General features: G+C 70.6%; 62 protein-coding genes (2 of these 62 running past the window's edge). 18 read left to right on the plus strand and 44 right to left on the minus strand.

Annotated elements, in window-relative coordinates:
• The 4 genes in view from ABZ444_RS10695 to ABZ444_RS10710 are tightly spaced (at most 10 nt apart) and all read left to right on the plus strand, a layout consistent with a single transcriptional unit that may run on beyond the window.
• Nucleotides 1-515, plus strand: partial view of an SIS domain-containing protein gene (locus tag ABZ444_RS10695; protein ID WP_357994747.1) — the 3' portion only. The gene continues 358 nt to the left of window position 1, outside the view; only the last 515 of its 873 coding nucleotides appear in the window; the start codon falls outside the window, past its left edge; the stop codon is at nucleotides 513-515.
• Nucleotides 512-1,645 (plus strand): N-acetylglucosamine-6-phosphate deacetylase, encoded by a 1,134-nt coding sequence (gene nagA, locus ABZ444_RS10700; protein WP_357982661.1) that lies wholly within the window; start codon nucleotides 512-514, stop codon nucleotides 1,643-1,645. Before ABZ444_RS10695 ends, nagA begins: the two co-directional genes overlap by 4 nt.
• Nucleotides 1,645-2,547: a 1-phosphofructokinase family hexose kinase gene (locus tag ABZ444_RS10705; protein ID WP_357994748.1), complete on the plus strand. Its 903-nt coding sequence runs from the start codon at nucleotides 1,645-1,647 to the stop codon at nucleotides 2,545-2,547. The genes nagA and ABZ444_RS10705 overlap by 1 nt, the downstream gene beginning before the upstream one ends.
• A gap of 10 nt (nucleotides 2,548-2,557) precedes the next feature.
• Nucleotides 2,558-3,382 carry a class II fructose-bisphosphate aldolase gene (locus ABZ444_RS10710; protein ID WP_357982667.1) on the plus strand — a complete coding sequence of 275 codons (825 nt, stop codon included), beginning with the start codon at nucleotides 2,558-2,560 and terminating at the stop codon, nucleotides 3,380-3,382.
• On the opposite strand, the gene ABZ444_RS10715 is transcribed toward ABZ444_RS10710, so the two are convergent.
• From ABZ444_RS10715 to guaB, 5 genes are all read right to left on the minus strand, one after another.
• On the minus strand, nucleotides 3,372-3,806 hold the full coding sequence (locus ABZ444_RS10715) for a GNAT family N-acetyltransferase (protein ID WP_357994749.1): 435 nt from the start codon (nucleotides 3,804-3,806) through the stop codon (nucleotides 3,372-3,374). The two genes, ABZ444_RS10710 and ABZ444_RS10715, sit on opposite strands and share 11 nt — an antisense overlap.
• Entirely contained in the window at nucleotides 3,803-4,579 is a 777-nt protein-coding gene (locus tag ABZ444_RS10720) for a phosphotransferase (protein ID WP_357994750.1), read from the minus strand. Before ABZ444_RS10720 ends, ABZ444_RS10715 begins: the two co-directional genes overlap by 4 nt.
• 46 nt (nucleotides 4,580-4,625) lie before the next feature.
• Nucleotides 4,626-5,312, minus strand: coding sequence for an SDR family oxidoreductase (locus tag ABZ444_RS10725; protein WP_357994751.1), 687 nt, complete (start codon nucleotides 5,310-5,312; stop codon nucleotides 4,626-4,628).
• Between the two features lie 402 nt (nucleotides 5,313-5,714).
• Nucleotides 5,715-6,836, minus strand: coding sequence for a GuaB3 family IMP dehydrogenase-related protein (locus ABZ444_RS10730; RefSeq protein WP_352362831.1), 1,122 nt, complete (start codon nucleotides 6,834-6,836; stop codon nucleotides 5,715-5,717).
• 4 nt (nucleotides 6,837-6,840) lie between these two features.
• Nucleotides 6,841-8,322 carry an IMP dehydrogenase gene (gene guaB / locus ABZ444_RS10735; RefSeq protein ID WP_357982682.1) on the minus strand — a complete coding sequence of 494 codons (1,482 nt, stop codon included), beginning with the start codon at nucleotides 8,320-8,322 and terminating at the stop codon, nucleotides 6,841-6,843.
• A gap of 435 nt (nucleotides 8,323-8,757) precedes the next feature.
• Between guaB and ABZ444_RS10740 the strand changes: the two genes are divergently transcribed.
• Together ABZ444_RS10740 and ABZ444_RS10745 are read left to right on the plus strand one after the other, a co-directional pair.
• Nucleotides 8,758-9,768, plus strand: coding sequence for a LuxR C-terminal-related transcriptional regulator (locus ABZ444_RS10740; RefSeq protein WP_357994752.1), 1,011 nt, complete (start codon nucleotides 8,758-8,760; stop codon nucleotides 9,766-9,768).
• 39 nt (nucleotides 9,769-9,807) lie between these two features.
• Nucleotides 9,808-10,185: a DUF5319 domain-containing protein gene (locus ABZ444_RS10745; RefSeq protein ID WP_090930411.1), complete on the plus strand. Its 378-nt coding sequence runs from the start codon at nucleotides 9,808-9,810 to the stop codon at nucleotides 10,183-10,185.
• On the opposite strand, the gene ABZ444_RS10750 is transcribed toward ABZ444_RS10745, so the two are convergent.
• The 5 genes from ABZ444_RS10750 to ABZ444_RS10770 form a co-directional block, all read right to left on the minus strand.
• Complete coding sequence (locus ABZ444_RS10750; protein WP_357994753.1) at nucleotides 10,146-10,346, minus strand: hypothetical protein; 201 nt, start codon at nucleotides 10,344-10,346, stop codon at nucleotides 10,146-10,148. The two genes, ABZ444_RS10745 and ABZ444_RS10750, sit on opposite strands and share 40 nt — an antisense overlap.
• On the minus strand, nucleotides 10,343-10,978 hold the full coding sequence (locus ABZ444_RS10755) for a sigma-70 family RNA polymerase sigma factor (RefSeq protein ID WP_090930520.1): 636 nt from the start codon (nucleotides 10,976-10,978) through the stop codon (nucleotides 10,343-10,345). The genes ABZ444_RS10750 and ABZ444_RS10755 overlap by 4 nt, the downstream gene beginning before the upstream one ends.
• Nucleotides 10,979-12,163: 1,185 nt before the next feature.
• Nucleotides 12,164-13,783, minus strand: a complete 1,620-nt coding sequence (gene groL / locus ABZ444_RS10760) for a chaperonin GroEL (protein WP_357994754.1) — start codon at nucleotides 13,781-13,783, stop codon at nucleotides 12,164-12,166.
• A 69-nt stretch (nucleotides 13,784-13,852) separates the two neighbouring features.
• On the minus strand, nucleotides 13,853-14,167 hold the full coding sequence (gene groES, locus ABZ444_RS10765; RefSeq protein ID WP_226899011.1) for a co-chaperone GroES: 315 nt from the start codon (nucleotides 14,165-14,167) through the stop codon (nucleotides 13,853-13,855).
• A gap of 171 nt (nucleotides 14,168-14,338) precedes the next feature.
• Nucleotides 14,339-15,193, minus strand: a complete 855-nt coding sequence (locus ABZ444_RS10770) for an NAD-dependent epimerase/dehydratase family protein (protein WP_357994755.1) — start codon at nucleotides 15,191-15,193, stop codon at nucleotides 14,339-14,341.
• A gap of 104 nt (nucleotides 15,194-15,297) precedes the next feature.
• On the opposite strand from ABZ444_RS10770, the gene ABZ444_RS10775 reads away from it, so the two are divergent.
• The 3 genes from ABZ444_RS10775 to ABZ444_RS10785 all read left to right on the plus strand — a co-directional run bounded on the left by ABZ444_RS10775 (nucleotide 15,298) and on the right by ABZ444_RS10785 (nucleotide 19,061).
• On the plus strand, nucleotides 15,298-15,795 hold the full coding sequence (locus tag ABZ444_RS10775) for a MarR family transcriptional regulator (RefSeq protein ID WP_357994756.1): 498 nt from the start codon (nucleotides 15,298-15,300) through the stop codon (nucleotides 15,793-15,795).
• A 98-nt stretch (nucleotides 15,796-15,893) separates the two neighbouring features.
• Entirely contained in the window at nucleotides 15,894-17,057 is a 1,164-nt protein-coding gene (locus tag ABZ444_RS10780) for a class I SAM-dependent methyltransferase (RefSeq protein WP_357994757.1), read from the plus strand.
• A gap of 195 nt (nucleotides 17,058-17,252) precedes the next feature.
• A complete protein-coding gene (locus tag ABZ444_RS10785) occupies nucleotides 17,253-19,061 on the plus strand; it encodes a hypothetical protein (protein ID WP_357994758.1) in 1,809 nt (602 codons plus the stop codon).
• Between the two features lie 58 nt (nucleotides 19,062-19,119).
• On the opposite strand, the gene tsaD is transcribed toward ABZ444_RS10785, so the two are convergent.
• The 12 genes from tsaD to ABZ444_RS10845 form a co-directional block, all read right to left on the minus strand.
• Nucleotides 19,120-20,151, minus strand: coding sequence for a tRNA (adenosine(37)-N6)-threonylcarbamoyltransferase complex transferase subunit TsaD (gene tsaD / locus ABZ444_RS10790; RefSeq protein WP_357994759.1), 1,032 nt, complete (start codon nucleotides 20,149-20,151; stop codon nucleotides 19,120-19,122).
• Complete coding sequence (gene rimI / locus ABZ444_RS10795; RefSeq protein ID WP_357982801.1) at nucleotides 20,144-20,575, minus strand: ribosomal protein S18-alanine N-acetyltransferase; 432 nt, start codon at nucleotides 20,573-20,575, stop codon at nucleotides 20,144-20,146. The genes tsaD and rimI overlap by 8 nt, the downstream gene beginning before the upstream one ends.
• 11 nt (nucleotides 20,576-20,586) lie before the next feature.
• Nucleotides 20,587-21,231: a tRNA (adenosine(37)-N6)-threonylcarbamoyltransferase complex dimerization subunit type 1 TsaB gene (gene tsaB, locus ABZ444_RS10800; protein ID WP_352362846.1), complete on the minus strand. Its 645-nt coding sequence runs from the start codon at nucleotides 21,229-21,231 to the stop codon at nucleotides 20,587-20,589.
• A 27-nt stretch (nucleotides 21,232-21,258) separates the two neighbouring features.
• A complete protein-coding gene (locus ABZ444_RS10805; RefSeq protein WP_357994760.1) occupies nucleotides 21,259-22,188 on the minus strand; it encodes an aminoglycoside phosphotransferase family protein in 930 nt (309 codons plus the stop codon).
• Nucleotides 22,189-22,198: 10 nt separating this feature from the next.
• The gene (locus ABZ444_RS10810; protein WP_357994761.1) at nucleotides 22,199-22,735 is read right to left on the minus strand and encodes a class F sortase; all 537 of its coding nucleotides are present in this window, start codon (nucleotides 22,733-22,735) and stop codon (nucleotides 22,199-22,201) included.
• A gap of 3 nt (nucleotides 22,736-22,738) precedes the next feature.
• Nucleotides 22,739-23,425, minus strand: coding sequence for a hypothetical protein (locus tag ABZ444_RS10815; RefSeq protein WP_357994762.1), 687 nt, complete (start codon nucleotides 23,423-23,425; stop codon nucleotides 22,739-22,741).
• A 166-nt stretch (nucleotides 23,426-23,591) separates the two neighbouring features.
• Nucleotides 23,592-24,050 carry a tRNA (adenosine(37)-N6)-threonylcarbamoyltransferase complex ATPase subunit type 1 TsaE gene (gene tsaE / locus ABZ444_RS10820; protein WP_357994763.1) on the minus strand — a complete coding sequence of 153 codons (459 nt, stop codon included), beginning with the start codon at nucleotides 24,048-24,050 and terminating at the stop codon, nucleotides 23,592-23,594.
• Nucleotides 24,050-25,102, minus strand: a complete 1,053-nt coding sequence (locus tag ABZ444_RS10825) for an alpha/beta hydrolase (RefSeq protein WP_357994764.1) — start codon at nucleotides 25,100-25,102, stop codon at nucleotides 24,050-24,052. Before ABZ444_RS10825 ends, tsaE begins: the two co-directional genes overlap by 1 nt.
• Nucleotides 25,103-25,121: 19 nt before the next feature.
• Entirely contained in the window at nucleotides 25,122-26,270 is a 1,149-nt protein-coding gene (alr, locus tag ABZ444_RS10830) for an alanine racemase (protein WP_357994791.1), read from the minus strand.
• 61 nt (nucleotides 26,271-26,331) lie between these two features.
• Entirely contained in the window at nucleotides 26,332-27,786 is a 1,455-nt protein-coding gene (locus tag ABZ444_RS10835) for an NAD(P)H-hydrate dehydratase (protein WP_357994765.1), read from the minus strand.
• A 116-nt stretch (nucleotides 27,787-27,902) separates the two neighbouring features.
• Nucleotides 27,903-28,253 carry a holo-ACP synthase gene (locus ABZ444_RS10840; protein WP_357982729.1) on the minus strand — a complete coding sequence of 117 codons (351 nt, stop codon included), beginning with the start codon at nucleotides 28,251-28,253 and terminating at the stop codon, nucleotides 27,903-27,905.
• A 13-nt stretch (nucleotides 28,254-28,266) separates the two neighbouring features.
• Nucleotides 28,267-29,670 (minus strand): alkaline phosphatase PhoX, encoded by a 1,404-nt coding sequence (locus ABZ444_RS10845; RefSeq protein WP_357994766.1) that lies wholly within the window; start codon nucleotides 29,668-29,670, stop codon nucleotides 28,267-28,269.
• Between the two features lie 205 nt (nucleotides 29,671-29,875).
• Between ABZ444_RS10845 and coaA the strand changes: the two genes are divergently transcribed.
• On the plus strand, nucleotides 29,876-30,778 hold the full coding sequence (gene coaA / locus ABZ444_RS10850; protein ID WP_357994792.1) for a type I pantothenate kinase: 903 nt from the start codon (nucleotides 29,876-29,878) through the stop codon (nucleotides 30,776-30,778).
• On the opposite strand, the gene ABZ444_RS10855 is transcribed toward coaA, so the two are convergent.
• A complete protein-coding gene (locus tag ABZ444_RS10855; RefSeq protein WP_352318657.1) occupies nucleotides 30,750-30,884 on the minus strand; it encodes a hypothetical protein in 135 nt (44 codons plus the stop codon). The genes coaA and ABZ444_RS10855 overlap by 29 nt on opposite strands.
• 63 nt (nucleotides 30,885-30,947) lie before the next feature.
• On the opposite strand from ABZ444_RS10855, the gene ABZ444_RS10860 reads away from it, so the two are divergent.
• From ABZ444_RS10860 to ABZ444_RS10880, 5 genes are read left to right on the plus strand one after another with little or no spacing between them, the layout of a single operon-like run.
• Nucleotides 30,948-31,874, plus strand: coding sequence for a DUF389 domain-containing protein (locus ABZ444_RS10860; protein WP_357994767.1), 927 nt, complete (start codon nucleotides 30,948-30,950; stop codon nucleotides 31,872-31,874).
• A 40-nt stretch (nucleotides 31,875-31,914) separates the two neighbouring features.
• A complete protein-coding gene (locus ABZ444_RS10865; protein ID WP_357994768.1) occupies nucleotides 31,915-32,823 on the plus strand; it encodes an ABC transporter ATP-binding protein in 909 nt (302 codons plus the stop codon).
• Complete coding sequence (locus ABZ444_RS10870) at nucleotides 32,816-33,670, plus strand: ABC transporter permease (RefSeq protein WP_357994769.1); 855 nt, start codon at nucleotides 32,816-32,818, stop codon at nucleotides 33,668-33,670. Before ABZ444_RS10865 ends, ABZ444_RS10870 begins: the two co-directional genes overlap by 8 nt.
• Nucleotides 33,667-34,581, plus strand: a complete 915-nt coding sequence (locus ABZ444_RS10875) for an ABC transporter ATP-binding protein (protein WP_357994770.1) — start codon at nucleotides 33,667-33,669, stop codon at nucleotides 34,579-34,581. Before ABZ444_RS10870 ends, ABZ444_RS10875 begins: the two co-directional genes overlap by 4 nt.
• Nucleotides 34,582-35,298: an ABC transporter permease subunit gene (locus ABZ444_RS10880; RefSeq protein WP_357994771.1), complete on the plus strand. Its 717-nt coding sequence runs from the start codon at nucleotides 34,582-34,584 to the stop codon at nucleotides 35,296-35,298.
• A gap of 43 nt (nucleotides 35,299-35,341) precedes the next feature.
• Here the strand turns inward: ABZ444_RS10880 and glmM are convergent, their stop codons facing one another.
• From glmM to rplM, 3 genes are read right to left on the minus strand one after another with little or no spacing between them, the layout of a single operon-like run.
• Entirely contained in the window at nucleotides 35,342-36,691 is a 1,350-nt protein-coding gene (gene glmM / locus ABZ444_RS10885) for a phosphoglucosamine mutase (protein WP_357994772.1), read from the minus strand.
• Between the two features lies 1 nt (nucleotide 36,692).
• Nucleotides 36,693-37,214: a 30S ribosomal protein S9 gene (gene rpsI / locus ABZ444_RS10890; protein WP_125644639.1), complete on the minus strand. Its 522-nt coding sequence runs from the start codon at nucleotides 37,212-37,214 to the stop codon at nucleotides 36,693-36,695.
• A 26-nt stretch (nucleotides 37,215-37,240) separates the two neighbouring features.
• Complete coding sequence (gene rplM, locus ABZ444_RS10895) at nucleotides 37,241-37,684, minus strand: 50S ribosomal protein L13 (protein ID WP_125644641.1); 444 nt, start codon at nucleotides 37,682-37,684, stop codon at nucleotides 37,241-37,243.
• Between the two features lie 322 nt (nucleotides 37,685-38,006).
• Here rplM and ABZ444_RS10900 point away from each other — a divergent pair, with 322 nt between their 5' ends.
• From ABZ444_RS10900 to ABZ444_RS10910, 3 genes are all read left to right on the plus strand, one after another.
• Nucleotides 38,007-38,768 (plus strand): CAP domain-containing protein, encoded by a 762-nt coding sequence (locus ABZ444_RS10900; protein ID WP_357994773.1) that lies wholly within the window; start codon nucleotides 38,007-38,009, stop codon nucleotides 38,766-38,768.
• A gap of 54 nt (nucleotides 38,769-38,822) precedes the next feature.
• On the plus strand, nucleotides 38,823-39,893 hold the full coding sequence (locus tag ABZ444_RS10905; RefSeq protein ID WP_357994774.1) for a hypothetical protein: 1,071 nt from the start codon (nucleotides 38,823-38,825) through the stop codon (nucleotides 39,891-39,893).
• A gap of 778 nt (nucleotides 39,894-40,671) precedes the next feature.
• Nucleotides 40,672-43,230, plus strand: a complete 2,559-nt coding sequence (locus ABZ444_RS10910; RefSeq protein WP_357994775.1) for a hypothetical protein — start codon at nucleotides 40,672-40,674, stop codon at nucleotides 43,228-43,230.
• Here ABZ444_RS10910 and truA read toward each other — a convergent pair.
• The 18 genes from truA to rplF all read right to left on the minus strand — a co-directional run.
• Nucleotides 43,195-44,073 carry a tRNA pseudouridine(38-40) synthase TruA gene (truA, locus tag ABZ444_RS10915; protein ID WP_357994776.1) on the minus strand — a complete coding sequence of 293 codons (879 nt, stop codon included), beginning with the start codon at nucleotides 44,071-44,073 and terminating at the stop codon, nucleotides 43,195-43,197. The two genes, ABZ444_RS10910 and truA, sit on opposite strands and share 36 nt — an antisense overlap.
• Nucleotides 44,074-44,153: 80 nt before the next feature.
• Complete coding sequence (rplQ, locus tag ABZ444_RS10920; RefSeq protein ID WP_357982758.1) at nucleotides 44,154-44,699, minus strand: 50S ribosomal protein L17; 546 nt, start codon at nucleotides 44,697-44,699, stop codon at nucleotides 44,154-44,156.
• A gap of 159 nt (nucleotides 44,700-44,858) precedes the next feature.
• A complete protein-coding gene (locus ABZ444_RS10925; protein ID WP_043623495.1) occupies nucleotides 44,859-45,875 on the minus strand; it encodes a DNA-directed RNA polymerase subunit alpha in 1,017 nt (338 codons plus the stop codon).
• A gap of 103 nt (nucleotides 45,876-45,978) precedes the next feature.
• On the minus strand, nucleotides 45,979-46,605 hold the full coding sequence (rpsD, locus tag ABZ444_RS10930) for a 30S ribosomal protein S4 (protein ID WP_352327498.1): 627 nt from the start codon (nucleotides 46,603-46,605) through the stop codon (nucleotides 45,979-45,981).
• Between the two features lie 23 nt (nucleotides 46,606-46,628).
• A complete protein-coding gene (gene rpsK, locus ABZ444_RS10935) occupies nucleotides 46,629-47,033 on the minus strand; it encodes a 30S ribosomal protein S11 (protein WP_020542285.1) in 405 nt (134 codons plus the stop codon).
• Nucleotides 47,034-47,075: 42 nt separating this feature from the next.
• Nucleotides 47,076-47,456, minus strand: coding sequence for a 30S ribosomal protein S13 (gene rpsM / locus ABZ444_RS10940; RefSeq protein WP_125644650.1), 381 nt, complete (start codon nucleotides 47,454-47,456; stop codon nucleotides 47,076-47,078).
• A gap of 213 nt (nucleotides 47,457-47,669) precedes the next feature.
• Nucleotides 47,670-47,783 (minus strand): 50S ribosomal protein L36, encoded by a 114-nt coding sequence (gene rpmJ / locus ABZ444_RS10945; RefSeq protein ID WP_003956441.1) that lies wholly within the window; start codon nucleotides 47,781-47,783, stop codon nucleotides 47,670-47,672.
• A 24-nt stretch (nucleotides 47,784-47,807) separates the two neighbouring features.
• Nucleotides 47,808-48,029 carry a translation initiation factor IF-1 gene (infA, locus tag ABZ444_RS10950; protein ID WP_012887858.1) on the minus strand — a complete coding sequence of 74 codons (222 nt, stop codon included), beginning with the start codon at nucleotides 48,027-48,029 and terminating at the stop codon, nucleotides 47,808-47,810.
• Nucleotides 48,030-48,305: 276 nt separating this feature from the next.
• Complete coding sequence (locus tag ABZ444_RS10955) at nucleotides 48,306-48,683, minus strand: hypothetical protein (RefSeq protein ID WP_357994777.1); 378 nt, start codon at nucleotides 48,681-48,683, stop codon at nucleotides 48,306-48,308.
• A gap of 107 nt (nucleotides 48,684-48,790) precedes the next feature.
• On the minus strand, nucleotides 48,791-49,216 hold the full coding sequence (locus ABZ444_RS10960) for a DUF1707 domain-containing protein (protein ID WP_357982764.1): 426 nt from the start codon (nucleotides 49,214-49,216) through the stop codon (nucleotides 48,791-48,793).
• Nucleotides 49,217-49,233: 17 nt separating this feature from the next.
• The gene (gene map / locus ABZ444_RS10965) at nucleotides 49,234-50,043 is read right to left on the minus strand and encodes a type I methionyl aminopeptidase (RefSeq protein ID WP_357994778.1); all 810 of its coding nucleotides are present in this window, start codon (nucleotides 50,041-50,043) and stop codon (nucleotides 49,234-49,236) included.
• A gap of 126 nt (nucleotides 50,044-50,169) precedes the next feature.
• Nucleotides 50,170-50,820 (minus strand): adenylate kinase, encoded by a 651-nt coding sequence (locus ABZ444_RS10970; protein WP_357705904.1) that lies wholly within the window; start codon nucleotides 50,818-50,820, stop codon nucleotides 50,170-50,172.
• Entirely contained in the window at nucleotides 50,820-52,124 is a 1,305-nt protein-coding gene (secY, locus tag ABZ444_RS10975) for a preprotein translocase subunit SecY (RefSeq protein WP_357994779.1), read from the minus strand. Before secY ends, ABZ444_RS10970 begins: the two co-directional genes overlap by 1 nt.
• A gap of 171 nt (nucleotides 52,125-52,295) precedes the next feature.
• Nucleotides 52,296-52,751: a 50S ribosomal protein L15 gene (rplO, locus tag ABZ444_RS10980; RefSeq protein WP_357994780.1), complete on the minus strand. Its 456-nt coding sequence runs from the start codon at nucleotides 52,749-52,751 to the stop codon at nucleotides 52,296-52,298.
• Between the two features lie 2 nt (nucleotides 52,752-52,753).
• Nucleotides 52,754-52,936 (minus strand): 50S ribosomal protein L30, encoded by a 183-nt coding sequence (gene rpmD, locus ABZ444_RS10985; RefSeq protein WP_080043226.1) that lies wholly within the window; start codon nucleotides 52,934-52,936, stop codon nucleotides 52,754-52,756.
• 2 nt (nucleotides 52,937-52,938) lie between these two features.
• The gene (gene rpsE, locus ABZ444_RS10990; RefSeq protein WP_357705907.1) at nucleotides 52,939-53,568 is read right to left on the minus strand and encodes a 30S ribosomal protein S5; all 630 of its coding nucleotides are present in this window, start codon (nucleotides 53,566-53,568) and stop codon (nucleotides 52,939-52,941) included.
• Between the two features lie 25 nt (nucleotides 53,569-53,593).
• Entirely contained in the window at nucleotides 53,594-53,977 is a 384-nt protein-coding gene (rplR, locus tag ABZ444_RS10995; RefSeq protein ID WP_357994781.1) for a 50S ribosomal protein L18, read from the minus strand.
• Nucleotides 53,978-53,979: 2 nt separating this feature from the next.
• Nucleotides 53,980-54,159, minus strand: partial view of a 50S ribosomal protein L6 gene (rplF, locus tag ABZ444_RS11000; protein ID WP_357994782.1) — the 3' portion only. The gene runs 363 nt beyond the window's last position; 180 of the gene's 543 nt are visible here — the last part of the coding sequence; its start codon lies beyond the right edge, outside the window; the stop codon is at nucleotides 53,980-53,982.

The raw sequence follows: 54,159 nt of genomic DNA on the forward strand, positions 1-54,159 counted from the left end.
TCATCGTGCTCGACTACGCCGACGAGACGTCCGTCGTGCAGACCCGCTTCGCCACCACCCAGCTCGCCATGCTCCGCGCCAGCCTCGGCGAGGACCTGACCGGCGCGATCGCCGACGCCGAGCGGGCCCTGGCCGAGCCGCTGCCCGCCGAGCTCGTCGAGGCCGAGCAGTTCAGCTTCCTCGGCAGCGGCTGGTCGGTCGGCCTGGCCCAGGAGGCCGCGCTCAAGATGCGCGAGGCGTCCCGGTCGTGGACGGAGGCGTACCCGGCGATGGAGTACCGGCACGGCCCGATCAGCATCGCGGGCCCCGGCCGCGTCACGTGGATGCTCGGCACCGCCCCCGAGGGCCTGCGCGAGCAGGTCGAGGCGACCGGCGGCACGTTCTTCGAGAGCGGCCTCGACCCCATGGCCGAGCTGGTACGCGCCCAGCGGGTGGCGGTCGCGCGGGCCTTCGCCCGTGGGCTGAACCCCGACGAGCCCATGCACCTCACGCGATCTGTGATCCTTTCTTCATGAGCCTTACTCTCGCCGACGCCCGGATCGTGACCCCCGAAGGGGTGCACGAAGGGTGGCTGACCATCGAAGACGGCCGCATCACGCATGTCGGCCACGGATCGGCCCCCAGCCCCGGCCTGAGCCTCGGGGGGCGGCACGTCGTCCCCGGCTTCGTCGACATCCACAACCACGGCGGCGCGGGCGGGTCGTTCCCGACCGGCGACCAGGACAAGGCCCGTGACGCCGTGGCCCTGCACCGGCGGCACGGCACGACCACGATGATGGCCAGCCTGGTCACCGACGCGCTCGACGAGCTGTCCAGGGCCGCCTCCTCGCTGGCCGAGCTGTGCGAGGAGGGGCTGCTGGCGGGCATCCACTTCGAGGGGCCGTACATCGCCAAGGCCCGCTGCGGCGCGCACAACCCCGCCCTGCTGCGCGAGCCGTCGCCGCAGGAGCTGTCCGGGCTGGTCAAGGCCGCGCGCGGGCACGCGCGCATGGTCACCGTCGCCGCCGAGCTGCCCGGCGGCCTCGACACGATCCGCACGGCCGTCGGCGAGGGCCTGATCGCGGCGCTCGGCCACAGCGACGCCGACTACGACCAGGCGATCGCCGCCATCGAGGCGGGCGCCACCGTCGCCACCCACCTCTACAACGCGATGCCGCAGCTCGGCCACCGCGCGCCCGGCCCGATCGCCGCCCTGCTGGAGGACGAGCGCGTCACGGTCGAGCTGGTCAACGACGGCGTCCACGTGCACGCGGCGATGTTGCGCCTGGCCTACGAGGTGGCCGGTCCCGGCCGGACCGTGCTGATCACCGACGCGATGGCGGCCACGGGCCTCGGCGACGGCGACTACGTGCTCGGCCCCATGCGGGTGCGCGTGACCGACGGCGTGGCCAGGCTGGTCGAGGGCGGCTCGATCGCGGGCTCCACCCTCACCATGGACGCCGCCTTCCGCCGCGGCGTGCGGGAGCTCGGCATGTCGCTGCCGGACGCGGTCCAGGTGGCCTCGCTGACCCCCGCCAGGGTGCTCGGCCTGGCCGAGGAGATCGGTTCGATCGCCGTCGGCAAGGCGGCCGACCTGGTGGTGCTCTCCGGCGAGCTGGAGGTCGACGGCGTGATGAAGAACGGCGACTGGATCTCGGAGCCCTGATGATCATCACCGTGACGCTCAACGCCGCGCTCGACGTGACCTACGAGGTCCCGTCCGTCGCCTGGGACGGCGTCAACCGGGTCGGCGCCGTCCACCGGCGTGCCGGCGGCAAGGGCGTCAACGTGGCCCGCGTGCTGGCCGCGCTCGGCCAGGAGGTCCTGGTCACGGGGCTGGCGGGCGGGCCCACGGGTCGCGCGATCGAGCACGACCTGCGAGCCGCCGGGCTGCCCGCCGCGCTGACCGGCATCGCCGCCGAGTCCCGCACCACGCTGGTGGTCTCCGAGCCGGACGCGGCCACGCTGTTCAACGAGCCCGGCCCCGAGGTGACGGCGGCCGAGCTGGCCGTGTTCGTGGAGCGGTACACGTCGCTGCTGGCCGGCGCCGACGCGGTGGTGGTCTCCGGCAGCCTGCCGCGTGGCGTCCCCGCCGACGTCTACGCGACGCTGGCCGCCGTCGCCGCCCGCGCGGGCGTGCCGGCCATCGTCGACGCCGACGGCGACCCGCTGCGGCGCGCGCCGGAGGGCCGTCCGGCCGTCGTCAAGCCCAACGCCGAGGAGCTGGCCAGGGCGGTTCCCGGCGGCACCCCCGAGGAGGGCGCCCAGGCGCTGCGCGAGCGGGGGGCCGAGGCCGTGGTCGTCTCCATGGGCGCCGACGGGCTGCTCGCGGTGACCGGCGAGGGCACCTTCCGGGCCCGGATGCCCTACACCGTGCGCGGAAACCCGACCGGAGCCGGCGACTCGCTGGTCGCGGGGCTGGCGCTGGGCCTGGTCGAGGGCTCCCCGTGGCCCGACCGGCTGCGGCGGGCCGCGGCGCTGGGCGCGGCCGCCGTGGCCGCGCCGGTCGCCGGCGACTTCGACGGCGAGGTCTACGCCGACATACACCCCCAGATCATCATCACGTAAGGAGCTCGTCATGGCCCTCGCCGGAATCGGCGACATCGTCCGGCAGTCCCCCGCAGGGGTGGGCGCGTTCAACGTGATCCAGTTGGAGCACGCCACCGCGATCGTGGCCGGCGCGGAGGCGCTCGGCCTGCCGGTCGTGCTGCAGATCAGCGAGAACTGCGTGCGCTACCACGGCGCGCTCGAACCCGTCGCGCTGGCCGCGCTGGCCGTCGCGCGCCGCGCGGAGGTGCCGGTCGCGGTCCACCTCGACCACGCCACCGACCGCGCGCTGGTGGAGGAGGCGGTCACGCTCGGCCTCGGCTCGGTGATGTACGACGCCTCCGCCCTGCCCGACGAGGAGAACGTGGCCGCCACGGCCGAGGTGGCGGCCTGGTGCCACGAGCGCGGCGTGTGGGTGGAGGCCGAGCTCGGCGAGGTCGGCGGCAAGGACGGCGTGCACGCGCCCGGCGCCCGCACCAAGCCCCACGAGGCGGTCGACTACGTCGCCAGGACCGGCGTCGACGCGCTCGCCGTGGCCGTCGGCACCTCCCACGCCATGACCACCAAGGACGCCGTGCTCGACCTGGAGCTCATCGCCGAGCTGCGGGCGGCGGTGCCGGTGCCGCTGGTGCTGCACGGCTCGTCCGGCGTGCCCGACGACGTGCTGCGCGAGGCCGTGCGCAACGGCATGAAGAAGATCAACATCGCCACCCACCTGAACAAGGCGTTCACCCGGGCCGTGCGCGACTACCTGGCCCACGACGAGCGGGTGGTCGACTCCCGCAAATACCTCAACGCGGGCCGCGACGCCGTGGCCCGCGAGGTGAGTCACCTGCTGGGCGTGCTCACCGGCTGAGCTCCTTGCGCATCACCACGGCCGACCGGCCGTCGAGGTCGGCCCGGCCGATCTCGGCGTAGCCGAGCGAGGTGTACAGCGCGATGTTCGAGGCCATCTTGACGTTGGTGTAGAGGCGCAGGGCGGGCAGGCCGAGCCGGGCGGCCTCCCGCTCGGCGTAGGCCAGCAGGCCCCGGCCGATGCCCCTGCCGTGCAGGTCGGGCCGGACCGCCACGTTGTCGACCAGCAGCGTGCCGTCCTCGGGGATGAGCACGACCAGCCCTTCGAGGCCGTCGGTGACGTGCACCCGGCGGGCGCCGATGAGAGCCGCGTAGTCGGCCTCCATGGGCAGCGGCCGGGTGCCGATGATCTCGGCCCATGGCTGGTAGGCGTCATGGACGAGTTGCTCGACGGCGGCCCTGTCGGCCTCCTGCGCCAGTCTCATGCCCCCAATGATCGCAGCACCCTCTCGACCTGACGATCGAAGGTGCCGGGCGGATTGCGCGGGCTGTCGTGCGAGAGCAGGAACAGCCAGACCAGGCTCTGCAGCCTGCGGCAGTCGCGCAGCCGGCGCTGCTCCGGCCCGCTCAGCTCGAACCGGCCGGCGATCTCCACCTCGCCGTCCACCCACATCGAGACGTGCTCGGACAGCTCGGACAGCTCGTAGACCAGGTCGCTGCGGCCGGAGTCCTCGAAGTCGACGATGCGCACGCGGGCGCCGTCCCACAGGAAGTTCGCCAGGTTGCCGTCGCCCGCCCCGAACGCCGGCCATACGCCCGACTCACCCGGACGCCAGCCCCCCAGCCAGCGCAGGCCCTCCTTGACCGCGCGGTCGGCCTGCGGGTCGCGCGGCCGCCAGGCGTCCAGCCATTCCCTGACCTGGCCGGCGACCGCCTCGGCCTGCCACGGGCGCACCGGGACGGCCGCCAGCACGCCGGGCGGGACGGCCTCGTACAGCTCGGTGAGCGCCTCGGCCATGGCGGTCAGGGGCACCTCATCGACGGCCAGGCCGCGCAGGGGCACGCCGTCGATCCTGGTCATGCGCACGACGCCGTCCTCGACGGCGATCGGCCGCGGGGACAGGCCCGGAGCGTGCTCGGCCAGCAGGGTGAGCGCCCGCCACTCGCGCTCGGCCGCGCCCGGCTTGCCGTCGACGTAACGCTTGGTGACGACGTCGCCGTCGAAGTCGAGGACGTGGGTGTACACAAGATCGGCCATGCTACGGCAGGATACGGCCCGCCTCACGAGCTCGCGCGCGAGCCCGTCACCACGGCAGCGGCTGCCCGTCGCGGAAGAAGCCGCCGGTCGGCCCGTCGTCGGGCAGGTACGCCGCCCACAACACACTCCGCGCGCCCTCGGCGACCGGCCGCCCTCCCGGGCCGCCCATGTCGGTCGCCACCCACCCCGGGCAGACGGAGTTGACCAGGACGCCGTCCTCGCGCAGCTCGGCCGCGAGCATCCTGGTCAGCGCGTTCAGCGCCGTCTTCGACACCGTGTACGCGGGCGTGCCGCCGCCCATCGAGGCCAGCGAGCCGATCTCGCTGGAGACGTTGACGATCCGGCCGTGCGCGCTGCCGCGCAACAGCGGCAGCAGCGCGAGCGTGACCCGCCAGGCGCCCAGCAGGTTCGTCTCCAGCGCCTCCGACACCACGCCCAGGTCCGCCTCGCAGGCCCGCTGCCAGGTGTCGTAGTGGATGGCGGCGTTGTTGACCAGCACGTCGACCCGCCCGTGGGTCTTCTCCAGCTCCCGCGCCAGCCCGGCCGCCGACTGCTCGTCGGCGACGTCGAGCCGCCGCGCCAGCACCTCGCCGCCGATCCCGGCCGCCGCCTCGACGGCCTTGCGCTCGTCCCTGGCGGTCAGCACCACCGTGTCGCCCGCCGTCGCGAGCTGCCTGGCCACCTCCAGCCCGATCCCCCGGTTGGCCCCCGTGACCACGCACACCCGGCCCATCTCGCGTCCCCCTCAACGTCGCGCGCCTGCGGCGCAGGAACTCCCGCTCGACCTCGTTGCCCGCACGGTCGATGGCCTCGCCGTACGCCTGCGCCGCCTCCCCGTCGCGTCCCAGCCGCCGCAGCAGGTCGGCCCGTACGGCGTGCAACAGGGAACAGCCTGTCACCTCCAGCCCTCCACCAGCGCCAGACCCGCCTCGGCGCCCGCCACCTCGGCCACCGCGCGGCCGTACTCCTCCCGGAAGGCCCGTTCGACCTGATCGGACATCCTGCACCCACCTCGCCGACAGGCGCGTCCCACACGAACGGCGGCGGCCCGATTCGACACGGCGGGCCAGTGGAAACCCCGGAAAGCACTCGGCTCCCGGAGGCAGCAACCTCCGGGAGCCGTCGCAGACGTCGGTCAGCGCTGGATCGGCGCGACCACGACCTCGACCCGCTGGAACTCCTTGATGTCGGAGTAGCCGGTGGAGGCCATCGTGCGCTTGAGCGCGCCCATCAGGTTCATCGAGCCGTCGGCCACGCTGGAGGGGCCGTGCAGGATCTGCTCCAGCGTGCCGACCGTGCCGAACTCCACGCGACGGCCGCGCGGCAGGTCGGGGTGGTGGGCCTCGGAGCCCCAGTGGAAGCCGTGGCCGGGGGCCTCGGACGCCCTGGCCAGCGGCGAGCCCACCATGACGGCGTCGGCCCCGCACGCGATGGCCTTGGCGATGTCGCCCGAGGTGCCCATGCCGCCGTCGGCGATCACGTGGACGTACCGGCCGCCGGACTCGTCCATGTAGTCGCGGCGCGCCGCGGCCACGTCGGAGATCGCGGTGGCCATCGGCACGGCCACGCCCAGCACGTTGCGGGTGGTGTGCGAGGCGCCGCCGCCGAAGCCGACCAGCACGCCCGCCGCGCCCGTGCGCATCAGGTGCAGCGCCGCGGTGTAGGTGGCGCAGCCGCCGACGATGACCGGCACGTCGAGCTCGTAGATGAACTGCTTGAGGTTGAGCGGCTCGGCGCGGCCCGAGACGTGCTCGGCCGAGACGGTGGTGCCACGGATGACGAAGATGTCCACGCCGGCGTCGATCACGGCCTTGTGGTACTGGACCGTGCGCTGCGGCGACAGGCGGACGGCCGTCGTCACCCCGGACGCCCGGATCTCCTCGATCCGGCGCCCGATCAGCTCCTCCTTGATCGGCGCGTCGTAGATCTCCTGGAGCCGCCGGGTCGCGGCCGCGGCGTCGAGGGCGGCGCACTCCTCCAGCAGCGGGGACGGGTCTTCGTAGCGCGTCCAGAGCCCTTCGAGGTCGAGGGGGGCCAGGCCGCCGAGCCGGCCGATCTCGATCGCGGTGGCGGGCGAGACCACGCTGTCCATGGGGGCGACGACGACGGGCAGCTCGAACCGGTAGGCGTCGATCTGCCAGGCGATCGACACCTCTTCCGGGTCACGGGTGCGTCGCGAGGGCACGAGCCCGATCTCGTCGAGCGCGTACGCCCTCCGCCCGGTCTTGCCCCGGCCGATCTCCACCTGCTGAGTCATGAACTTACCTTCTGTGATAGTTCGGAGCTTCCACGGTCATCTGGATGTCGTGGGGGTGGCTCTCCTTGAGGCCCGCTGCCGTGATCGGCATGAGCTCGCAGTCGGTGTGCATCTGCTCGATCGTGCGGCACCCGGCGTACCACATGCCCTGGCGCAGCCCGCCGATGAGCTGGTGGGCGACGGCCGCGACCGGCCCGCGGTAGGGCACCTGCCCCTCGATGCCCTCGGGGATGTACTTGTCGTCGCCGCCGACGTCGGCCTGCGCGTAGCGGTCCTTGCTGAAGGAGGTGCCGCCGCGCTCGCGGTTGCGCACCGCGCCGAGCGACCCCATGCCCCGGTACGACTTGAACTGCTTGCCGTTGATGAAGATCAGCTCGCCCGGCGACTCCTCGCAGCCGGCGAGCAGCGAGCCCAGCATGACCGTGTCGGCGCCGGCCGCGATGGCCTTGACGATGTCGCCGGAGTACTGGAGGCCGCCGTCGCCGATCACCGGCACCCCGGCCGGGGCGCACGCCCTGGACGCCTCGTGGATGGCCGTCACCTGCGGCGCGCCCACGCCGGCCACCACGCGGGTGGTGCAGATGGAGCCGGGGCCGACGCCGACCTTGACCGCGTCGGCGCCCGCGTCGACCAGCATCTGGGCGCCCGCCCTGGTCGCGATGTTGCCGCCGATGACCTGGACCTTGCTGTTGGCCTTGAGCTTGGCGATCATGTCGGCCAGGCCCTTGGAGTGACCGTGGGCCACGTCGACGACGACGACGTCGACCCCGGCCTCGATCAGCGCCTTGGCCCGCAGCTCGGCGTCACCGCCGACGCCCACGGCCGCGCCGACCAGCAGGCGGCCGTCGGCGTCCTTGGTGGACAGCGGGTACTGCTCGCTCTTGGTGAAGTCCTTGACGGTGATCAGGCCGCGCAGCCTGCCGTCGGAGTCGACGAGGGGCAGCTTCTCGATCTTGTTCTGCCGCAGCAGCGCGAACGCGTCGTCGCGCGAGACCCCCACCGGCGCGGTGACCAGCGGCATCTTGGTCATGACCTCGCGGACCGGACGGGTCTGGTCGCTCTCGAAGCGCATGTCGCGATTGGTCACGATGCCGACCAGCGTGCCCGCCACGTCCGTCACCGGCACGCCGGAGATCCGGTACGTCGCGCACAGCCGCTCGACGTCGGCCAGCGTGTCGTCGGGGCTGCAGGTCACCGGGTTGGTCACCATGCCGGCCTCGGACCGCTTGACCAGGTCGACCTGCTGGGCCTGCTCCTCGACCGACAGGTTGCGGTGGAGGATGCCGATGCCGCCCTGGCGTGCCATGGCGACCGCCATGCGGGCCTCGGTGACGGTGTCCATGGCCGCGGAGACGAGCGGGATGGACAGCGTGATGTCCCGTGACAGACGGGATCTGGTGTCGGCCTCACCTGGTTGGAGATCGGAGTAGCCGGGCACCAGCAGCACGTCGTCGAAGGTCAAACCCATCTCGGTGAACTTGGACATGCCTCGGCCCCCTCCTGACCTCTGCGCTGATTGACCTAAGTCTAGGGCCTGCCTCCAAAACGCAACGAAGCCGGGAGCACGACGGCCCCACGCCCCGTCGTGCGCCCGGCTTCGCCGTCCGCAACGCGCAAAGTGCAGGGGGATGGGACGGTCGGTGATCCGTCCCATCCCCCGGCCACCGGCACCCAGGCCTGGCGGCGTGTTCACGCCACCGAACCCCCCTCCGCGTCCTGATGGCGGCTGCCGCAAGGCCCCGCTTCAGGGTGCCGACGCTAGGTAAAGCCTGCGTCACTCAACGGCACGACGCAATGTGAAAACGTGCAATTGCACGAAGTTGCACGTTCCGCCGACGATTCCACGGCAAGCCCCGGACACGCAGGCGGTACGGGGTTATCCTCGCGGCACGCCCGTGTCCCCCCGACGGAGCCGCCCATAATGCGTAATCAGCCCAGGCGCGCTGCAGAGCCCTTCGAGACGCTGGGCCTCGACCCGGCGCAGTCCGCCCTTTACACGGCGCTGCTACGCCTGCACAGGGCCACGCGCACCGACCTCGCCCAGGCCATGGACGGCCCCGTCGAGAAGGTCGGCCGCCAGCTCGACGACCTGGTCAGGCTGGGGGTGGTCGACGAGCAGTCCGGCGAGTACCTGGCCAGGCACCCGGCGGCGGCGCTCGGCCGGGTCATCGCCGAGCGGCTCGACCGGCTGGCCGAGGAGAGCCGCAGGATCGACTCCGCGCTCGGCTCCATCCGCGGCCTGATCCACGACTACGACGCCGGCCGCGATTATCAGAGCGGGACATTCCCGGTGGAGATGGTGAACGGTGCGGACGTCCTCTACGAGAGCGTGGTCGGCATAGCCCTGCAATCTCCACCCATGGAGTTGTTGACCGCAATCCCAGATGAGCGCACAATGGCAGATTTTGTTCGTAAATTTGCGGACCCATGGATTGATGCGCAAAAACGGCAGCTTCTTACCGTTCAGGCGATCATTCCGGTCTCCACGCTGAGCCTGCCGGGCGTACGCGAGCAGCTCACCCGGCTCCTCGACACCGGCGGCAAGGTGCGCACGATCGACCGGGTGCCGAGCTGGTTCATGACGGCCGGGCCCGAGGTCGCCGGCCTGCCCGCCCTGTGGGGCGGCAACCTGCCCGACCACGCCTACAACTTCTACCTGGTGCGCACGCCGATCGTCGTCGGCATGCTGCGCTCGCTGTTCCAGGAGCTGTGGGGCCGCGCCGTGCCCCTGCCCTGGGGGCGCAGGGGCGACGGGATGGTCCAGGTGCTCCGCCTGGCCGCGCAGGGCGTGTGCGACGACTCCATCGCCCGCCAGCTCGGCGTCTCGGTCCGTACGGTGCGGGCGAGGTTCGCCGACGCCATGGCCGAGCTGGGCGCGCAGTCGCGGTTCCACGCCGGCGTGGAGGCCGCCAGACGGGGATGGCTCAGCTAATACTCTCCGCCGGGGCCGCTTCGGTCATATGGTGGGAAGGTGCTGGAAGACGTCCCCCGCGACCCGTTCGCGGACGACCCGAACGACCCGTCCTCGGCGATGGGCGCTCTCGACGACGCCGAGCCACTCACCGCGGCCGAGCGCGACGAGGCCATCACCGACCTGGCAGACGTCGAGGTCTTTCGCTCCCTGCTCGAACCGCAGGGGGTGCTGGGCCTCGTGCTCGACTGCCCCGAGTGCGGCGAGCAGCACTTCTTCGACTGGGAGCTGCTGCGCGGCAACCTTCGCCAGATGATCGAGAAAGGCCAGCCCCAGGTGCACGAGCCGGCCTTCCACCCCGACCCCGCCGACTACGTCAGCTGGGAGTACGCCCGAGGCTATGTCGACGGCGTCATCGACACGGAGGAGCGCCGCTGATCGACTTCCTCCGAGACATCGTCCAGTAGCGCGCCCAGCAACCGCACCGCAGGGTCGGACGAGTCCCGCGCCCGGCCCCGCGCGACCGCGTCGAGCAGCTCCTCGGTCTGGAGCAGGTCGTCGGCCTCGAGGAGCGCATGGAGCTCGTCCTCCGGCGTCAAGCCGACTCCAGCTCGGCCATCTGCCGCAACCTGGCCAGCGCCCGATGCTGGGCTACGCGGACCGCACCTGGTGACATACCGAGTACATTACCGGTCTCCTCGGCCGACAGCCCCGACACCACCCGCAACAGCAGCAACTCCCGCTGGTTGTCGGGCAGCCTGGCCAGCAGCCTGCGCGCGTGCTCGACCTCGATGTAGCGGACCACCGTCTCCTCGGGCCCCGGGCCGTCGTCGGGCCCGTCGGGCAGATCCTGGGTGGGCACGGCCGAGCGCACCGAACTGCGCAGCGCGTCGGCCACCTTGTGCGAGGCGATCCCGAACACGAAGGACGCGAAAGGCCGCCCCATGTCCCGGTATCGCGGCAGCGCGGACAACACCGCGATGCACACCTCCTGGGCTACGTCATCGGCAATGTGATATTGCCCTGAAACCCTGCCCAGCCTGGCGCGGCAATACCGCACCACCATGGGACGCAACTCCCCGAGCAGGGATTCGATCGCACTGCGATCTCCCTGCACGGCGAGGCTCGTCAGTTCCCTAAGGTCGGAGTCATCCGTCCGTGCCGGAAGTCTCGACGCGAGCCTTACCCCAATTTTGGCGTCGGCGACGCTTCCCTCGCTCACGATAGGCATGATGCCCGCACTGATCGGGCCTGTCCCCATGGCGAACGGCTACGGATTGGTCACATTGAAGCGACGATAACTAGCAGTAATCAGTCGACCACACTAAGCCTTATAAGCTGACATAATGTTTCACCCCATAAGCCGAAATGCGCGACAATTGCCAGACCCCGACGCTTAACCGGCACTGCCGGTTTACTCCAATAATCCACCTCTTCCCCCATTTTCCCCCGCTCCGACTCCCTCCGCCCCCAAGAGCCCCAGCCACATTTTCACACCCCCGGAACCCCACCAGCCCCCGTCCACACACCGCTGCGCCCGGCCCACCACCCTGGGCCCGGCCCCCGGAAACCCAACCGCCCCCGCACCGGCCACGCCGAAACGGCCCTTGGAGAGCCGACGCCCCCACCGAAGGGGCCGGAACGTGCCATCGAGAGGCGACAGCCCCCAGAGGCGAGACCAAGAAGGGCCAACGGCCCGCACCGGACGGACCAAGAAAAGCCGACGGTCCCCCGGACGCCCAGGGACCGGGCCGTCAAGAGCCGACATCCCGCACCAGCGAAGCCACGAACGAACCGAAGAAGGCCGACCGCCCCATCGCCGAGACCAGGAACGGACCGACGAAAGCCAACGGCACTCACCGGACGCGCAGGGAACGGCCGCGCACAGCCAACGACCCACCGGATGGGCCAGGACAGGCCATCAAGAGCCGACAGCCCACATCGCCGAGACCAGGAACGGACCACGGACAGCCAACGGCCCCCACCGGACGCACAGGGAACGGGCCGTCAAGGACCGACGGCCCGCACCAGCAAAGCCAGGAACGAGCCGAGGAAGGCCGACAGCCCACATCGCTGAGGCCAGGAACGAACCGAGGAAAACCAACGGCCCCACTGAAGGGGCCGGGACGGGCCATCAAGAGCCGACAGCCCCCACCAGCGAAGCCAGGAACAGACCGCGGAAGACCAACGCCCACCACCGAAGAAGCCGGGACGGGCCATCAGGAACCGACAACGCCCACCAGCGAGGCCAGGAACGGGCCGCGGAAAGCCAACAGCCCGTACCAGCGAAGGCCGGGAACGGGCTGCGGAGGCCGACGGCCCCCACCGGACGCTCCGGAGACGGGCCGCGGAAAGCCGACGGCCCGCGCCGGAGGGAACCGGTGCGGGCCGTACGGGCGCGGGGGAAACAGGCGGGTCAGTGGCCGTGACCGTGGCCGTGGCCCTGGCCGGCGGCCGGAGCCTCCTCCTCGGGCTTGTCCACCACGAGCGCCTCGGTCGTCAGGAGCATGCCCGCGATCGAAGCCGCGTTCTGCACCGCGGACCGGGTCACCTTGACGGGGTCGATGACACCCTGGGCGATCAGGTCGACGTACTCGCCGGTGGCGGCGTTGAAGCCCTGGCCGGCGGGCAGCTCGGCGACCTTGTGGGTCACCACGTAGCCCTCCAGGCCGGCGTTCTCGGCGATCCAGCGGGCCGGCTCGACCAGCGCGCGGCGCACGACGCCGACACCGGTGGCCTCGTCGCCGGTCAGGCCGAGGTCGTCGAGCTCCTTGCCCACGTGGATGAGGGCCGAGCCACCGCCGGAGACGATGCCCTCCTCGATCGCGGCGCGGGTCGCGGAGATCGCGTCCTCGAGGCGGTGCTTCTTCTCCTTCAGCTCCACCTCGGTGGCGGCGCCGACACGCAGCACGCACACACCGCCGGCGAGCTTGGCCAGACGCTCCTGCAGCTTCTCGCGGTCCCAGTCGGAGTCGGACTGCTCGATGGCAATCTTGATCTCCTTGACGCGGTCCTCGATCGCCTGCTGGTCGCCGGCGCCGTCGACGATGGTCGTGGCGTCCTTGGTGACGACGACGCGGCGGGCGGTGCCGAGCACCTCGAGGCCGACGTGCTCCAGCTTGAGGCCGACCTCTTCGCTGACGACCTGGCCGCCGGTGAGGATCGCCATGTCCTGGAGCATCGCCTTGCGGCGGTCACCGAAGCCCGGGGCCTTGACGGCCACGGAGGTGAAGGTGCCGCGGATCTTGTTGGTGACCAGGACGGCCAGGGCCTCGCCCTCGACGTCCTCGGCGACCACGAGCAGCGGCTTCTTGGTCTGGGCGATCTTCTCCAGCAGCGGCAGGAAGTCGGCGATGGAGGAGATCTTGCCCTGGGTGAGCAGGATGTACGCGTCCTCCAGGACGGACTCCATGCGCTCGGGGTCGGTCACCATGTAGGCCGACAGGTAACCCTTGTCGAACTGCATGCCCTCGGTGAACTCGAGCTCCATGCCCATGGCGTTGGACTCTTCGACGGTGAGGACACCGTCCTTGCCCACCTTGTCGAACGCCTCGGCGATCAGCTCGCCGATCTTGGCGTCCTGGGCGGAGATGGTGGCGACGTTGGCGATCTCCTTCTTGTCGCCCACCTCGCGCGCGCTGGCCAGCAGCCGGTCGCTGATCTCCTTGGCGGCCTTGTCGATGCCACGTTTGAGCGACAGCGGCGAGGCGCCGGCGGCCACGTTGCGCAGGCCCTCGCGGACCATCGCCTGGGCCAGCACGGTGGCGGTGGTGGTGCCGTCGCCCGCGATGTCGTTGGTCTTGGTGGCAACTTCCTTGGCGAGCTGGGCGCCGAGGTTCTCGTAGCGCTCCTCCAGCTCGATCTCACGAGCGATGGTCACACCGTCGTTCGTGATCGTCGGCGCACCGAACTTCTTGTCGATGACGACGTTACGGCCACGCGGGCCGAGGGTTACCTTCACGGCGTCCGCGAGGGCGTTGACACCGCGCTCAAGCGCGCGACGGGCGTCCTCGTCGAACTGCAGGATCTTCGCCATGCTGAAAGTCCTCTCCTGGCGTCGAAAGCCCCGGGCCCTCAAGAGCGCCCGGGGCTCGACACAACCGACTTACTTCTCGATGATCGCGAGAACGTCGCGGGCGGAGAGCACGAGGTACTCCTCGCCGCCGTACTTGACCTCGGTGCCGCCGTACTTGCTGTAGAGGACGACATCGCCCTCGGAGACGTCGAGCGGAATACGCTTGTCGCCGTCCTCATCCCAGTTGCCGGGGCCCACCGCGAGGACCTTGCCCTCCTGCGGCTTCTCCTTGGCGGTGTCCGGGATGACCAGACCGGAAGCGGTGGTCTGCTCTGCCTCAAGCGGCTGAACCACGATGCGGTCGCCGAGCGGCTTAACGGGAACCTTGGTGGCGGTCGTCACGATCGGACCTCCCCTTCAGATTTGAATGATCTAGAAGAGGCGACCAGCGGGGCCTGCCGTCGCGGGTGTCAGACCTGCCTCGTCGCACGTTGGCACTCTCAAGGTGAGAGTGCCAACAGGAAACATATGCAAGAGGGCCTTGACAGTCAACACGAACGCGTCTGCTCAGAGCGATCAGACGTAGGAGCCCTCGGTCAGATCGGCGACGACACCGGGCCGGGAGGGGTTCCAACCGAGCTCGGCGCGCGTGCGTGTCGCGCTGATGCGCTGGCCGAGCGCCAGGGCCTCGGCGAAGCCCGCCCCCAGCACCTGCGCCGCCTCGGCCAGCGGCCAGGGCTCTGCCTGCGGCTTGACGCCCGCGGACCGGGCCGCCGCCTCGGCCACCTCGGCGACCGGCACGGCCTCCTCGCTGATGCCGTGGTAGACGCGGGCGCCGCCCCTCTCCAGGACGGCCACGACGAGCTCGGCCAGGTCGTCGACGTGCACGAACGTCCAGGTGTGCGGCTCGCCGCCGGCGGTGACGTACACGCCGGCGCCGCGCTCGGCGGCCTGCGCGCGCATCAGGGCGGGGATGCCGCCGCCGCGCCCGTGGACGACGCCGGGCCGGATCACCGAGCCGCCGCCGTCGATGACCAGCTGCTCGATCTCGTGCCGGTACGCCACGAGCGGAATCGGGTCGGCCGGGCTGTCCTCGTGCCCGTCGGCCGTGGCGCCCAGCACCCACACGCCGCTGGTGAAGACCACCTTCCGGCCCGACGCGGCGAGCACGCCGATCGCGGCGAGGTCGGCCTCCTTGTCGCCGCCGAGCTGGGCGGCGACCACGATCGCGTCGATGTCCGGGGTGATCGCGGCGGCCAGCCCCGCGACGTCGGCCAGGTCTCCGTGACGCTCGTCGGCCACGCCCGGCACGCGCCGGGACCCGTCGGCGGCGGGCCGCACCAGGACGGCCACCTCGTGCCCCTGCTCGGCCAGCCGCTCGACCACCGCGCCGCCGATGTACCCCGTCGCGCCCAGCACCAGCACCTTCATGATGATCCTACCTCGAAAATTTCTACGTTGAACATTTCGACGTTGAGGACAGTACCGCACGATCCAGAACATTTCAACGTCGAAGCTTTGGTAGGGTGAGCCCCGTGGATGACGCGGTGGACGTGATTCTCGGACAGTGGGCGCGGACACGGCCCGACGTCGACGTGTCCCCGATGGGCGTGATCGGCCGGGTCTCGCGCGCCTCGCGCCTGCTGGAGCGCGGGGTCAAGGACTTCCTGGCCGAGCACGGGCTGGAGGCGTGGGAGTTCGACATGCTGGCCACGCTGCTGCGCAGCGGCGCCGACGCCACCATGTGCATGAAGGACCTGTCCACCTCGGCCATGGTCAGCCCTGGGGCGCTCACCAACCGGATGGACCACCTGGTCCGGCGAGGCCTGGTCCACCGCTGGCCGGCGCCGCACAACCGGCGCATGACGCTGGTCGCCCTCACCGACGAGGGCAGGAGGGTCGCCGACGAGATGCTCGTCCTGCACGCCGCCAACGAGGAGCGGCTGCTCGCCGGGCTGTCCGAGGCCGAGCGCGAGGCCCTGGCCGGGCTGCTGCGCGGCCTGCTGGTGTCCCTGGGCGACACCTCCCTGTGAGCGATCCCGAATCGCGAGCGGTCCCGAATCGCGAGTGGCCCCCGGTTGTGAGCGGCCCCCATTCGTGAGCGATCCTGAGTTGTGAGCGGAGTGCGTACATGGATCTCGACGCCTTCGGCGAGCTGCTGACCCCGCGCGGGCAGCGGGCGCTCGCCGAGGCCGCGGAGCTGGCCGGGACCGATCCGGTCGCGGCGGCGACCAGGCTGCGCCGCACCTACGACGCGGCGCTCACCTCCGCCGCGCTCACGCAGGCGGCGCTGCGCCAGCGCGCCGCGGCGAAGTTCGGCGCGGACGCCGCGGTCATGTACTTCACCCCGCACGGCCTGGAGCAGTCCACCCGCCGGGAGGTCGCCGACCACCGCGCCCGGCGCATGGGCGGCGGGCGGGTGATCGACGCCTGCTGCGGCGTCGGCGGCGACCTCCTCGCGCTGGCCCGCGCCGGCTGCGCCGTCGACGCCGTCGATCTCGACCCGCTGACCGTCGCCGTGGCGAGCGCCAACGCCGACGCGCTCGGGCTGGCCGACCGGGTGCGGGTGCGCGTGGGCGACGCGGCGGGGGTCCGGCCCGAGGAGTACGACGCGCTGTTCGCCGACCCGGCCCGGCGCAGCGGCAAGGGCCGTACGTTCGACCCCATGGCCTACTCGCCGCCCTGGCCGGTCGTGCTCGACCTGGTCGCACGGGCGCCGCGGGCCTGCCTGAAGGTCGCCCCCGGCATCCCGTACGAGTTCATCCCCGAGGGCGCGGAGGCCGAATGGGTCTCCTACAAGGGCGAGGTCAAAGAAGCCACCCTCTGGACCGGCCCCCACACCGGCCCCGCCCGGCGCGCCACCCTGCTGCCCGCCGGCCACACCCTGGCCGCCACCGGGGCCCAGGCCGCCGTCGGCCCGGTGGGCCGCTACGTCTACGAGCCCGACGGCGCCGCGATCCGGGCGCACCTCGTGGGCGAGGTGGCCGAGATGATCGGCGGACGCCTGCCCGACCCCATGATCGCCTACATCACCGCCGACGAGCCCAGGCACACCCCCTGGGCCTCCGGGTACGAGGTGGACGAGGTCATGCCGTTCTCGCTGAAAAAGCTCCGCGCGGCTCTCCGTGAACGACGGATCGGGAATGTCACCATCAAGAAACGTGCGTCCGCGATCGACATCGAACGCCTGCGCGCCGATCTCCGGCTTTCCGGCGAGAACTCGGTCGTCATCATCCTGACCCGCATTCTCGATAAGCCTTCAGTTATCATCTGCAACCCCATCCCACCTGCCTGAACAATCCAAAGCGGTCATTCTTCCGCTAAATACGATCTTTCACTTCGACGCTGCCTGACCTTGATCGAAAGGCTAAGGTGGACGGGCGGGAGTTCTCCCCCTTATGCGGTAACCCGCGTACTCGCCTTTTCATCTGCAAACCGGACCTATCCCACCGCTGCGCGGCAGACCGTCGGCGAGCGAAGGAGCCTTTCGGTGGACCATTCCAACCACACCACCCTTCTTCAGGCAGGCGGCCAGTCCGCCATCTCCGAGAGGATGCGAGACCTCCTCGCGCGCGCCGCCCAGGACCATGTCTACGAGCAGCGCACCCAGGGAGCCGTGCTCGACGAGATCCGCCAGCGTCTTGAAGGCATGGAGTGGCTGCTGCGCGAGGTACGCGAACGCGAGCTCGGCGGCCTGAGCGGCACCCTCGAGGCGGTGAGCGGGCGGCTCGACGACATCACCGCCAAGCCGCCGATGTGGGCGGAGGGCCTGGCCCAGCACGTCGAGGCCGTGCGCGACCACGTCGACGCCGTCGGGGAGAAGATCGGCCACGTCGACGCGCGGGTCGCGCCGGTGGCCGAGCTGCCGAGCCTGTGGGCGGACCTGGGCACCGTGGGCGAGGCCGTCGACGAGGCGCTCAACCGCCTGCAGTCGGTGCTCGACACCACCGACGGCATCACCCAGAACATGTCCGACTTCGCCGCCAAGCTGACGCAGCTCAACTCCAGCATGGAGGCCGCGGCCAGCCGTTTCACCCGGCTCGACAAGTCGGTGGCCGACCTGTCGGGCCGCGCCGAACGGGTCGAGAGCGTGGTCGGCGAGCTGGCCGAGAGCGTCGCGGCCACGTCGCAGCAGGTCGCCGTCAAGATCGACGCTGCCGAGCAGCGCCTGACCGGCCGGCTCGACGACACCGACCTGCACATCGCCGCCCGCCTCGACGAGGCCGACAAACGCCTGGCCGGCCGCCTCGACGAGACCGACGAGCGGCTGACCCAGCGCCTGAACGAGCGGCTCGACCGCGCCGACGAGCGCCTGGCCGCCAAGCTCGACGAGGGCGACCAGCGGCTCACGGTCCGGCTGGCCGACGTCGAGCAGCGGCTCACCGCCCGCCTCGACGAGGCCGACCAGCACCTCGCCGTCCAGCTCGGGGAGAGCGAACTGCGGCTCAGCGGGCGGCTCGACGGCGTCGACTCCCGGCTCGACCGGGTCGAGGGCCGGCTCATGGGGCTCGACACCCGGCTCACCGGGTTCGACGGCCGGCTGGAGTCGGCCGACGAGTGCCTGTCCGACATCGACACGAGGCTCGACGGCGTCGACGGCCGCATCAGCGGCGTCGACAAGCGCCTCACCTCGGTCGACGGCCAGCTCGGCGGCCTCGGCAAGCGCATGGGCACCATCGACGGCCACCTCGTCCGCCACGACGACCGCTTCGACGCCCTCGACGGCCGCCTGAGCGCGCTCGACGACCGCGCCTCGGCCACCGACCAGCGCCTGGCCGAGACCGCCGTGCGCAGCGAGGGCCGCTTCAACAAGCTCGACAACCAGATGGAGTCGATCGACGAGCGGCTGGTCGAGGCGGAGGAGCACCTGATCACCCGGTTCGACACCCTCGACGGCCAGTTCAGCGGGCTCGACAGCCGCTTCAACGGCCTCGACACGCACCTCAACGGCCTGGCCGCCCGCGCCGATCAGGCCGGCGAGCACCTGGAGTCGGTCGACGACCGCATCGAGGCCATGAACCAGCACGTCAGCCAGCTCCCGGCCGCCCTGGCCATCCCCGAGCGGGTCGGCGAGCTCCTCCAGTCGCAGGCCGGCGCGCAGGCCGACCGCCTGTCGGCCGCCGCCGACGCGCTGACCGAGCTGGTGCGTTCCCGGCCCGACCGCGAGGAGCTGAGCGAGACGGTCAGCGGCATCGTGCAGCCGGCCACCGACGACCTCACCAAGCGGCTGGCCGCGCTGGAGGAGACCATGCTGGCGCTGGCCGAGGCCCTGCTCCGGCCCACCAGGACCAAAGACTGACCCGCCCGGCGGTGGGGCACGCGCCGCGCCTCACCGCCGGTCTCCGGCCCGCCAGGGCTCAGACGTGGACCGTCGTGATCGGCAGCGACGAGTCCGCCGGGATCTCCAGCGTCGAGGGGGCGACCCCCGCCGCCACCAGGTCGGACCCCAGGGCGGCGACCATGGCCCCGTTGTCGGTGCACAACCCCGGCCGGGGCACGCGCAGCCGCACGCCCGCCGCGTCGCAGCGTTCCTGGGCCAGCGCCCGCAGCCGCGAGTTGGCCGCCACGCCGCCGCCGATCAGCAGGTCGTGCACGTCGTACTTCTTGCACGCCTGCAACGCCTTGCGGGTCAGCACGTCGACCACGGCCTCCTGGAAGGAGGCGGCCACGTCGGGCACGTGGATCGACTGCCCGGACGCCTCGCGCGCCTCGACCCAGCGGGCGACGGCGGTCTTGAGCCCCGAGAAGGAGAAGTCGAGCGTACCGTCGTCGATCTTGCCCCGGGGGAAGGTCACGGCCGTGCCCGAGCCCTCGCGGGCGGCCCTGTCGATGTGCGGGCCGCCGGGGAAGGGCAGCCCGAGCACCCGGGCCACCTTGTCGAACGCCTCGCCGGCCGCGTCGTCGACGGTCGAGCCGAGCGAGATGACGTCTTCGGCCACGTCGGGCACCAGCAGCAGCGAGGAGTGCCCGCCGGAGACCAGCATGGCGATGCACGGCTTGGGCAGCGGCCCGTGTTCGAGCTGGTCGACGGCCACGTGGGCGGCCAGGTGGTTGACGCCGTAGAGCGGGACGCCGAGGCCCAGCGCGTACGACTTGGCGGCGGCCACGCCCACCAGCAGCGCCCCGGCGAGGCCCGGCCCGGCGGTGACGGCGATGGCGTCGATGTCGGAGAACCTGAGCCCCGCCTCGGCCAGCGCCGCCTCGACGGTGGGCGTCATGGCCTCCAGGTGGGCGCGGGAGGCGACCTCGGGCACCACGCCGCCGTATCTGGCGTGCTCGTCCATGCTGGAGGCGATGGTGTTGGCGAGGAGCGTGTGGCCTCTGACGATGCCGATGCCGGTCTCGTCGCACGACGTCTCGATGCCCAGGACCAGGGGTGCGTCAGCCATCCAGCTTCCTTCTCATCATGATCGCGTCGGTGCCGTCGTCGTAGTAGCGGCGGCGGGTGCCGATCTCCTCGAACTCGAAATGCCGGTAGACGGCCTGGGCGCGCGGGTTGTCGGCGCGTACCTCCAGGAAGATCTCGCGCGCGCCCCTGCGCCGCGCCTCGGCCAGCAGCTCGGTCAGCATCGCGCTGCCGAAGCCGGTGCCCTGGTGCTTCTCCAGCACGGCGATGGTCTGCACGTCGGCCTGGTCGGCGGCGACCGCGATGCCGGCGTAGGCGACGATCTCGTCGTCGGCCAGGGCCACCACGTAGTGGCGCGAACGCGGCATGTCGGCCAGCTCGCCGCGCATCATGCCCTCGCTCCACGCGTCGAGCGGGAACGTGGCCCGCTCGATCGCCATGACCGCGGGCAGGTCGGCCTCGGTCATCGGCCGCAGTCTCACGCCGTCACCCTCTTGGGCGCGCCCGGCACCACGGCGTCGGGCCTGCGCAGGTAGATGGGCCGCGGCGGGTCGAGCGGCACGCCCGCGGCCAGCCGCTCGGCGGCCAGCGCGGCCAGCGCGCCCGCGTAGGGGTAGGGCGGGGCGTCGTGGCGGCCCAGGACGTCGGGGTAGAGCCCGGCGCCGGCGCCCACGACCGGCAGGCCCTCGACGGGCACGTCGGCGGGCCGGTCGACGAACGGGCCGTCGGCACGCGTGCGCATGTCCTGGTAGCGCGCCCAGAACACCTCCTTGCGCCGGGCGTCGGTGGCGACCAGGAACGGCTCGCCGAGCCCGCTGCCGTAGGCGACCGCGTCGAGGGTGCAGATGCCGTACGCGGGGACGGCGAGCGTCGTCGCGAGCCCCTGGGCGGTCATCAGGCCGACGCGCAGGCCCGTGTAGGGCCCGGGGCCACTGCCCGCGACGACGGCCGTCACGTCGCGCAGGGCGGCGCCCGACTCGGTCAGCACGCGTTCGATGGTGGGGACGAGCAGCTCGCCGTGGCGGCGGGCGTCGATCGTCGTGGACTCGGCGAGCACCCGCTCGCCGTCGTGGAGGGCGGCGGTGACGGCGGGCGTCGCGGTATCAAAGGCCAGGACCAGCACGACTGTTTAGCCTACCCGCCGGACGGGTCACACCCAGCCGGTACGCCGTTTGAGCCACTCCAGCGCGACCACTCCCTGCGCCCGCTGGAACGCCCTGAGCGTGGGCAGGCCAGGCGGATGCGGCAGCCGGCCGTTCCGGACGAAGTAGCCGGTCTGGGCCGCGAGCACGGCGGTGACCGCCGGGTCGGGATCGTCGAACAGCTCATGGGGGGCCGGACCGCCCTGCATGCCGACCGACGGCAGCATGGCCACCTGGTCGTACCAGGGCGCGGCCAGGCAGGCCCACGGCCAGTCGACCACGTAGACGCGGTCGGGCGTGAGCAGGATGTTGTCGGCCCGCAGGTCGGCGTGGACGAGGGTGTCGCCGGCCGCCGCCGTCGCCCAGCCGGACTCCAGCTCGGCCAGCTCGGGCAGGTGGCGCAGCGCCCACGGGTCGAGCCCGGTGGTGTCCTCGCCGAGGAGTCTGCGCCAGCCCTGGAAGGAGTCGCCCATGACCTCGCCGACCGTGGCAGCCTCGATCGGCGACGGGGTGAGCGCGGCGGACATCTCCTTCAGTGCCGTGAACACCCGGTCGAGCTCGTCGCGCCGCCACGGCATCGCGGGGTGCGCGGCCTCGACGTCCTCGAAGACCAGGGTCACCCAGCCCTCCAGCTCGAACGCCGTCAGCAGCTTCGGCGCGGGGACCGACTCGGGGAGCGCGGCGGCGTTCCTGAGCTCGGAGCGGTAGATGCGCACGCTGTCGGGGTTGGGCTCGGGGCCGACGGCCTTGACGAACGCGCGCCGGCCGTCCTCGGTCCGCAGGCGCACCGCGGCCGCCGGCGAGAAGCCGCCCTCCTGGGTGACGGCCTCCACGACGCGGCTGCCGAGGAAGCCCTCGACCGCCTCGCGCACCAGTGGATGGACCTCTTGCCAGGGCACGCGGGCGCCGGACGCCGGCGGGTTGTGGTCAGTGCTCATTACTCCATGATCAGGCTCGGGACGCGTAGACGATGATGTTGTCGACATATTCGCCTTTGGCGGAGTCGAACTTTCCGCCGCAGGTGACGAGTTTCAGCCCGTCGTCGACGTACACCCGCCGGGCTGGGAAGTGGTCCTTGGAGACCTGCTCGATGGCGTCCACCCGGAAGCTGACGACCTTGCCGTCGCTGCGTTCCACCTTGACGGTCTCGCCCTTGCGCAACTGCCTGAGCTTGTAGAACACGGCGGGGGCGGTCTTGGTGTCGACGTGGCCGATGATCACCGAGGCGCCCTTCTCGCCGGGCACCGCGCTGCCGCTGTACCAGCCGGCCATCTTCGGCTTCTCGTACGGCGGCAGCTCGACCTCGCCGTCCTTGCTCAGCCCGAGCTTCATCAGCGGGGCCTCAAGGTCGAGCGACGGGATGTCGATGCTCTTGGGCACCACGCTCGCCGCCGGGGCGGAGGAGTTCTGCATGCTCTTGCCGAAGGCGACCAGCAGCAGGCCCGTGACGGCGCCCGCGAGCACCACCCGTCCTGGACGTGCCATCGGTCAAGCCCGGCTGCGCCGCTTGACCATCACGACCGCGCCGCCGACGAGGACCAGGGCCACCAGCGCGCCGGCCGGGCCCAGCGGGATCGAGGACTCGTCGTCGACGTCACGGCCGAAGGTGCCGCCGCCGCCCGCCTTGGGTGCCTTGGTGGGCACGCCGGTCGGGTCGGCCTCGGCCCTGGCCACCCTGAGCGTGGCCTTGCCGACGTCGTTGGTGCCGTCGCACTTGACGTCGACGGTGTACGAGCCGCGCTTGACCGTGCCGGAGACCGTCGCCTCGCCCCGCACCCAGGGCGAGCCGTTCGCCGGGCTGCTGGTCGCGGTCGGCGTGGCCGACCCGGCCGGCACGGGGTTGAGCGGGACGCCGTTGAGGAACGCCCGCGAGGTCGCGGTGCCGGTGTGGGCCGGGCCGCCGGACGGCAGCGGGCAGTTGGCCAGGATCCACACCTTGGACGTCTCCCCCGCGGTGACCCGGTCGGGGTTGACCTGGACCGCGATGCTCGGCCTCTTGGTGGCCGGCGGGGCGGTCGCGGTGGTCGTGGCGGTGGTTGTCGTGGTGGCGGTGGTGGACGTCGTGGCTGTGGCCGTCGGTGTGCCTGTCGGTGTGGTCTCGGCCGAGGCCGCACACCCGGTCAGCCCGACCACCATGATGGCACCCGCGTACGCGACTCGCCTGACCCTGAGCACCGCCGCACCCCACTTTGCCGTCTTGCACCCAGCATCCACCAAAAATGTGGATGTCGCCCCTCCTGATACCCAGAAATTCTGGGCAAATCCCTGACCAACGATCATGATTTATGTCTTCGGTCAGGTACGTCAAGGGTGACAGCTTTGCCGGAAATTGACGGACGTTTTAGTCTTCGGCCGGATCAGACGGCGTGTCGGCCCACCGGTCGCCCACCCCGCGCAGGGTCACCAGGCGGGCGTCGTCGCCGGTCTCCCGGTCGATGTGGATCTCCAGCCGGTCTTCGGCCAGCCCCTCGACCAGGCCCTCGCCCCACTCGACCACGGTGACCGACTCCTCCAGCGAGGCGTCGAGATCGAGGTCGTCGACCTCCAGGTCGCCGCCGAGCCGGTAGGCGTCGGCGTGCACCAGGGGCGGGCCCTGCCGCAGCGACGGGTGCACCCTGGCGATCACGAAGGTGGGCGAGGTGATCGGGCCGCGTACTTTGAGACCTTCTGCGATGCCCTGGACGAGCGTGGTCTTGCCCGCGCCGAGCGGGCCGGACAGCACGATCAGGTCGCCGGGCCGCAGGTGGGCCGCAAGGCGCGCGCCGTAGGCCCGCATGTCCTCCGCTGTCGCCAGTCGCACTACAACTCCACTCGCTTGATCAGGTCGCGCAGCGCGTCGTTGACGATCCCCGGGCGTTCCAGCTGGATCAGGTGGGAGGTGTCGGGGATCTCGGTGACCTGCGCCTTGGGCAGCGCCGCCGCGATGGCCCTGCTGTGGTCGGGCGGGGTCAGCCAGTCGCGCTCGCCGTAGACGACGGCGGTCGGGACCGGGTCGAGGACGTGCAGCGCGGACAGCTTGTCGTGGTTCATCAGGGCCGGGTAGAAGGCGGCGAACACCTCGGTGGGGGTCTGCCTGATCATCGACTCGGCGAAGTCGACCACGGTCGGGCTCACGTTCGCGGAGTCGCCGAAGCCCATGTAGCGGGTGATCAGGAACGCGATGTCGCTGCCCGCGTGCCGGGTCCTGTCGATCAGCGCGCCCTTCCTGCCCAGCAGCGACACCGTGGACGGCGCCACCTTGTGCACGGCCTTGGACACCATCGCCGGCAGCCCCAGCGTCAGCTCGGCCAGCTTGCCCGCCGAGGTCGCGATGAGGGCGACCGCCCGGATCTTGTCGCCGAACAGCTCAGGGTGGCTGTCGGCGAGCGCCATGATCGTCATGCCGCCCATCGAGTGGCCGACCACCACGCACGGGCCGGGCACGAACTCCTCGATCACCTCGGCGAGGTCCTGGCCCAGCCGGTCGATCGTGCTGTCGTCGGCCGTGCCGCGCTGCGAGCGGCCGTGGGAGCGGATGTCCCACAGCACCACACGGTGGTTCTCGCGCAGCTCCTTGCGCTGGTAGTGCCACGATTCGAGGTTGAGGCAGTAGCCGTGGCACATCACGATCGTCAGCGGCGCGTCCTCGGGGCCGTCGATCTCGACATGGAGGGCCACCCCGTCGGAGGTGACGAGCGTGCGCTCCCTGCCGCGCAGCTCGCCGAACGGCTCGCTGGCCTCCTCGTCGTGCCGCAGCCTGATCCGGCCGACCGCGTAGCGCTTGGCCAGAGCCGCCGCCGCGACACCGGCCGACGCCGCTCCGACGATCGCGCCGGCGATTCCGACCCTGCGCCGCCGTGTTGTCGTCGTCATGTCCCCGATCCTTCTCCGCTCATGGCCGCTCCGGAGTGCCCGCCGTCACATGCTGGTGGACCCGTGGCACCCGGGAACCGATCCTGGTCACGATCTCATGCGTGATCGTGCCGAGGGTATCCGCCCATTCCTGGGCAGTCGGCTCACCCCCGTCGCCGGGACCGAACAGCACCACCTCGTCGCCCGGCGACAAGGGGTCGTCGCCGACGTCGATCACGAACTGGTCCATGCACACCCGGCCCGCCACTTTCCGGCGGCGCCCGCCCGCCAGCACCTCGGCTCTTCCCGACGCGTGCCGGAGTATGCCGTCGGCGTAGCCGAGCGGCACGAGGCCGAGGGTGGTCTCGTGGTCGGTGACGTAGAGGTGACCGTAGGAGACCCCCGACTCCTGAGGGACCCGCTTGACGAGCGCGATCCTGGCCGTCAGGGTCATGGCCGGACGCAGCCCGAAGTCGCCCAGCTCGGGGACGGGGCTCAGGCCGTACATGGCGATGCCCGGCCTGACCAGGTCGAAGCGGGCGGCGGGCAGGGTCATGACGGCGGCCGAGTTGGCCAGGTGCCTGATCACCGACGAGCCGGCGGCGCCCGCCTGCTCGGCCTGCTTCAGCGCGCTCTCGAACGCCTCCAGCTGCTGCTCGACCGAGGGATGGCCGGGCAGGTCGGCGCAGGCGAAGTGGGACCACAGGCCGACGATCTCGACGACGCCCTCCGCCTGCAGCGCGAGCGCCCTGCTCAGCAGGCCCGGCCAGGCGGCCAGCGGCGCGCCGCCCCTGCTCATGCCGGTGTCGGCCTCCAGGTGCAGCTTGGCCGGACGGCCCACGCGGCGGGCGGCTGCCGCGATCTCGTCGAGCAGGCCCTCGTGGGCGGCCGACAGCTCGATGTCCTGGGCCACGGCCCGGTCGAGGGGCTCGCCGGGGGTGATCAGCCAGGCCAGCACGGGCGCGGTGACGCCGCCGTCGCGCAGCGCCAGCGCCTCGGCGACGAAGGCCGTGCCCAGCCTGGACGCGCCGCCCTCCAGGACGGCCCTGGCCGAGGGCACCAGCCCGTGGCCGTAGGCGTCGGCCTTGACGGCCCCCATCAGCTCGGCGCCACCCGCCCGCTCCTTCAGCAGGGTCACGTTGTGCCGAATGGCGGACAGGTCGACCCGCGCCTCGGCGGGGGTGGCCATCGAGGAGTACATCTCTCCAGTGTGGCAGCTCAGACGGGTGGTCGAGCGCGGTTCGAGCCGCTCATGAACGGGGTTCGCCGTGGACGGAGCGGATGGCCTCCGGAACGGCCGCCGCCACCCCGGCCGCGGTGAGCGGGGCGCCGCGGGCGGCCAGCCGGCCGGCCAGCCCGTGCACGTACGCGCCGACCGAACCCGCGTCGTAACAGCACAGGCCCTGGGCCAGCAGCGCGCCCGCCACGCCCGACAGCACGTCGCCGGTGCCCCCGGTGGCCAGCCATGACGTGCCGGTCTCGTTGACGCGGACCGGCCTGGCCTCCTCGGCCACCACCGTGGTCGAGCCCTTGAGCAGCACGGTCACGCCCAGCTCGGCCGCGGCCCGGCGGGCGTGCTCCAGCCGGGCGGCCTCGATGTCGTCGCGGCTCACGCCGATCAGCCGGGACAGCTCGCCCGCGTGCGGCGTGATCAGCACGGGCGCCCGCCTGCGCAGCAACGACCGGTCGCGGGCCACCAGCGTGAGCCCGTCGGCGTCGATCAGCACCGGGACGTCCGAGGCCAGCACGCGGGCGGCCAGCTCGTGCGCCCAGTCGCCGGTGCCGAGCCCCGGGCCGAGCAGCCACGCCTGGACGCGGCCCACGTCCTCGACGGACGGCCGGTCGAGCGGGGTGATCACAGCTTCCGGCCAATGGGCGCGCACCTGCTGGACCGGCTCGTGGGTGCCCGCGTAGCGGACCAGGCCCGCGCCCGCCCGCAGCGCGCCGCCCACGGCCAGCACGGCCGCGCCGGTGTACAGGTCGCTGCCCGCGGCCACCCCGAGCACGCCCCTGCGGTATTTGTCGGACTCGTTGCCGGGCCTGGGCAGCAGGTCCTCCACGTCCGCGCAGGTCAGCGCGGCGACGTCGGGGTCGGGCAGGAAGGGGCCGAGCCCGATGTCGACCAGCTCGATCCGGCCCGTGTGCGCGGCGCCCGGATCGACCAGCAGCCCCGTCTTGTACGCCCCCATCGTCACCGTCACCCGCGCCCGCACCGCCGCGCCCGCCACCCGCCCGGTGCTCGCCTCGACGCCGCTGGGCACGTCGACCGCGACGACCGTGCCGTGGGCCGCGTTCGCCTCCTCGGCCAGCCGGGCGTACGGCTCGCGCAGGGCGCCCGTGGCGCCGATGCCCACCAGCCCGTCCACGATCAGGTCGGCGTGCTGCACGGCTGATGGGTCGGCCACGCGGCCTCCGGCGTCGAGGAAGGCGCTCAGGCCGGCCTCGTGCGTCTTGGCGCCGGCCAGGACCGCCTCGACCCTGGCTCCCCGGCGGGCCAGGCGCTCGCCGGCGTAGAGGGCGTCACCGCCGTTGTCGCCGCTGCCGACCAGGAGCACGACGCGGGCGCCGTACACCCGGCCCAGCAGGTCGGCGCAGGCGGCGGCGAGGCCGTGGGCGGCCCGCTGCATGAGGGTGCCCTCGGGCAGGCGCGCCATCAGCGTGCGCTCGGCGTCCCGGATCTGGTCGGCGGTGTAGGCGGTCCTCATGGCCTCACTCCGTTCGGCTGCCCGGTCGCCATATGCCGCCGCCCTTCCCCGCTCCGGTCGCTTCGCTCCCGCCGCTCCTCCACGCGACGGCACTCCCTCGCGCGCATGATCCGAAGCTATCCCTCCGCGATCACATAGGCCACGGCGACGCCCCCGTCATGGCTGAGCGACAGGTGCCAGCGCTTGACCCCGAGGCCGTAGGCCACCTCGGCGACCTTGCCCGACACGTGCAGCTCGGGCTTGCCCAGCTCGTCGCAGCGCACCTCGGCCTCCAGGTGCCCGAGCCCCCTGGGCGCGCCGAGCGCCTTGGCCACGGCCTCCTTGGCGGCGAACCTGGCGGCCAGCGAGTGCGCCGGCAGCGGCCGTTCGATGTCGGTGAACAGCCGCTCGCGCAGCTGCGGTGTACGTTCGAGAGCCGCCTCGAAGCGGGCGATGTCGACGATGTCCACTCCGATACCCAGGATCATCGTCCCAGGCTACTCAGAACAGGCCGCGCTCCCACGGCCCCCAGATGGCGAACGACCGCCCCCGGACGGCCTGGACGTTGACATAGAGCGTCTGGCCGCCCGGCCCGAACGTCGAGCCGGCGAACTCGGCGCCCGGATCGCCCGGGATCGGCTGGAGGCGGCAGAAGTCGAAGATCTCGCCCGTCCTGGTGAGGCCGCGCAGGAAGTTGTCGCCGTCGCCGTCCTCGCAGAGCACCAGCGTGCCGCGCCGGCTGACGGTCACGTTGTCGGGCAGGTCGAGCGCCGACGAGCGCGGCGACTCGTAGACGAGCCTGAGCCGCCCGCTCCACGTCTCGTACGCCCACACCTGGCCCCGCCCGTCGCCGAACCCGGGAGGCGGCCGGTCACCCGGCGCGGTGGCCCCGCCCTGGGTGGAGACGAAGTACACCACGCCCTGGTGGAAGACCGCGCCCTCCAGCCTGGCGAAGATCGCCGCGCCGCCCGCGCGCCCCTGCCGGCCCACCGCCTGGACGGCCTCCTCGTACGGCGGCCTGCCGCTGAAGCGGGGGTCGGGCTCGTCGATGTCCACCCAGCGAGTGGCGTAGGCGGCCCCCGCCCGCTGCCTGCGCGACAGGTCGGCGCGCTCGACGCCGTCGACGGCGAGCATCTGCAGCCGGCCGCCGTCGAGCAGCCGCCCCTCCCGCATCGGGTGCTTGGGCGGCAGGTAGCGGTAGAAGCCGGAGGGGAAGGAGAAGTTGTCCTCGGTGAGGTAGACGGCTCCGGTAGAGGGGTCGAAGGCGGCCGACTCGTGCGGGAAGCGACCGGCCGACCTGATCGGGCGCGCGCTCGCGACCCCGCCGACCGGCACCTCGAACAGGTAGCCGTGCCTGCGCGTGAGTTTGCTGTTGTCGCCGCCGGACGGGTCGTCGCCCACGTCGGGGCCGTTGACCGTCTCCTCACAGCTCACCCAGGCCCGCCAGGGCATGGGGCCGCCGGAGCAGTTGGTCATGGTGCCGTTGAGCGAGGGACCGCTCCTGATCACCTCGCCGTGGCGGGTGACGTGGAGGGTCGAGGTGCCGCCGCCGGCCGCCGGGTCGTAGGCGGTGTCCTTGTCGCCGAACGCGCCGACCGGGCCGGTGACCTCGTGGTTGCGTACGAGGATCGTGCTCGCCCTGGGGCCGCTGAAGGCCGCCATGCCGTCGTGCCTGCCGGGGACGGTGGTGCCGTCGGTGAACTTCTCGCCCGCGGCGCTGAACGAGCGGTACCGGAAACCGTCGGGGAGGTGCAGGCGCACCTTGCCGTCGCGCAGGTCGGCGACCGGCCTCAACGGCCCGTAGCCGGCGGCGGGCCGCACGCCGCCCCTGGCCCCGGCGCAGGCGACCCCGGCGAAGGGCCCGGCCACGGCCAGCACGTTGGCGAGGAATCGACGGCGATCCACAAGACCTCCCGGGAGGCTACGTCCGGAACAGTAGCCGCCCGCCGGTTCCGGCACGCCCGGATCGTCAGGACCGGTCTTTCTTCCCGGAATCATCCTTTGGTAATCCCACGTTTTTATCCACAGGCTGTGGATATCCGCCGCGGCGCACCCGCCCATGATCGCATTTGTCCCTCATCGCTACGCTGCCTAGGTGAACAACGGCTACGTGGAACTGAGCAGGGAGCAGTGGAGCGAGCTCCGCAAGAACACGCCCTTGACTCTCACCGCAGACGAGCTGGAAGACCTGCGCGGCGTCGATGACCCCATCGACCTCACCGAGGTCACCGACATCTATCTCCCCCTGACCCGGCTGCTCAACCTGCACTTCACCGGGTCCAAGCAGCGCAGCAGCGTGCTGAGCGCCTTCCTCGGCGATGCGGGGACGCGCGTGCCGTACATCCTGGGCATCGCCGGGAGCGTCGCGGTCGGCAAGTCGACCACGGCGCGGCTGCTGCACACCCTGCTGGCCCGCTGGCCCGAGCACCCGCACGTGGAGCTGATCACCACCGACAGCTTCCTCTACCCCAACGCGGTGCTGGAGGCCAAGGGCATCACGCAGCGCAAGGGCTTCCCGGAGAGCTACGACCGGCGCGCGCTGGTCAGGTTCGTGGCGGAGGTCAAGGCGGGCGCTCCCGAGGTGTCCGCGCCGATCTACAGCCATCTGGAGTACGACATCGTCCCCGGCGCCCGCCAGGTCGTGAAAAATCCAGACATCTTGATCATTGAGGGCCTGAACGTCCTCCAGCCCGCCCCGCCCACGTCCCTGGCCGTCAACGACTACTTCGACTTCTCCATCTACGTGGACGCCAAGGTCGAGGACATCCGCACCTGGTACGTCGAACGGTTCCACAAGCTGCGCCGCACGGCCTTCGAGGACCCGAAGTCCTACTTCAAGTACATCGCCGAGCTCACCTACGAGCAGGCCACGGACTTCGCGGTCAACGTGTGGCGCGACATCAACGAGCGCAACCTGGTCGAGAACATCGCCCCCACCAGGGGACGCGCCGATCTCGTCCTGCAGAAGGGCGCCGACCACGCGGTCAGGCGGGTACGGCTTCGCCGGACCTGAACACCTCGTCGAAGACGTAGGCGGCGAACCGGCCCGCGCACTCCTGGTCGTCGATGTCGGCGAACCAGCAGTCCTCACCGTGATCGTGGCATCTGAAGCGAGTCATGTGAGGCAGCCTCGCGTACGGCGGTCAACGCGACGTCAATGTCCGATGGACAACAATGGCGGGGTGCTGCATCTGCGACTGATCATCCCTGCCGACCGCACCGACGAGGCCGTCGCGCTGTTGCAGGATTGCACGGGCGTCACCAACGTCATCGTGCTGCCCGGGGCGGCCCGCGAGCCGGCGGGCGACGTCGTCCTCTGCGACGCCGCCCGCGAGGCGGCCAACGTGGTGATCAGCCGGCTCAAGTGGGTGGAGGACGTCGGCTCGATCGCCATCGAGCAGGTGGACCTGTCGCTGTCCAGGGCCGCCACGGCGGCGGTCGAGGAGGCGCCCGGCGATCCCGACGACGCGGTGGTGTGGGAGGAGCTGGCCCACAAGGTCTCCAGCGAGTCCCGCATCACCTGGGCCTACCTGGCCTTCCTGGCCATCGCGACGCAGCTCGCGGGCATCGGCGTGCTGCAGAACTCGCCCATCCTCATCGTCGGCGCGATGGTGCTCGGCCCGGAGTTCGGCGCGATCGCCGCGATCTGCTTCGGCCTGCTGGGCCGGCGCGGACGCCTGATCACCACCGCTCTGCGGACCCTGGTCATCGGCTTCACCGTCGCCATCGCCATCACCTTCGCCTGCGCGCTGGTCTCCAACTGGCTGGGCTGGATCGACATCGGCAATCTGAAGGTGAACGCGGAGGTGCAGTTCATCGTCAAGCCGGACAAATGGTCGTTCATCGTGGCGCTGCTGGCGGGGGCGGCGGGCGTCCTGTCGGTGACGGCGGGCAAGTCCTCGGCCCTGATCGGCGTGTTCATCTCGGTCACCACGGTCCCGGCGGCCGGCTACCTCGCCGTCGCGCTGGGGCTCGGCGACTGGGCGGAGGTCGCGGGGTCGGTCTCGCAGCTCGCGGTGAACATCCTCGGCATGATCATCTCGGGCACGGCCACGCTCCTGGTCCAGCGGAAATTCTGGCCTCAAGTAGGACAGCGTTCATCCGTGTGAACGAGGCCAGGCCCACCCCGCGCCGGGTAGGGTCCGCCACATGCACATCCTCGCCACCGAGGGGCTGACCAAACGCTTCCCCACCGTCACCGCGGTCGACGGGCTCACGGTGACCGTGGGATCCGGCGTCACCGGGCTGGTGGGGGCGAACGGCGCGGGCAAGTCGACACTGATCAAGATGCTGCTCGGCCTGCTGCCGCCCAGCCAGGGCGCCGCGCGGGTGCTCGACCTCGACGTGACCGCGCAGGGCGCCGAGATCCGCCGGCTCGTCGGCTACATGCCCGAGCACGAATGCCTCCCTCCCGACGTCTCCGCGACCGAGCTGGTCGTCCACCTCGCCAGGATCTCCGGGCTGCCGCGTACGGCCGCCCGCGAGCGCGCCGCCGACGTGCTGCGCCACGTGGGCCTGGCCGAAGAGCGCTACCGCCCGATCGGCGGCTACTCCACCGGCATGAAGCAGCGGGTCAAGCTGGCCCAGGCTCTCGTGCACGACCCCAAGCTCGTCTTCCTGGACGAGCCCACCAACGGGCTCGACCCGCGCGGCCGCGACGAGATGCTGACGCTGATCAGGCGCATCGGCACCGAGTTCGGCATCAGCGTGCTGGTCACCTCCCACCTGCTGGGTGAGCTGGAACGCATCTGCGACCACGTGATCGTCATCGACGGCGGCCGCCTGCTGCGCTCGTCGGCGATCTCGGAGTTCACCCAGGCCACCCAGACGGTCACGGTCGAGGTCGAGGACGGCCTGGAGCCCCTGGCCCGGCGCCTGGCCGAGACCGGCCAGACCGTCTCCCAGCAGGGCCACCTGCTGGTGGTCAAGGTGCTCGGGCCCGAGACCTACGACGCCGTCCGCGATGCCGCCGTCGACCTCGACCTGTGCCTGATCCGCCTCGAACAGGGACGCCAACGCATCGAGGACGTCTTCAGGGAGGAGGCGGCCAATGTCTGAGATCTACGACATCGGCTACCGGCACTACGACGGCCCCCGCATGGGCGGCGCGTACGCCACCCGCGCGCTCACCGTCCACAGCCTGCGCGGCATCTTCGGCCTCGGCCGTCCGGCGCGCAGCAAGATCGTGCCGTTCGCGCTGGTCGTCATCATGCTGCTGCCCATGGTGGTGTCGATCGCGCTCATGGCGCTGGCCAAGCAGCGCGGCATCCCCTACAGCGGGTTCGCGGTCCTCCTGCAGGCCGTGGTGGCCATCTTCCTGGCCTCCCAGGCCCCCACGGTCGTCGCCCCCGACCTGCGCCACCGCGTGCTGCCCCTGTACCTGTCACGGCCGATCTCGGTCTTCCAGTACGTGACCGCCAAGGTGGTCGCGATGACCGCCGCGCTGTTCCTGCTGGTCGGCGGGCCGCTGACGCTGCTGTGGATCGGCGAGCTGGTCGTGGACATGCCGGGGCCGCCCGCCACCGGCGAGTACCTCGGCGCGCTGCTCATGGCGCTGGTGCTGGCGCTGCTGTTGTCGGCGTTCGGCCTGGCCATCGCCTCGTTCACGCCGCGGCGCGGGCTGGGGGTGGCCTCGGTGATCGCGGTCTACCTGCTGTCCTTTGCGTCGGTGCCGCTGCTCTACGGCACGATGCTCAACACAGGGAACGAGTCGGCGGCTTCCTGGGCCTGGTTGATGAACCCGTTCTGGCTGGTCGACTCCGTGCAGTCGTGGCTGTTCGGCACCCCGACCCACGCCGAGGGTTCGTATCCCAACGGTCCCGCCTCCGCGGCGATCCTGGTGGTGCTGATCGGCGTCGGCCTGGCCGCTCTCGCGCTGCGCTACAGGAAGGCGGCCTCGCGATGAAGATCGAGCTCTCCCAGGTGTCCCGCTGGTACGGCAACGTGGTGGCCGTCAACGACGTGACCATGACGATCGGCCCCGGCGTCACCGGCCTGCTCGGGCCCAACGGCGCCGGCAAGTCGACGTTGCTGCACATGATGGCCGGGTTCCTGGCGCCGTCCGGCGGCTCGGTCACGCTGGACGGCACCCAGGTCTGGAAGAACCACCACATCTACCGAAATATCGGTCTGGTCCCGGAACGCGAGGGCGTGTACGGCTTCCTCACCGGCTGGCAGTTCGTCCTGTCCGCCGCCCGCCTCCACGGCCTCCCCGACCCCGTCGAGGCCGCCCGCAAGGCCCTGGCCACGGTCGAGATGGAGGAGCCGAAGGACCGCCGGGTCGAGACGTACTCCAAGGGCATGCGCCAGCGGGTCAAGGTGGCCGCCGCCCTCGTCCACGGCCCGGCCGTGCTGCTGCTCGACGAGCCGTTCAACGGCATGGACCCGCGCCAGCGCCTCCACCTGATGGACCTCATCCGGGCCATGGGCACCGCGGGCAAGACGATCCTGTTCAGCTCGCACATCCTGGAGGAGGTCGAGCGGGTCGCCCAGCACATCGAGGTCCTGGTGTCCGGCCGGCACGCCGCCTCGGGCAACTTCCGCGAGATCAGGCGCCTGATGACCGACAGGCCCCACCTGTTCGTCATCCGTTCCAGCGACGACAGGAAGCTCGCCGCGGCCCTGATCCGCGACGAGTCCGCCGGCGGCATCACGCTCCGCCCGGACGGCCTGGAAGTCCAGGCGACCGAGTTGCGGCGCTTCGCCCGGCTGCTCCCCCGGGTCGCCCGCGACGAGGGTGTGCGCCTGCACCAGGTCTCCCCCGCCGACGAGGACCTGGAGAGCGTCTTCTCCTACCTGATCAACAGGAGCACCTGAATGAACACCGTGGTCGCGGGCATCACGTACCGCTCACTGCTCGGGCGTCGCCGCATCATCCTGCTCCTGCTGCTCCCGCTGGCCCTGATCGCCCTGGCCGTGCTGCTGCGCGTGGCGACCGGCGCCGACCAGAAGCTGGCCGTGGACCTGATGAAGGACTTCGCCATCAAGGCGATGCTGCCGCTGCTGGGGGTCATCGCGGGCACCGGCGTCATCGCGCCGGAGATCGACGACGGCACCGTCATCCACCTGATGTCCAAGCCCATCTCCAGGCCCGTGATCGTCCTGACCAAGTTCGGGGTGGCGGCCTCGCTCATGGCCCTGTTCGGGGCCCTGCCGACGTACGTGGCGGCCTGGATCCTGGTGGGCGGCGAGGACGGCATCGCGGCCGGCTTCGCCCTCGGCGCCCTGGTCGCCGGCATCGCCTACGCCGCGCTCTTCCTGCTCCTCGGGGTCGTGACCAAGCACGCGGTCACGATCGGCGTCATCTACGCCCTCGTCTGGGAGGTCACCGTGGTCAGCTTCATCGAGGGGGCGCGCAAGTTCTCCATCCAGGAGTGGGCCAGGGCCATCGCCGACCAGATCTCCGACTCGCCGTTCCTGCAGTCGAACGTCACGATGGGCTTCGCAGTGCCGGCGCTGGTCGTCGTGAGCGTGGGCGCGGTCTTCTGGGCCGGCCGCAGACTGCGGGTGTTCGCCCTCACCGGCGACGAGTAGCGGCCCGGCGGGTACGGCGCGAGGCCGTACCCGCCCAGGCGCCTCAGGAGGCGCAGGCCGTACGGACCACGTCGGCCAGGCGGCCCGCCACCTGGTTGGCGTGCTCCTCGGAGGCGGCCTCCACCATCACCCGGATCATGGGCTCGGTGCCGCTCGGCCGGATCAGCACCCGGCCGCTCTCCCCCAGCTCCGCCTCGGCCTCGGCCACGGCGGCGATGAGCTCGGGCACCGACGCCTTGCCCTTGTCGACGTCCTTGACGTTGATCAGGATCTGCGGCAGCGGGGTCATCACCGAGGCCAGCTCCTTCAGCGGGACGCCCGACTTGGCCACCACACCCAGCAGGTGGAGCGAGGTGAGCAGGCCGTCACCCGTGGTGGCGTGGTCGAGCAGGATGACGTGACCGGACTGCTCGCCACCCAGGTTGAACCCGTCGGACTTCATGCGTTCGAGGACGTAACGGTCGCCGACCGCGGTCTCGATCACGGTGATGCCGGTCTCGCGCATCGCCAGCTTGAAGCCCAGGTTGGACATGACGGTCGCGACCACGGTGTCCTTGGACAGCAGGCCGTCGCCGTGCATGGCGGCGGCGAGCACCGCCATGATCTGGTCGCCGTCGACGACCGTGCCGGTGTGGTCGACCGCCAGGCAGCGGTCGGCGTCGCCGTCGTAGGCCACGCCCAGATCGGCGCCCCTGGACACGACTATCTGCTGGAGCTTGTCCAGATGGGTGGAGCCGTGCCCGGCGTTGATGTTGAGCCCGTCGGGTCTGGCGCCGATGGCCTCGACCCGGGCGCCCGCACGCACCAGCGCTTCGGGCGCGACCATGTGGGCGGCGCCGTGCGCGCAGTCGACCACGACGTGCAGGCCGTCGAGCGCGGCGGTCATCGTGGTCAGGACGTGCGAGATGTAGCGGTCGGCCTCGCCGTACGCGTCGCGTACGCGGCCGACCCCCGAACCGACGGGGAAGGACCAGCTCTCACCGAGCCGGCGCTCGATCTCGTCCTCGACCGCGTCGGACAGCTTGAAGCCGCCCCTGGCCAGGAACTTGATGCCGTTGTCCGGCGCCGCGTTGTGCGAGGCGGACAGCATGACGCCGAGGTCGGCGCCGAGCGCGGCGGTGAGATGGGCGACGGCCGGGGTGGGCAGCACGCCGAGGCGCAGCACATCCACTCCGGACGCCGCGAGGCCGGCGACCACTGCGGCCTCCAGGAACTCCCCGGAGGCTCGCGGGTCCCGGCCCACGACGGCCACGGGACGACGTCCCGTGGCCGCGAACGCGCCCGCATCACCGAGTACATGGGCGGCCGCCACGGACAGGTCCATGGCGAGCTCGGCCGTGAGGTCGCGACCAGCGACCCCACGTACCCCGTCGGTGCCGAAAAGGCGCGCCAATTTAGCGCTTGCTGTACTGCGGAGCCTTGCGGGCCTTCTTGAGGCCGTACTTCTTCCGCTCCGTGGCGCGGGCGTCACGGGTGAGGAAGCCGGCCTTCTTCAGCGGCGGGCGGTTGACGTCGACGTCCAGGATCGCCAGGGCGCGGGACAGGCCCATGCGCAGCGCGCCGGCCTGGCCGGTGACGCCGCCGCCGTCGATGCGCGCGATGACGTCGAACGCCTCTTCGGCGCCGAGGACCACGAAGGGCTCGTTGACGATCTGCTGGTGGACCTTGTTCGGGAAGTAGACGTCCAGCGAACGACCGTTGATCGTCCACTTGCCGGTGCCGGGGACGATGCGCACGCGGGCGATCGCCTCCTTGCGGCGACCGGTGCCGTACGAGTTACCCGTGGTGACGGGCTTGCGCACGGGCGCGTCAGCGCTGGCAGCGGACTCGGTGGTGTACTCGGACGGGAAGTCCTCGCCGGAGAATTCCTCCAGCTCGGTCTCGACGACCGTCTCGACACCGGTGGGCTCAGCCACGGTTCTCCTCTAACTCTTTCGAACTACTACTGGGCGATCTGGGTGATCTGGAACTGCACCGGCTGCTGAGCCTGGTGCGGGTGGTCGGTACCCGCGTAGACCTTCAGCTTCTTGGCCATCTTCCGGCCGAGGGAGTTCTTCGGCAGCATGCCCTTGACGGCCTTCTCGACGGCCTTCTCCGGCCGCTTGTCCATGAGCTCGCCATAGGTGACGGAACGCAGACCGCCCGGGTAGCCCGAGTGACGGTACGCCTTCTTCTGCTCACGCTTGTTACCGCTCAGCGCAATCTTGTCGGCGTTGATGACGATGACGAAGTCACCGGTGTCGACGTGGTTGGCGAAGATCGGCTTGTGCTTGCCGCGGAGCAGGTTCGCGACGTGGCTGGCCAGCCGGCCCAGCACGACATCGGTCGCGTCGATGACGTACCACTGACGCTGGACGTCGGCGGGCTTCGGTGAGTACGTGCGCACGGTCGTAGCCTTCTTTTGCTCGCGTCTTCGGCGCTGTCGGATGCGACAGCTTCATGGGTCGGTCGGTGCGGGCACACGGCAGCCCGGACCTTCCGTCTCCCGAGCCCGATGGGCTTGATGATGGGAGATGACGCCGGACGCGCCGCGCATCGGTCACGCTGGACCTATGCACACAACGAACGATTAGGTTACCCGCCTACAGGCGCGCAGGTCAAAAGACCGGTAACCCTGCACGATTCTACCTGACAGCAGAACGGTTCCATTTCGTTTCCCTGGGATCCCTTCTTTCCCAGTACCCGACATCTCTATCGTTAGCTGCGGTATGTGGCGGAACTCTCACACCCGGCAAACCCAGCGGGGCGCGCGGCGCCGGAACAGCCTGGGCGTGCTGGCCTGCCTGATGGCCGCGTTGTTCACCGGCGTGCTGCTCGGCCGGCTGTCCGACGACGTCGAGCCCACCGCCCACATCTACCTCAACGAGACCGCCCCTCCTGCCGCGGCCACCGCGCGTCCCGCCCCCACCGCCGCGCAGAAGGCCCAGCCCGAGCTGGACCGCATCCCGCGACAGGCCAGCACGGTCAGGACGCCGCGCGGCAGATCCACCCCCAAGCCCACGAAGACCCCCGAGGGGCAGATCGCCGGCTTCGACGCCAAGGACGACCCCACCCAGGTGTTCACCGGCGGCGGCGACCAGGCCAAGGTGATCCCCGGCATGGCCGCCCGGGTCGTCACGCTCACCAACGCCGCCCGCGCCGAGCGCGGCTGCGGGCCGCTGCGGGTGGACGGCAGGCTGGGACGCTCGGCGCGCGAGCACTCGCTGGAGATGGCGCGCACCGGACAGCTCGCCCACAACTCCCCCGACGGTGCCTCCCCCTGGGACCGCATGGACCGCGCCGGCTACCACTGGGGTGCCGCCGAGAACATCGGCAACGGCTACAGCACGCCCGAGCAGGCCGTACGAGGCTGGCTGGACAGCCGCGACCACCGCAGGAACATCCTGGACTGCACTCTCAAGGCCATCGGCGTCGGCGTCGCCGCCGGACCGGACGGCCCATGGTGGACCCAGGACTTCGGAACTCAATGACGAACATCACGGTAATGTCTCCGCATGGTTTCCAACGGCAATGAGGAACGTGGCATGGACAGCGGTCCCCGCCGTTCGCGCAGGGAGCGCGCCGCCGAGGGCGAGACCACTCAGCAGTCTCCGTTCCCGCAGTCTCCGTCCTCGCAGTCTCCGTTCCCCGGGCCTCCGCAGCCGCCGCAGTCGGCGCGTACCGGCCAGTTCCTGCCGCCCGAGCAGCCCGGCCAGCCTGGGCCGTTCGGTCAGTCCGGGTCGTTCGGCCAGTCAGGGTCGTTCGGCCAGCCACCGTATTCGTCGCAGGCCGAGCAGTCAGCGCAGTCAGCGCAGCCGGGGCAGCCGGGGAAGCCGGGGCAGTCCGAGCAGTCGCCGCAGCCGCAGCAGAGCCGGGTCGGCTGGAGCCCCTACGACGAGGGCCGGCGCTCGCGCGCCCCGCTGTGGTTCGCGATCGGCGGGGTCCTGCTGCTGGGCCTGCTCGGCGGCGGCCTGGCGCTGATGTGGAACGCGGACGGCCCCAGCACCGCCGAGGCCGGCGCCCCCACCCGGACCTCCGCGCCGCTCCCCTCGGCCCCGCCCGGCAAGTACGGCTTCGCGGCCGAGCGCAAGACCGACCCCGACCCGATCACGGTCAAGGAGATCTTCGGCTCGACGAAGAAGATCAACGTCTCGGGGCGTTCGTACGAGATGACGGTCACCAGCAAGGACAAGAAGTGCACCGACGGCGCCCTGGGCGACAAGCTCCAGAAGGCGCTCAAGTCGGGCAAGTGCACCCAGTTCCTCCGGGCCAGCTTCCGCGACAAGTCCGGCAAGGTGATCGGCACGATCGGCGTGGCCAACCTCAAGACGAGCGGCACCGCCGGCAAGGTGGCCAAGGTCGGCGACGCGAGCAACTACGTCAAGCCGCTGGCCGGCAAGGACAGCGTCACCAAGATGCTCGGCTCGGGCAGCGGCGGCGCCAAGATCTCGGCCCACGGCCACTACGCGATCATGGTGTGGTTCCAGAACAAGGACGGCAGCAAGCCGGACAAGAAGGAATCGAAGCGCATCCTCGAAGCCATCAAGGACCTCAGCGACGCGACCGTCTTCAAGGCTCTGGACAACCGTTCGATGACGGGAAGCGCGCTCAGCTGAACCGGCATCCTGGTCGATAACCCCCCAAAGAGGGCGGCGGATCCCGCGGGGAACCCCCATACCGACATAACGATCTCGCTACTCTCGCTAGGCTCGCCCTATGCGTGGCCAGGAACCCGGGTCTGAGCACGATCGCAGGGAAGCCGACCGTACGACCGCATCACCGATGCCACCGCCGAGTTTCGGCCGCATCGGCAGCGGCGTCCCGTCGGCGTTCTCTCCGTCAGGTGAGCCGACCGGCGACGAGACGCGGGTTCCAGGTGGCACCCCACCGGAGCCCGCGGAGGCGTCCGCCGGCGTACAGCCGTGGGAGGTGGCCGGCGACGACTCGGCCCCCTACGACTGGTTCGCCGACGACGCCCCCGACACTCCACCATCCCCGAGCTCCTCCGCGCCCGCTCCCCACCCCTCCATCAGCGCCCCCTTCGGCGCCCCAGGCGCCTCCTCCGGGCCCGGCGCCCTTCCCGAGACCTCCGGCCCCCGCGCGGGCGGCCCCTCCGAGGCCTCCGGCCCTTTCAACGTCCCTGGGCCTCACGTCCCTTTCGGAGCGCCCACCCCCGCCCCCTTCGGAACTCCCGAGGCCGGCGGTACCCCCCCGGGCCCGAGAGCCGACGAAGACACCATCGCCGCCCCCCGGGCCCCCCGCGGAAACACCGGCCCCTGGCCCACCGGCACTCCTTCCACCCCAGCCCCGGCCTCCGGATCAGGCATCCCCGGCACTCCCGGAACGCCTGCCTCCGCCCCCGGCACCTCGGAAACGCGCGCCTCCGCGTCCCGCATGCCCGGAACGCCCGTCTCGGCTTCCGACCCCGCAGGGGTTGCCGATGCCCCCGAGTGGGCTGTTGACGCCCCGACGAGGCCCGCCTGGGCCCCCCAGGTTTCCGACGAAGCCGGCGGGCCGTCCCGCTCGTCCGACCAGCCCGCCTGGGCCCCCCAAGCTCCCGACCAACCCGCCTCGCCGCCCAGAGCCGTCGCCGACCCCGGACGCCCCCTCGGCACCCCCACCGAAGCCGGCTGGGGCCCCAGGCCGTCCACCGAGACCGGGCCGGGCGCGGGCACCACCGACACACCCGCCTGGGCCCCCCAAGCTCCCGACCAACCCACCTGGACCCCCAGAAACGCCACCGAAGCCACCTGGGGCCCGCAACCCGGGGACGACACCACCTGGACCCCCGCCCCCGGCCAGTGGGCCGCCACTCCGGAGGAAGACCCTCCCGCCTGGCCGGCCCAGCCGGCCGTACCGGGCGCGCCGCCGTGGGAGCAGCCAGGGCCCGTCGTACCGGGTGCGCCGCCGTGGGAGCCGCCGCCGGCGTTCACGGCCGCCGCCGCGGGCCTTCAGGTGTGGCCCGCCCCGGTCGCCGACCCGCACGCCATGCCCCCCTGGCCCGCCGCCACGGGCGAACTCGTGGCCGAGCCGGACGCCGACGACCCGGTTCTCGGCGACCCCACCGCCCGGTTCCCCACCACCCAGGCCGGTCACCCAGCGCCGCCGGCAGCAGCCGACCAGCAGCCCACCCGGCTCCCCGCCCCGCCGACCGGCACCCCGACCGGCCACTCCACCGGCACGCCGACCATCCACCCAACAGCACCACCGCCCGGCCACCCGGCGGAGCCGCCCACCGGCCCAGCGACCGGCCGCCCCACAGAGCCTCCGACCGGCAGGCCGAGCGGCCGCCCCACGGAACCGCCGGTCACCCCGTCGACCGCCGCGGCCGGCACCACCGCCACCGGCGGGCCCACCGACCCGAGCGCCACCGCACCGGCGTTCCCCCACGACCCCGCCACGCCGTACGACCAAGACGCCGCACCGTACGCCCCCGGCCACCCGCCGTACCCCGCCGACGCCCTGGACACCCCGGACACCCCGGACGCCGCGCCGCACGACGGCCGCCCTGGCGCCGCACGGTTCGGTTCCGGGTCCGGACAGTACGGCCCCGACGCCGCACGCTTCACCCCCGAGGCCGGTTCGTACGACCCCGATGCCACCCGCCCGGGCGGCATCCCCAAGACGGCCCACTACTTCGACCCCGAGGCCGCCAAGCGCGACGCCGCCGTCCAGCAGCACGCCACCACTGCCCCTCCGCACGAGGAGCACGACCCGGCAGCCCAGGACACCCCGCCCCAGGGCATGCGCGCGTCCGACCCCCGCGAGGAGCCCACCGGCCCCATGCGGACGGCCCACCACGTCGAGCCTCACCCCACCAACCCGACGGGCCGCCCCCCGGAGCCGGGCGACGTACCGGTGTGGCCCCCCATGCCCCCGGCCGAGGAGAAGCGCCCGGAGGACAGGCACCCGGACGAGAGGCCCGACGAGGCGACGCAACGCGCAACCGGCCACTCCCCCGGCACGCCCCCACAGCGCACCCACCCAGCAGAGCAGGGCCCGGACGACAAGCAGGCCGAAGCCCAGCGTTCACCGGAGCCCCGAGCGGACCAGTCCCCCACCCAGGACAAACTCCCCGACCTGCCCTTCAACCAGGACCTGTGGACGAAGAGGCCCGGCACCGCCCTGGACCTCCCCACCCCGCCCCGCGGCACGCCCACCTTCCCACCCGGCGCGTTCAGGCAACCCCCGTTCCAGATCCCGCCGCCACCACCCCCGGCCCGCGGCAAGAGCAAGCGAGCCCTGCTCGTGACCCTCGGCGCCCTGGCTCTGGCGGGCGTCGCGACCGGCGGCTTCTTCGCCTACCGCGCGCTGAGCACCACCCCGCCGGCCGCCACGACCGCGGGCGCCACCCCTGCCCCGCCCACGCTGCTGCCCACCACGGAGCTGTCCACCAGCCCGCCCGCCGACGTCCCGGGCGCGTCCATGCTCAATTCGGAGGAGACCGACCCGAAGAAGATGTCCCTGACGGAGGCGTTCCCGAAGAAGAAGGTCTCCGCCGCCGGCACGACGTTCACCAGGGTCAAGACCGACACGGAGACGAGCTGCGACAAGGCGGCGACCGGCGCGTTCGCCGACGCGCTGCGCGAGCGGAAGTGCAGCCGGATCATCCGGGCCACCTACGTCGACAGCAAGCGCCGCTACGCCGTGACCACCGGCATCGCGGTGCTGCCGACCAAGGAGGACGCCGTCCTGACCGACCAGGCCAAGAACCTCTCGCGCAACGTCTGGTTCCGCGCGCTGCCGGGTGCGGAGGGAAGCGGGGGCGAGCGGGTGTCCATCGCCGGCGGCTACGCGGCCGGCCTGGTGTGGGGCAGGTACATCGTCTTCAGCTACGCCACCCACGCCGACGGCCACACCCCGGACGCCAAGGACAAGACGCTGGCCAAGGTCAGCGGGGCGTTCAGGGACCAGACCTCACTCGTCCTGGAGCGCCGCGTCACCAAGGGCTGAGAGCGTCCGGACCCGCCGGGTGGCGGCGGCCCGCGCGGCGAGTTCGTCCGCCGCAGGGTAGCCCACCTCCTCCAGGCACAGCCCGTGCGCGGGCGCGACGTGCACGCCGGAGTCCCGTACGGCCTGGGTCAGCACCTGGCCGGGCCACTCCACCGGCCGCCGCCCGTCGCCCGCGGCCAGCAGCGAGCCCACCAGCGCCCGGACCATCGAGTGGCAGAACGCGTCCGCCACGACGGCGGCCACCAGCACGCCGTCCGCCTCGCGCGTCCACTCCAGGCGCTGCAGCTCCCTGATCGTCGTGGCGCCCTCGCGCTTCTTGCAGAACGCCGCGAAGTCGTGCTCGCCCACCAGCCGCCGGGCCGCCTCGTTCATGGCGTCGAGGTCCAGCGGACGGCTGTGCCAGACCACCTCGTGCCGCCGCAACGGATCGACCCCTCCCGCCCTGTCGCACACCCGGTACGCGTACCGGCGGAACATCGCGGAAAAGCGGGCGTCAAAGCCCTCAGGAGCCACCGAGACCCGGTGAACGCGTACATCCTGGGGCAGGATCCCACCCAGCCGCCGGACGAGCGCAGAGAGCCGCTCATCGACGTCCAGGGGCCCGCGGTTGCCGTCGAGCTCGGCGAGCGACCCGGCCGGCACGTCCACGTGCGCCACCTGGCCGCGCGCGTGCACGCCCGCGTCCGTACGCCCGGCCACGGTCAGCGCGGCGGGCTCGCCCAGGCGCAGGATCCTGGTGAGCGCCAGCTCGATCTCACCCTGGACCGTACGGCGACCGGGCTGCCTCGCCCATCCGGAGAAGTCGGTCCCGTCGTATGCCAGATCCAGGCGGAGCCGTAGCACGATCGTCCCTTTCGCGTTCACGGAAAAGGGCCCGGACCCCCGCGAAGGGGATCCGGGCCCGATTCAACCAGCCTGAGAGATCAGGCCTCGTCCTTCTTCGCCTCGGCCTCGGCGGCCGGAGCCTCCTCGGCGGCAGCCGGGGTCTCCTCGGCGGCGGCCTCGGGGGCCTCGGGCGCCTCGGTCTCGGCGGCCTCGGTCTCCTCGGCGGCCGGAGCCGGAGCGGCAGCGGCGGCCGGAGCCTCGGTACGGCGGGTGGTGACACCGTTCAGCGGCTCGGACACCAGCTCGATGAGGGCCATCGGAGCGTTGTCGCCCTTACGCGCGCCGATCTTGGTGATCCGGGTGTAACCGCCCGGACGCTCGGCGAACGTCACCGCGATCTCGGTGAACAGGTGGTGAACCACGCCCTTGTCCTTGACCACGGTCAGGACCTGGCGACGGTTGTGGATGTCGCCCTTCTTCGCCTTGGTGATCAGGCGCTCCGCCAGCGGACGAAGGCGCTTGGCCTTGGTAACCGTCGTACGGATCTTGCCGTGGCGGAACAGGTCCGTGGCGAGGTTCGCCAGGATCAGCCGCTCGTGCGCCGGGCTGCCGCCAAGACGTGCACCCTTGGTGGGCTTGGGCATTGCTTTCTCCTCTTGGGTCAACCCGCCCCGGCCGTACCAGGTACCGGAGTCGGGCCGGCCGCAGTCACCACGACTGGGCCGTTACGTTCGTCACGCGCCGAGCGGCTGGGCCACTCGGCGCGTGCGGGGCACGTGCGGAGACGGGTCTCCGCACGAGGCTCAGTACTGCTCGGTCTCGACGTACGCGCTGTCGTCGTCGTCGTAGCCGCCGCCGGCCACCGCGCTCGGGTCGAACCCGGGCGGGGAGTCCTTGAGCGCCAGCGACATCTCGTGCAGCTTCTGCTTGACCTCTTCGATCGACTTGGCCCCGAAGTTCCTTATGTCGAGAAGGTCCTGCTCGCTGCGGGCGACGAGCTCACCCACGGTGTGGATGCCCTCGCGCTTGAGGCAGTTGTAGGAGCGAACGGTCAGGTTCAGCTCCTCGATCGGCAGCGCCAGGTCGGCGGCCAGGGCGGCGTCGGTCGGCGACGGGCCGATGTCGATGCCCTCGGCCTCGACGTTGAGCTCACGGGCCAGGCCGAAGAGCTCGACGAGGGTCTTGCCGGCCGAGGCCACCGCGTCGCGGGGCTTCATGGCGGGCTTGGTCTCGACGTCGAGGATGAGACGGTCGAAGTCGGTGCGCTGCTCGACTCGGGTCGCCTCGACCTTGTAGGTGACCTTGAGCACCGGGGAGTAGATCGAGTCGATCGGGATGCGCCCGATCTCCTGGCCCGGCTGCTTGTTCTGGGCGGCGGAGACGTAGCCGCGACCGCGCTCGACGGTCAGCTCCATCTCCAGCTTCGCCTTGCCGTTGAGCGTGGCGATGCGCAGCTCGGGGTTGTGCACCTCGACACCGGCCGGAGGCGCGATGTCGGCGGCGGTGACCTCACCCGGGCCCTGCTTGCGCAGGTACATCACGACCGGCTCGTCGTGCTCGGAGGAGACGACCAGCTCCTTGAGGTTCAGGATGATGTCGGTGACGTCTTCCTTGACCCCGGGAACGGTCGAGAACTCGTGCAGCACGCCCTCGATGCGGATGCTCGTCACGGCCGCGCCCGGGATGGACGACAGCAGCGTGCGGCGCAGCGAGTTGCCGATGGTGTAGCCGAAGCCCGGCTCCAGCGGCTCGATGACGAACCGGGACCGGGTCTCGTCGATCGACTCTTCGAGAAGAGTCGGGCGCTGAGCGATCAGCATGGTGGGTTCTCCCCTTGTCGTGTGGCGCCCGCTATATGACGCCACTCCGATAAACAGTCTAGTTCGGGTACGGACATCCGTACCCGAACTAGAACGTCACTGACTACTTGGAGTAGTACTCGACGATGAGCTGCTCTTGGACCTGGGTGTCGATCTGCTGGCGAACCGGCAGCTGGTGGACCAGGACGCGGAGCTTCTCCGGCACGACGCCGAGCCACGCGGGAACGGTGCGCTCGCCCGCGGTCGCCCGAGCGACCTCGTAGGGCAGCAGGTTGCGCTTGGTCTCGCGGACCTCGATGATGTCGTGCTCGCGAACGCGGTACGACGGGATGTCGACCTTCTTGCCGTTCACCAGGATGTGGCCGTGGCGCACCTGCTGGCGGGCGGCGTCACGCGACTGGGCGAAGCCGGCGCGGTAGACGACGTTGTCGAGACGGCTCTCCAGGATCTGGAGCAGCACCTCACCCGACTTGCCGCTCTTGCCCGCGGCCTCCTCGTAGTAGTTGCGGAACTGCTTCTCGAGGACACCGTAGATACGACGGGTCTTCTGCTTCTCGCGAAGCTGAAGCTGGTACTCGGACTCCTTGGGACGTCCGCGGCCGTGCTCACCCGGCGGGTAAGGACGGATCTCGATGGGGCACTTGGCGGACTCGCACTTGCTGCCCTTGAGGAAGAGTTTGGTCTTCTCGCGACGGCAGAGCTTGCAGTCCGCGCCCGTGTAACGAGCCATTTCTCAATATCTCCTGGGGAAATTCAGACGCGGCGGCGCTTCGGCGGACGGCAGCCGTTGTGCGGGACCGGCGTGACGTCCTGGATCGAACCCACCTCGAGGCCGGTGGCCTGAAGGGAGCGGATCGCGGTCTCACGGCCGGAGCCGGGACCCTTGACGAACACGTCGACCTTGCGCATGCCGTGCTCCATGGCGCGGCGGGCGGCGTTCTCGGCGGCCATCTGAGCGGCGAACGGGGTGGACTTACGGGAGCCCTTGAAACCCACGTGGCCGGCGCTGGCCCAGGAGATCACGTTCCCGTTGGGGTCGGTGATCGAGACGATCGTGTTGTTGAACGTGCTCTTGATGTGGGCGTGCCCGTGAGCGACGTTCTTCTTTTCCTTGCGGCGCACCTTCTTCGGGGCACCCTGACGGCTCTTAGGAGGCATTGTTTGCCATTACTCCTGAGATCTTCGGTCCGCGGCTGTGGACTACTTCTTACCGGGCTTCTTCTTACCGGCGACGGTCTTCTTCTTGCCCTTACGGGTACGCGCGTTGGTCTGCGTGCGCTGACCGTGGACCGGAAGGCCCTTGCGGTGCCGGATGCCCTGGTAGCAACCGATTTCGATCTTGCGACGGATGTCGGCCTGGACCTCGCGGCGCAGGTCACCCTCGATCTTGAAGTTCGCCTCGATGTAGTCACGCATCGGGACGAGCTCGGTGTCGGAGAGCTGGTGCACGCGGAGGTCGCCGCTGACACCGGTCGCCTGGAGGATCTCCTGGGCGCGGGTGCGGCCGATTCCGTAGATGTAGGTGAGAGCGATCTCCAGCCGCTTCTCGCGGGGGAGGTCGACGCCAACCAGGCGAGCCATGGTCGGGCATTCTCCTTCTTTTGGGCGGAGGTCTTGCGCCGCACTACCCCTCCCCATGCCCGGGGTGAGGGCCCCGGCCTCCGACCGGGGGTCTCCTGAGTGGTACGGAATGCTCCGCCTGCCCAGGTGTGAGACGCGATTACTGTCGCGGGCTCCTCATGCGTCGAGCCCGCTCCCTAATTCGGGGCGGACTCGGAGAAACCTTGCGTACGACTAACCCTGACGCTGCTTGTGGCGCAGGTTGTCGCAGATCACCATGACGCGACCGTGCCGGCGAATCACCTTGCACTTGTCGCAGATCTTCTTGACGCTCGGCTTTACCTTCATTGTCCTTCGTGTTCCTCAGACGTCTTACTTGTATCGGTAGACGATCCGCCCGCGACTCAGGTCGTAGGGGCTCAGTTCAACAACTACCCTGTCGTCCGGCAGAATCCGGATGTAGTGCATCCGCATCCGTCCGCTGATGTGGGCCAGGACCTTATGGCCGTTGTCGAGCTGCACCCGGAACATGGCGTTCGGGAGCGACTCAACCACAGTGCCCTCGATCTCGATGGCGCCGTCTTTCTTGGCCAAAATCCCTCGCGTTTCACTGATCGGTCGTCTGAGGCTCCGGTTCACTAAGCAGCCGCGACCTCACGCTTCGAAGAGAGCGGCGATCGGCAAAGACCGCCGACGCGTGTAAGTCATAGTGAGCCGACTAAGGAGTGTACGACACCTGAGCCAAAAACGCGAAACGCGTGCCAGGTGTCCTGACACAACCATGTAAGAGTCTACCCCACGGCCCGCACTCCTTCGACCGCACGCCGAAGGGCCCGCCGGGCGGACCGGCGGGCCCTTCGCGAGGTGCTCCTAGTAGATGCGGTGCCGGTCACCGCAGTACGTGGACGAGCCGCCCCAGCACGTCCAGGTGTAGATCTTCTTGATCCCCCGGCCGGACCAGGTCTCGTCGTGGCTCCCGTCCCACTTCCTGGAGAACTGGTGCCAGCTTCCGTTCGCGTAGTACCGGAACCACACGTAGCCGAACTTCGGCGTGGACTCCTTGCCGTACCAGTGGGTGTAGACCTTGCCGTGCGACCGGTACGTGTTGCCGTGCGTGGACGCCTTGTGGTTGGCCGAGTAGAACGTGCCCCACCCGCCGGACGAGGCCGCCTGGGCGGCGGGGGCGACGGCGAGCCCGGTGACGGCGATCGAGCCGGCGAGGGCGGCGGCTGCGAGGACCTTGCGCATCTGATTCCTCCGTGAGTCGTGTTCCCGACACGGCTCACGCTAGGAACCAGCGCCGTCACGTACTGCGGAGGAATACACACAGTGCATTACGGCACATACGGCTCCGGCTAGCTGCGCTTCGGCCCGTTCCCGAAGATCGTGCTCATCAGCAGGATCGCGCCCCAGGGCCCCATGACCCACAGCGGCCACGGATAGATCATGTGGCCGGACGAGACGCTCACGATCAGCCAGATCACCCAGTTGACGGCGCTGGCCGCGGCCCAGGCGCCCCAGGCCGCCCGCATGCCCGGATGCAGGTTGCCGCGCGTCGCGGGCACCGCCTCGGGCTTCGCCGGCCGGTGGCGCAGGTCGACGTCGGGCAGGTCGGCCGTCAGCTTGGCCAGATCACCGTAGGTCTTGCTCTTGTACAGCTCTTCGAGCCGCTCGTTGAACTCGTCCATCGTGATGCGGCCCTGCGCGGTGTGCTCCCGGAGGATGGCGGCGACCCGGTCGCGGTCGACGTCCGAGGCACGCATCTCGGGGCTGTTCGCCATTCCACCACTCCCGGGGGTCAGGGCTGAAGGTGACTCAGGCGCTCTTCGCCACCGTCCAGGGCGGTAAGCACCCAAGGACCATTATGTGTCACCGCGACGCTGTGTTCGAAGTGCGCCGAGGCCTTCCCGTCGATCGTCACGACCGTCCAGTCGTCGGACAGCACGCGGGTGCGCTCGGTGCCGAGGTTCACCATGGGCTCGATGGCCAGGCACATGCCCTCCTCCAGCAGCGGGCCGCGGCCCGGCTTGCCGTGGTTGGCGATCCACGGGTCCATGTGCATCTCGGTGCCGATGCCGTGGCCGCCGTACTCCGGAGGGATGCCGAAGCGGCCCTGGGACTTGACGTAGCGCTCGATTTCGTAGCCGATGTCGGACAGGTGGCGGCCGACCTTCAGCGCGGCGATGCCGTGCCACATGGCCTCCTCGGTGACCCGCATCAGCTCGGTCAGCTTGGGGTCGACCTCGCCGACCGGCACCGTGACGGCGGAGTCGCCGTGCCAGCCCTCCAGGATCGCGCCGCAGTCGATGGAGATGACGTCGCCCTCGCGCAGCTTGCGGGCGTCCGAGGGGATGCCGTGCACCACCTCGTCGTTGACGGATGCGCAGATCGTCGCGGGGAAGCCCTGGTAACCCTTGAACGACGGGACCGCGCCTTCGTCCCTGATCGCCTTCTCGGCGATGGAGTCGAGGTCGAGCGGCGTCATACCGGGCTCGACGGACCGCTTCAGCAGATCGAGCGTCCGCCCGACCACCAGGCCGGCGGCCCGCATCTTCTCCAGCTGCTCGGGCGACTTGATCTGGATTCCGTGTCGGTTTCTCTTGAACATTGTTCGGCACCCCCCGGGGTTTCTGACGGGCCTCGTGGGAGCCCTAATTCCCCCACAATAGCCGCACACAAAAAAGCAAGGTGGCACGGATATCCGTGCCACCTTCGCAGGAGATCGTGTCCGGCGTCATCCCAGGAACGGGCGGATCGCCTCCATGGCCCGCTGCGTCACCTCTTCGACCGGCCCGGTCGCGTCGACGCCCACGAGGATGTCCTCGTCGACGTAGTACGAGACCAGCGGCGCGGTCTGCTCCTGGTAGACCTCCAGGCGGTGCCTGACGGTCTCTTCCTTGTCGTCGTCCCGCTGGAACAGCGCGCCGCCGCAGGCGTCGCACTTGTCGTCTTTCTTGTCGTCGAACTCCACGTGCCAGATACGGCCGCACTGACTGCACGTACGCCGCCCCGCCAGCCGCCGGACGACCTCGTCGTCGTCCACGACCAGCTCCAGCACCAGGTCGAGCTCCAGACCCCAGTCCTTGAGCATGTCGCGCAGGATCTCCGCCTGCGCGACGTTCCTCGGGAAGCCGTCGAGCAGGAACCCGTCCTGCGCGTCGTCCTCGGACAGTCGGTCGCGGACCATGGCGATGGTGACCTCGTCGGGCACGAGATCGCCACGGTCCATGTAGGTTTTGGCCAGCTTGCCGAGGTCCGTGCCGCCCGAGACGTTGGCACGGAAGATGTCACCTGTCGAGATCTTCGGGATGGACAGGTTCGATGCGATGTACTGGGCCTGTGTCCCCTTACCCGCTCCGGGGGGCCCGACGAGAACGAGACGCACTACCGCAGGAAACCTTCGTAGTTGCGCTGCTGGAGCTGGCTCTCGATCTGCTTCACCGTGTCCAGGCCGACACCAACCATGATCAGAATGCTCGTCCCTCCGAACGGGAAGTTCTGGCTAGCCCCGGCCACCGCCAGCGCGACGATCGGGATCATGGAGATCAGACCCAGATAGAGCGCGCCGGGCGCGGTCAGACGGGTGAGCACGAAGTTCAGGTATTCAGCCGTCGGACGGCCGGGACGGATGCCCGGAATGAACCCACCGTACTTCTTCATGTTGTCGGCGACTTCAGCGGGGTTGAACGTAATCGACACGTAGAAGTACGTGAAGAAGACGATCAGCACGAAGAACGTGATCATGTAGACCGGGTGGTCGCCCCTGACCAGGTACTGGGAGATCCACTGGACGACCGCGTTGTTCGACGTCGGGAAGAGCGAGGTCAGCAGCTGCGGCAGGTAGAGCAGCGACGAGGCGAAGATGACCGGGATGATGCCGGCCTGGTTGACCTTGAGCGGGATGTACGTCGAGGTGCCGCCGTACATCCTGCGGCCCACCATGCGCTTGGCGTACTGGACCGGGATGCGGCGCTGCGCCTGCTCGACGAAGACCACGGCCGCGATCATGAAGACACCGACGACCAGGACCACCGCGAAGGTGAACTTGTTCGCCCGGAAGATGTTGGACAGCTCGGACGGGAAGACCGCGACGACCTGCGTGAAGATCAGGATGGACATGCCGTTGCCGACGCCGCGGTCGGTGATGAGCTCACCGAGCCACATGATCACCGACGTGCCGGCCGTCATGATGATGACCATCGTGACGATGCCGAAGACGTCGTCGGGGTCACGCAGGACGGACTGCTGGCAGTTGGGGAACAGCTGGCCGGACCGCGCGAGCGCGATGAAGGCGGTCGACTGGAGGACGCCGAGGCCGATGGTCAGATAACGCGTATACTGCGTGATCTTGGCCTGACCCGCCTGGCCTTCCTTCTTGAGAGCCTCAAGACGTGGAATCACCACGACGAGCAGCTGGAGAATGATGCTCGCGGTGATATACGGCATAATGCCCAGCGCGAACACCGACAGCTTCAGGAGCGCACCACCACTGAACAGCTGCACCATCCCATAGATGTTGCCGGTGGCTCCGTTACGGGCCTGATCGAAACAGGCCGCGAGGTTCTGGACGTGAACTCCCGGAGTCGGAAGAACCGAGCCGAGACGGAACAGCGCGATGATGCCCAGGGTGAAGAGCAACTTCTTGCGCAGGTCCGGTGTCCGGAACGCCCGGGTAAACGCGGTCAGCACGGTCCCTCCTGCGCGCCTTTATGGCGATGTGAGTATGCGGTGGTGCGGGGATCTGCCATGTCAAGTCTCAAGTCAAACGAGCCGGACAGAATCCTGCCGTCTCGCCGAACTCTAACGCACTAAGGGCGTGGGGGCCCATTGTCGGAACCCCCACGCCTCGTCATAGCGGAGCTACAGCTCGGTAACGGAACCACCGGCGGCGGCGATCTTCTCCTTCGCGGCGGACGAGAAGGCGTGAGCCGTAACGTTCACAGCGACGGAGATCTCGCCGGTGCCGAGCACCTTCACGAGCTGGTTCTTGCGAACGGCGCCCTTGGCCACCAGGGCCTCGACGGTGACGTCGCCACCCTCGGGGAACAGCTCGCCGAGCCTGTCCAGGTTGACGACCTGGTAGGTCGTCTTGAACAGCGCGTTGGAGAAGCCCTTGAGCTTCGGCAGACGCCTCTGCAGCGGCACCTGGCCACCCTCGAAGCCGAGGGGAACCGTGGTACGGGCGTGGCTGCCCTTGGTGCCGCGACCGGCAGTCTTACCCTTGGACGCCTCGCCGCGACCCTTGCGGATCTTGGCCTTGTTGGCACCCGGAGCAGGACGCAGGTCGTGAATCTTGAGCGGAGCCTTGTCAGTCATGACTAGTCGACCTCTTCCACCTCGACGAGGTGCGTCACCACGGACACCATCCCGCGAATCTCGGGACGGTCCTCCTTGACGACGACATCGCCGATTCGCTTCAGGCCAAGCGAACGCAGCGAGTCACGCTGGTTCTGCTTGCCACCGATCTTCGAGCGAACCTGAGTGATCTTCAGGCGTGCCATGACTAGCTCACCGCCTTCGCGGCCGCGGCCTCGGCGATGCCCTCGCGCTGAGCCTTGAGCATCCGGGCCGGAGCCACGTCCTCGATCGGCAGGCCACGGCGGGCGGCGATCTCCTCGGGGCGGGAAAGGCCCTTCAGAGCCGCCACGGTGGCGTGCACGATGTTGATCGGGTTGTCCGAGCCGAGCGACTTGGACAGCACGTCATGGATGCCGGCGCACTCCAGGACCGCGCGCACCGGGCCACCGGCGATGACGCCGGTACCGGCCGACGCCGGACGCAGGAAGACGACACCGGCCGCCTCCTCGCCCTGCACGGTGTGCGGGATGGTGCCCTGGATGCGGGGCACCTTGAAGAAGTGCTTCTTGGCCTCTTCGACGCCCTTGGCGATGGCCGCGGGGACTTCCTTGGCCTTGCCGTAACCGACGCCGACCAGGCCGTTGCCGTCACCGACGATGACGAGGGCGGTGAAGCTGAAGCGACGACCACCCTTCACGACCTTGGCCACTCGGTTGATCTTCACTACGCGCTCGATGTACGAGACGCCCTTGTCGGCGGCGCCACCGCGGCGATCGTCACGACGGTCCCGCCGCTCGCCACCGGTGCCGCCACCGCGACGCGGAGCTGCAGCCATCAGTGGTTCCTCTTCTCAGTTGCCATCAGAATTCCAGCCCGCCTTCGCGGGCGCTGTCCGCCAGAGCCGCGATGCGACCGGCGTAGCGGTTGCCACCGCGGTCGAAGACGACCTTGGTGATCCCGGCTTCCTTGGCCCGCTGAGCGAGGAGCTCGCCGACCTTCTTGGCCTTCTCCGTCTTGTCGGCCTCGATCGTGCGCAGCGAGGCGTCCATGGTGGAGGCGCTGACCAGCGTGTGACCGACGGAGTCGTCCACGATCTGGACGAACATGTGACGGGTCGAACGGTTGACGACCAGGCGCGGACGCTCGGCCGTACCGACGACGAACTTGCGGACGCGGCGGTGACGGCGAGCCCGCGAGACGGTGCGGGCAGCCGTGTGCTTGCTGAACGCAGTCTTCGGAGCCATGCCTACTTACCAGCCTTTCCGACCTTGCGGCGGATCTGTTCGCCCTGGTAACGCACGCCCTTGCCCTTGTACGGGTCAGGCTTGCGCAACTTGCGGATGTTGGCCGCGACCTCGCCGACCTTCTGCTTGTCGATGCCGTCCACATGGAACAGGGTCGGCTTCTCGACGCGGAAGGAGACGCC

The organism is Nonomuraea sp. NPDC005730 (assembly GCF_040630865.1).
Lineage (GTDB): Bacteria > Actinomycetota > Actinomycetes > Streptosporangiales > Streptosporangiaceae > Nonomuraea.

Coding starts and splice junctions, on each gene's coding strand:
- ABZ444_RS10960 (WP_357982764.1), bottom strand. CDS start 49,216: ATGGCGAACAGCCCCGAGATGCGTGCCTCGGACGTCGACCGCGACCGG.
- tsaD (WP_357994759.1), bottom strand. CDS start 20,151: ATGGCTGACGCACCCCTGGTCCTGGGCATCGAGACGTCGTGCGACGAG.
- rplR (WP_357994781.1), bottom strand. CDS start 53,977: ATGGCTCCGAAGACTGCGTTCAGCAAGCACACGGCTGCCCGCACCGTC.
- ABZ444_RS10715 (WP_357994749.1), bottom strand. CDS start 3,806: ATGAGACTGGCGCAGGAGGCCGACAGGGCCGCCGTCGAGCAACTCGTC.
- rpsD (WP_352327498.1), bottom strand. CDS start 46,605: ATGGCTCGTTACACGGGCGCGGACTGCAAGCTCTGCCGTCGCGAGAAG.
- ABZ444_RS10875 (WP_357994770.1), top strand. CDS start 33,667: ATGAAGATCGAGCTCTCCCAGGTGTCCCGCTGGTACGGCAACGTGGTG.
- ABZ444_RS10810 (WP_357994761.1), bottom strand. CDS start 22,735: ATGGCACGTCCAGGACGGGTGGTGCTCGCGGGCGCCGTCACGGGCCTG.
- ABZ444_RS10865 (WP_357994768.1), top strand. CDS start 31,915: ATGCACATCCTCGCCACCGAGGGGCTGACCAAACGCTTCCCCACCGTC.
- ABZ444_RS10740 (WP_357994752.1), top strand. CDS start 8,758: ATGCGTAATCAGCCCAGGCGCGCTGCAGAGCCCTTCGAGACGCTGGGC.
- ABZ444_RS10720 (WP_357994750.1), bottom strand. CDS start 4,579: ATGGCCGATCTTGTGTACACCCACGTCCTCGACTTCGACGGCGACGTC.
- ABZ444_RS10840 (WP_357982729.1), bottom strand. CDS start 28,253: ATGATCCTGGGTATCGGAGTGGACATCGTCGACATCGCCCGCTTCGAG.
- rpmD (WP_080043226.1), bottom strand. CDS start 52,936: ATGGCACGCCTGAAGATCACTCAGGTTCGCTCGAAGATCGGTGGCAAG.
- map (WP_357994778.1), bottom strand. CDS start 50,043: ATGTTCAAGAGAAACCGACACGGAATCCAGATCAAGTCGCCCGAGCAG.
- ABZ444_RS10905 (WP_357994774.1), top strand. CDS start 38,823: ATGGACAGCGGTCCCCGCCGTTCGCGCAGGGAGCGCGCCGCCGAGGGC.
- rplQ (WP_357982758.1), bottom strand. CDS start 44,699: ATGCCCAAGCCCACCAAGGGTGCACGTCTTGGCGGCAGCCCGGCGCAC.
- ABZ444_RS10900 (WP_357994773.1), top strand. CDS start 38,007: ATGTGGCGGAACTCTCACACCCGGCAAACCCAGCGGGGCGCGCGGCGC.
- nagA (WP_357982661.1), top strand. CDS start 512: ATGAGCCTTACTCTCGCCGACGCCCGGATCGTGACCCCCGAAGGGGTG.
- ABZ444_RS10955 (WP_357994777.1), bottom strand. CDS start 48,683: ATGCGCAAGGTCCTCGCAGCCGCCGCCCTCGCCGGCTCGATCGCCGTC.
- ABZ444_RS10855 (WP_352318657.1), bottom strand. CDS start 30,884: ATGACTCGCTTCAGATGCCACGATCACGGTGAGGACTGCTGGTTCGCC.
- ABZ444_RS10755 (WP_090930520.1), bottom strand. CDS start 10,978: ATGCCTATCGTGAGCGAGGGAAGCGTCGCCGACGCCAAAATTGGGGTA.
- rimI (WP_357982801.1), bottom strand. CDS start 20,575: ATGACCGAGGCCGACCTGCCCGCGGTCATGGCGATCGAGCGGGCCACG.
- ABZ444_RS10870 (WP_357994769.1), top strand. CDS start 32,816: ATGTCTGAGATCTACGACATCGGCTACCGGCACTACGACGGCCCCCGC.
- ABZ444_RS10725 (WP_357994751.1), bottom strand. CDS start 5,312: ATGGGCCGGGTGTGCGTGGTCACGGGGGCCAACCGGGGGATCGGGCTG.
- rpsK (WP_020542285.1), bottom strand. CDS start 47,033: ATGCCTCCTAAGAGCCGTCAGGGTGCCCCGAAGAAGGTGCGCCGCAAG.
- ABZ444_RS10925 (WP_043623495.1), bottom strand. CDS start 45,875: ATGCTGATCGCTCAGCGCCCGACTCTTCTCGAAGAGTCGATCGACGAG.
- rpsM (WP_125644650.1), bottom strand. CDS start 47,456: ATGGCTCGCCTGGTTGGCGTCGACCTCCCCCGCGAGAAGCGGCTGGAG.
- ABZ444_RS10710 (WP_357982667.1), top strand. CDS start 2,558: ATGGCCCTCGCCGGAATCGGCGACATCGTCCGGCAGTCCCCCGCAGGG.
- guaB (WP_357982682.1), bottom strand. CDS start 8,322: ATGTCCAAGTTCACCGAGATGGGTTTGACCTTCGACGACGTGCTGCTG.
- alr (WP_357994791.1), bottom strand. CDS start 26,270: ATGGCCACCCCCGCCGAGGCGCGGGTCGACCTGTCCGCCATTCGGCAC.
- groL (WP_357994754.1), bottom strand. CDS start 13,783: ATGGCGAAGATCCTGCAGTTCGACGAGGACGCCCGTCGCGCGCTTGAG.
- ABZ444_RS10730 (WP_352362831.1), bottom strand. CDS start 6,836: ATGACTCAGCAGGTGGAGATCGGCCGGGGCAAGACCGGGCGGAGGGCG.
- rpmJ (WP_003956441.1), bottom strand. CDS start 47,783: ATGAAGGTAAAGCCGAGCGTCAAGAAGATCTGCGACAAGTGCAAGGTG.
- ABZ444_RS10705 (WP_357994748.1), top strand. CDS start 1,645: ATGATCATCACCGTGACGCTCAACGCCGCGCTCGACGTGACCTACGAG.
- ABZ444_RS10910 (WP_357994775.1), top strand. CDS start 40,672: ATGCCCGGAACGCCCGTCTCGGCTTCCGACCCCGCAGGGGTTGCCGAT.
- ABZ444_RS10780 (WP_357994757.1), top strand. CDS start 15,894: ATGGATCTCGACGCCTTCGGCGAGCTGCTGACCCCGCGCGGGCAGCGG.
- ABZ444_RS10880 (WP_357994771.1), top strand. CDS start 34,582: ATGAACACCGTGGTCGCGGGCATCACGTACCGCTCACTGCTCGGGCGT.
- ABZ444_RS10825 (WP_357994764.1), bottom strand. CDS start 25,102: ATGACGACGACAACACGGCGGCGCAGGGTCGGAATCGCCGGCGCGATC.
- ABZ444_RS10835 (WP_357994765.1), bottom strand. CDS start 27,786: ATGAGGACCGCCTACACCGCCGACCAGATCCGGGACGCCGAGCGCACG.
- ABZ444_RS10805 (WP_357994760.1), bottom strand. CDS start 22,188: ATGAGCACTGACCACAACCCGCCGGCGTCCGGCGCCCGCGTGCCCTGG.
- rpsE (WP_357705907.1), bottom strand. CDS start 53,568: ATGGCTGCAGCTCCGCGTCGCGGTGGCGGCACCGGTGGCGAGCGGCGG.
- rplO (WP_357994780.1), bottom strand. CDS start 52,751: ATGACTGACAAGGCTCCGCTCAAGATTCACGACCTGCGTCCTGCTCCG.
- ABZ444_RS10770 (WP_357994755.1), bottom strand. CDS start 15,193: ATGAAGGTGCTGGTGCTGGGCGCGACGGGGTACATCGGCGGCGCGGTG.